The following is a 57671-nucleotide window of genomic DNA, read 5'->3' on the forward strand; positions in this document are numbered from 1 at the left end:
GTCACTTTTGTCTTATCAGGGAACAGAGATCTATCAGGCTTTCCTCGAGTTTTTCAGTAAAAGGTAATTTCTGCCCCATACGCTGTTTCAAGCGTATGGGGTTTTTTATAGTGTAATTTCCAGTTGAATATCTCTAGGTTCGCGAAAATAAATGGATGAGTTCAGTTCCTGAGCCGGCACACATCCCATTTTTTGATAAAATTCCTGAGTTTCGACAGAGGGATGGGCACCTATATACAATTTCTCCGCTCCCGATGCCTTAGCAACCTGTCCAGCTTTCTGAAAGAGCAGCCTCCCTATACCAGTTCCCCGGACCTCCCGGCTCACGTGTATGTACGATAATTCCCTGTACGTGGACTTTTCACCAAAAGTATCTGGCTCAATGACAGCGAATCCGTGGACGTGTCGCTCCTTCAAAGCTGCTATGACTGCTCCGCCATTTTTCACCACCAACCGAAAGTGATGGACGATCGTCCGTTTGTTTTCTACAGTCCAATCTTCTTCAAACCCGTTGCTTTCTTCGTTTAGTGTGTCTGCTTGAAACACCATTACGCGGTCCGTTTTTTGATATCGATCAAAAGAATCAAGCATGTGGTTATCAAGGTCGACTGCTTTCAATTGAAAGATGTTCATTTCTTTCCTCCAATCTTTACGTCAAAAAGGAGCCCCTTAATGGCGGCCCCATTGCTCTTATTTGTAAAGAAGATTCAATCGTTCTTCCTCTTCTTTTTTATCATGATACTCATAAAATCCTACCCCGTTGCCCCAAGGATCTTCAAAAGTCCCCCATTTAACTGGGACCTCTTCACGCGTATGGATGTCAAATGGATCCATGCTTAATACTTCTACCAGATGATCTCTTGTCGCTTCAAGATCTGTAACGCCAATACGGAAAGGTCCACTGTTTTTGGACGGCGTTCCCTCCGCCAGCTGGAGCCAGAACCCAGGGATGATCTCCCACTCAACAAAACCTTCATGAGGGATGAAATCAGGCTTCTTTCCCAGCAGTTTCTCATACCATTGCTGCCCTTCTACAAGATCAGGGACACGGATTTGATTGGTTACTTCGAATAACACGAGCGTTCCTCCTTAGTATTCAGCTTTTGTAATAGTTGCGGGAGTTCGGTCAAATGAAGGATGGAATGGGAGGCTGTTGACTCTTCCTCTTTGTTAGCCTTTTTCCAAATGGCTTCCATCCCCATTTTCACTGCTGCTTGTACATCATTTTCCATATGATCCCCAACATACACACACGCTCCGGGTGGCTGATTCATCCGTTCCATCGCTCGTTCAAAAATCGTCGGATCAGGTTTTTTCACCCCTTCGATCTCTGAGATGAGGATGGTTTTGAAAAAAGAATGAATGCCTAAAGCCTGGATATTGTCCATTTGGAATCGGCCATTCCCATTTGTTATGAGACCCAGATGGTATTTGTTAGCGATTAACTGTAGCAATACTTCCTTCAGGCCCTGGAAAGGAATACAATAATGTTTGAAAGAGTCATGATAATCTCGATAAAGCTCTTCCTCCATGCCTTGCCCTAAAGCCAGTTCATGTGCAAGTTGTTGATAAACTTGATCCTTAGGCCGGTACCCATGCTCATCCAGTTCTGTAAACCTTGAAGTGAAAGCTTCTCTTGATACGGAGTTGAGAGATTTCTCATATCGATAGAATTGATGGCTAATAAAATGCTCAACCGAAGCATCGCGATCCAAAAGCGTCCGGTCCAAGTCGAAAATGACAGCTTCAATCATATTCGATGCCCTTCGTCTCTCGCTTTTCGATAGCCATAAAAAGAGCAATTTTCTTCTACATGAAAACCACAAGACTCATAGAAGGAGAAGTTCTCTTTCGATGTATGTGCAAACCAATCCCCATGGGGCAGTTTTTCCATACATAAAGAAACCAGCTTATGAGCAACTCCTTTGCCACGATACGGTTCCGAAACAACCAGGGCCATGATTGTGGCCATCATAATCTGGTCGGAAACGACTCGGACCATCCCTACCATGTCTTCCTGATCCCAAACCGTAAACGCCCACGTCGAGTTCTCAAAGATTAGTGAAAATTTTTCTTCCTGCCACACAGGACCTCCTTGAGACCAACCAGCCTCTTCAAACAACTGTTTTACTGATTTCCTGATACTCCCTTTGTCCCTTCCCGAATCGTCAATCCATGGAAATACTGATACATCCCTTAATACTCCGGATATGTGTGTTGCAAGAAACTCACAGATTGAAGGATGAGTTTTTTTAGAACCTCTACATCAATGTCATCCACTTTATTGATGTACACACACGCTTTCCCGCTCTTGTGTTTCCCGAATTTCTCAAGAAGTTCTTCCCTTTCTGGATCACCCGTTGCGAAATAAAGGCTGATTTTCGCTTTCCGTGGAGAAAAACCGACAAGTGGGGCATCCCCTTCATGGCCCGTCTTATATTTGTAATGATAAGAACCGAAGCCAATGATGGATGGTCCCCACATTTTGGCTTCATACCCCGTCGTTTCAGTGAAAATATCCAGCAGCCGGTAGGCATCTTCTCTTTTCTTTGAGTGGTCCACTTCTTCAATGAATTCAATCACGCTTCGATCGTTCTGCTTTGTTTTTTGTTCATAAGCCACCTCTCCCACTCCTTTCCACCCTGTTCTTTACTAGTTCCACTTTCTCCTCTCCATTTCCTTTTAAAACAAAAAGAAAAAAGAGGCCCCCACAACGGAACCTCCTTTCCTTCATCAGCTGACAACTTTTAAATTCGGTTTTTGACCCACGTGCTCTCCACCCATATCTTCTGTGATACGCTGGACGTCCTGAACCATTTTTGTCATCCTCTGTGCTTCCATGGCCATTTTATTAACACGTTCCACCTGTTGTTTCGAGAGGTGTAAAATGTTTTGGTTCTGGCCTTTTCCTTCTTTAGTAAACTCCAGCAAACTTTCAAAGGAATGGGAGAATAGATCGACTGTGGATAAAAGCTGTTGGCTGGAAGCACTGATCTCATCCGTCTGCTTTTCAACCTCTTCTGACTGCTCCAGGATACCTTTGAAATTCCCTTTCAATTGAGAAACATGATCAAGGCTTGTTTTCATCTTCAATCTTCCTTCGCTAGCATGGTTACTTGCTTTCGTCACGTGTTCCCCAATCGCCTCAACAATTGAAAAAATACGTTCTGTAGCATGACCAGACTGTTCCGCCAGATTCTGCACTTCTTGAGCAACAACACTGAACCCTTTCCCATGTTCACCTGCTCTCGCCGCTTCAATCGAAGCATTCAATGCCAGCAATTTGGTGCGGTCAGTGATCGAGGCTATCTCCTTTGTCAGTTGACTGATGTTATGAGAATACGTTTGTAAGGATTGAATGGTTTCACTTGTTTCCGTGAAGCTGTATTCTGTGGAATGAAGATGGCTTGAGATCTTAGAAAGAGAGACCTTACCATCTTGAGTCGCTGTTGATGTGTGCTTCGCCTGTTCAGATACAACCTCAATGCTTTTCGAAATCTGTGCCACAGCGGCTTGTATATCCGCTAAATTCAACGCATGCTTCTCTGCCTGTTGTACCTGCTCCTCAGCGTTCTGTCCTCGCCTTTGCATCAATCCTTCCATTTCATCAAACGATTGTGAAGACTGACGTGATGTTTGATTAATGACATCCGTGGTATTTTCTAAAGATTTTCCAACAGATTGCAATTGAGCGAGAAGCTGGTCCGCTTCCGCTTGTTTCTTATTAGAATGCTCGGTTAACTCTTTTATGTGCGCATTCTTTTGTAAAATTTGATAGGAGGTCCCGGCACTCGTCAAAACTAAATAAACGGCATGAAGAGAGAACATGAACCATGAGTAATTATCCGTCCCATAAAAGAAATCCATTCCCCAAAACATGGCAACGAAATGAAACAAGGCAAAAAGAAGCGTCATCAACCCTATGATTTCCGTCCGATCATAAAAGGCAATCAATGCAATAACAAGAAATATAGAAAAATGATAAACAACCATGCCTTCTCCATTCGTAATCATCCCTATGCTGATAAAAGTGAACAATAGGCTCATTAGCCAGGGAATCGCAACGTGATTACGTTTTTTCAGGTAAACGAAGAATGTCGTACCATATAAAACAAATGGGATCAGCAGATATGTATATAAATAAGAAGTATAACTCTTAAAATCATTTCCATTCCAGTTCAGTTGTAAATTTCTGTGAGTCAGATGGATCACTAGGATCAACAATAAGCCAACAGCTCCAAACATAAGCATCGTCCGATTCTTTTTCTTTTCCAAACAAACCACCTCAAAAGATAAGACTTAAGATTAATATTCATCGAGAATAAGATGAAATTTCGAATTCAAACCTTTTCCCGCTCTAATATATATCCCTCGTCAAAAAAAATAAACCTCCTGAATGTGGAGGTTTATCATGAACCATGGAGCTCTTCATAAATTTCAGTCACCCAGAAGTGTCGTGGGAAAATGAATAATGTCCAATATTCTTGCCATTTAGGCTTATCATACTCTTGTTTTTCCTCAGGGGGTGTCGTTTTTTCCTTCACCTTTTCCATCTGCTCAGAGTAGATCTCCTCCCCATCTGAATTGGTTATAGAGAGCATCCCTGATTCATCCATGTCCGTGTTCACAGAATCCCCTTTTAGGTGAGTGTAAGAAATTTCTTTTGGCAGTTGGTAGTCTTCGTCTACGTTTGGAAGCTCTTCCTCAGGCTTTAAGACAGATGTTTGATAGTGTTCAAATCCATAGTCCAGCAGTTTCTTCGTATCTTCATAGGATAAATCTTTGGTGCTGCTCTTCATTGTAATGACAACCACGTCCATATTTTCACGGCTCGCACTTGTAGCCAACGTAAAGCCAGATTGAGGAACATACCCTGTCTTTCCACCAGTCACACCTTCATACGGGTCTTCCCTCATAAAACGGTGATGCGTGTATAACGTAGCATCCCACTTTTCCCCATCCCAATCTAGAGTCTCCAACCCATAAATCTCGTTGAACGTCTCATTTTCTTGTGCATATTTGGTTATATCAGCCAAGTCTTTCGCTGTTGTCCTATGCTCTGAGTCGAACAAACCATGCGGGTTCTGGAATTCCGTCTGCTCTACCCCGGCTTTTTCTTCAAGGTATGCATTCAAATCTTTTGAGAACTGCTCGACACTCCCACTCAAATGCTCGGCAATCGCGACACCAGCATCATTCCCGGAGTTCAAGAGCAGCCCTTGAATGAGTTGCTTTAAAGTCGCTTCGTCTCCTTCTTCAAGAAAAACACTGGAACCTCCTGTATTATAAGCTTTTTCACTAACCGTCACAGTATCATTAAGGTCCCCATTTTCAATAGCGTAGATCGCTGTTGCAATCTTCGTCAAACTGGCCGGATACATGCTCTTCTCTGCATTCTTCTCATATAAAACTTTTCCCGTATTCGCTTCGAGAACTATTGCCGCTTCACTATTAATCGATGGAGTATCAAGTTTGGACTCTGCCATCGTTATGTTTGGATTTATACTAATAGTGGTAAATAAAGCTATAATGATTACCATAAGTTTCTTCATTTAATGATGACTCCCTGTACACAGTTATTGATTTAACTAAATCCGTTCTGTTTTTAACCATGTATCAGTATATACATAATTGTCGCAATTTGAAGAAAACCCACGAATTCTTAAATAAATTGTAATCCCTTTGTAAATTACCTGGCTATTTCCTGAATATTTTCCAACAGTTGTTACTTCAAGTGTATGGCAAGTTTGTGGGGGACGATATTCAGAAATGCTTTTCGAGATTGGCTGCTTTATTGCATCAAGCAGAAGAAGTGTGTTCCCAGATCGGGAGCTGTAAGTAAACAAAAGAGGGGCTCTATCAGAGCCCCTCTTTTTTAATCATAGAGAACGTTGCAGAATGTCTAAAACTGTTTCACGGTTCATTTCTTTATACGTCCCCACGCCTGGTTTAATGAATGTTTTCTCAATAATATCATCAAATGCTTCATCTTTAATATCATAGTCTTGAAGAGTGCTTGGTGCTCCAAGAGAGTTCCAGAAGTGGCGCAGGGCCTTTGCTCCTTCTCGCGCAACTTCCACATCTGTCTTCCCTGCAGGATCGATGTCGAAAACGTTGGTTGCCAACTTCTTCACTCGGCTCGGATCATCTTCCAATACATGCTCAAGCCAGTTCGGGAACAGAATGGCAAGTCCCCCGCCGTGTGGGATATCATAGATGGCGGATACTGCATGTTCGATACGGTGAGTAGCCCAGTCCCCTCCATCTGTCCCATTCATCAAGGTTCCATTGAATGCGGTAGTACTTAAGTACATCATCGTCTCCCTATGTTCATAGGATTGCAGATCCGCTATCAACTTCGGTCCCGTTTGAATAGCCGTCCGTAAAAGGGACTCGATGAACCCATCAATCATGGGCGTGTTTTCCGTCCGATGGAAGTAGTGTTCCAATGCATGGGACATGCTGTCGACGATTCCGTAAACGGTCTGGTTTTCAGGTACAGAGAACGTGTAAGTTGGATCCAGGACCGAGAATGACGGGTACACATGAGGGGACCCCCAACCAAGTTTGTCCTTCGTTTCCCAGTTTGTAATAACGGAAACTGCATTCATCTCAGACCCTGTGGCTGCAAGCGTCAAAACTGTACCAATGGGCAGGGCCCTTTCAATTGGAGACTCTTGTGTAATTAACTCCCAAGCATCCGCATCACTCGCTGCCCCTGCGGCAATAGCTTTTGTACAATCGATGACACTCCCGCCTCCAACAGCAAGCAAAAAGTCGATCCCTTCTTTCTTACAGATATCGACACCTCTACGGACTGTTGTCAGTCGAGGATTCGGCTCCACACCGGATAGTTCATAAACGGACGCTTCAAGTTTCTCTAATTGTTTCATCACATCATCGTAAACACCGTTCCGCTTAATGCTTCCCCCACCATAAACGACAAGCACTTTTGATCCTTGACCTATTTCGTTTGGAAGCTGTTTGATTTGTCCCTCACCAAAATAGAGTTTTGTAGGATTATATTGTAAAAAATTATTCATCGTTCCACCTCACCTTTCTTATAGCTTTTCTATTGTATCATTCCGAAATAAAAGCAGGTAACGGTGATTATTGATAGTACTCATCTAAATGTTTGATTTCCTACTTTATCAAGAGGTTCCTTATACTATAGAAGGAAAGGGGTCTAATGGAATAGAAGTGCTTCCTGATAAGGATCAGTTTTAAATGGAAGAAACGGGGAATATTCTTCTTAACATATAAAAAGGAGTTTTTACTCATATGTCACTCTTTATCGAAGTGGATCATGATTACCATATCGACTTATTCGTAGAAGATATCGGAGAAGGACGGCCGATTGTATTCCTTCATGGATGGCCTCTAAACCATGAAATGTTCGAATATCAAATGAACGAACTCCCTCAAAAAGGCTACCGCTTCATAGGCATCGACCTGCGGGGGTTCGGTAGATCAGACAAGCCGGCTTTCGGCTATGATTACGATACACTTGCCCACGATGTGAAAACCGTTGTCGAGTATCTTCAACTTGAAAACTTCTATTTAGCTGGATTTTCCATGGGCGGACCGATTGCGATTCGCTATGCGACGAAATTTGCAAACAAAGAATTTGCGCAGTTGATTCTGGCAGGCCCGGCCGCTCCAAGTTTCACTCAAAGAGATGGCTACACCCACGGCATGAAGAAAGAAGAAGTGGACGGATTGATTGATTCCCTCAAAAATGACCGCCCAGCTGCATTGAAAGACTTCGGTGAAGGATTCTACCATTCGGATATCTCAAAACCTTTTGGAGAATGGTTTCACAGCCTTGCCCTTAAAGCATCGGCTCACGCCACTATCGCTTGCGCAGCATCGTTAAGAGATGAAGATTTACGGGATGAGGTGGGTCAAATAGATGTACCTACCCTCTTACTTCACGGCAAACATGATGAGATCTGTGAATATGCATTTTCCGAGATATTGAACGAGAAGATCCCAAACAGCACACTCGTACCGTTTGAAAGCAGCGGCCACGGAATGGTTTATGATGAAAAAGAAAAATTCAATCAAGTGATGCTTGATTTATTGAAGTAATAGAAAAGGAGAGCCCGGCTTCGAATGCCGGCTCTCCTTTTTTAATATGTACACGAAAGCCTCTTCCCATCTCTACTAATCTCGATTGTTTAGGAGAGGATCAAAACTTTGAAGATGATCATAAAACTTCCAAAGTCGCTAATATATATCCTAAAGGTCTAATAAAAGTCCTAAAGTCACGAATAGGTTCCCAGGATACGATTAATGATACAGAAATAGCGTCGAAATAACTGATAAGTACTCAAAACCGACTTCCAATAAAAATGCCAGGAAGAGTTCAAACACTCCTCCTGGCTGTCATCTTAAGCGATGACCACTTTCTTCGGATTAGCTAGCTTCTGGATCAGCGGCAATCGGGATAGGTCCATGTTTCCTCCACTCAAGACAACTCCGCATTGCTGTTGTTCAAACGTGTCACACGTACTAAGAAGACCGGCAAGCGCAGTTGCTCCTGCTCCTTCGACCAACGTTTTTTCACGTTCGAGCAGCATCAGCATGGCTTTTGCGATTTCATGTTCTTCCACCGTGATCACTTGATCCACGTATTTTTGGATACACGTGTAAGTGAGTTTTCCTCTTTCCTTCACGGCAATTCCGTCAGCAATCGTAGAGACGGATGTCAGTTTTTCAGGTCCTTTTTTGTACAGAGCATTGTACATGGACGGGGCTTTTGCGGATTGGACACCGATGACTTTGATGTCCGGCTTCAGCTGTTTAGCTGCGAACGCAATGCCTGCGATCAGCCCGCCTCCCCCGATTGGAACGAACAGACGGTTTAGATCCGGCTGCTGCTGCAGCATTTCAACGGCGACCGTCGCTTGTCCTGCCATGACATCATAATCGTCGAAAGGATGAAGAAAAGTGGCACCCGTTCTTTCCTGTTCAAGCAAAGCGGCCTGGTAAGCTTCATGGAAGGACTCGCCGGTAAGAACGACCTTCGCTCCGTACCCTTGCGTCGCTTCCACTTTCGCTCTCGGTGTACCTTCCGGCATAAAAATCTGCGCCTGGATGCCCCGTTTCGCTGCAGCAAGAGCGACGCCTTGGGCATGGTTCCCTGCAGATGCTGCAATGACACCGCGGGACGCTTCGACTTCTGTTAGACAGGCAACCTTATAGGACGCCCCCCGTACTTTGAAAGCACCTGTTTTTTGCTGATTCTCCATCTTCAAGTAGACGTGCTGCCCGGTTTTCTCATTGAAGGTTGTTGATGTTTGCAGCGGGGTGCGGTGCACCACCTCCTGCAACTGTTCCTGTGCATCCATTACTTTAGCTAGCGTTAAGAAATCCCCAACGTCTTCACTCCTTTGTTTTGTTTTTCGTACCGGTCGATTTTGTCTTCATACGTCAAAGTGACAGCAATCTCATCCCAGCCATTCATTAGCATTTCTTTGTGGTAGGACTGGATGTCAAAGGACACTTCAAGGTCACCGTCATCAATGATCTGTTTTTCCAAATCGACCTTCACTTCATACTTCTCTTTCGTCGCCTTTTCCATCAGCTGATCTACAACCGGCTTCGGCAACTGAATCGGGAGGATTCCGTTTTTGAAGCAGTTGTTGTAGAAAATGTCGGCGAAACTCGGGGCGATGACCACTTTAAATCCATAGTCCTGAATCGCCCATGGTGCGTGTTCTCTGGAGGAACCGCACCCGAAGTTTTCACCGCCGACAAGAACAGAAGCACCATCATACTTCGGGTCATTCAAAGAGAAATCTTCCCGTAGTGTTCCATCCTCATTAAATCGCCAGTTGTAGAAGAGGAACTGGCCGAACCCCTGTCGTTCAATCCTTTTCAAAAATTGCTTAGGAATGATCTGGTCGGTATCGACATTCGATCGATCCAATGGGTAGACCAGACCACGATGTTGTTTGATCGGTTCCATCTCTTCACCCTCCTACCGTACTGGCGTATTTTCTGACATCGACAAAATGCCCTTCCAACGCTGCCGCTGCTGCCATTTCCGGACTCACGAGATGGGTACGGGCACCATTTCCCTGGCGCCCCTCGAAGTTCCGATTGGAAGTGGAAGCACAGCGTTCACCAGGTGGGACGATATCATCATTCATAGCTAGGCACATGCTGCAACCGGCATCGCGCCATTCAAAACCTGCGGTCAAGAAAATCGTATCCAAACCTTCCGCTTCTGCTGCATCTTTTACAGATTTGGAACCAGGAACGACAAGAGCTCTCACTCCTTCGTGAACGCGGCCGCCACGAACAATTTCCGCCGCTTTGCGCAAATCGCTTAACCTGGAGTTTGTGCACGAACCGATAAACACGTGCTCGACAGGAATGGATTCGATACTCTGGTTCGCCTCAAGTCCCATATATTCGATGGCCCGCTCGATGCCGTCCCGATCTTCTTCTACCAATTCAGGATCGGGAACACGACCACCGACAGGAACACATTGGGAAGGATTCGTTCCCCATGTCACCTGGGGTTCAATCTCATCCGCATGAATCTTAAGCGTCTGGTCATATTCAGCCCCTTCATCGGAGGCTAATGCGAGCCACTGTTCAGCTACTTCGTCAAAATCTTTTCCTTCCGGCACATAGCGTTTGCCTCGCATGTAATCAATTGTCGTTGCATCAGGACTGATCAATCCGGCTCTTGCTCCTGCTTCGATCGACATGTTGCATACCGTCATGCGTTCCTCCATTGAAAGGTTGCGAACAGCTTCACCGGTGTACTCGATCACATGACCTGTACCAAAGCGAACCCCATATTTTCCAATGATCGCAAGAATTAAATCCTTCGCTGTGACGCCTGTTCCAAGCACCCCATCAACGTTGACTTGAAGGGTTTTTGGAGGTGCCTGCCACAAGGATTGGGTCGCGAGCACGTGCTCCACCTCACTTGTTCCGATTCCAAATGCCAATGCCCCGAAAGCTCCGTGTGTGGAGGTATGGCTATCCCCACAGACTATTGTTTTTCCCGGCTGGGTCAGACCAAGTTCCGGTCCGATTACATGGACAATCCCTTGATCTGGGTGATTAATGTCTGCCAGGCGAACGCCGAACTCTTCACAGTTGGCTTTCAATGTTTCCATCTGCTTTTTGGAAACTTCATCTTTGATGACATTCCGGTGGATCGTTGGTACGTTATGATCCATCGTCGCAAACGTACGATCTGGTCTTCTCACTTTCCTTCCGGCCAACCGCAATCCTTCAAACGCCTGGGGAGAGGTCACCTCATGAATCAGATGCAAGTCGATGTAGAGGAGGTTCGGTTTCCCTTCTTCTTCATGGACGACATGCTGATCCCAAATTTTTTCTACAATGGTTTTTGGATGACTCATTCCGTTCCGCTCCCTTCGTGTTTATACGTAACAACGCATGATATTTTCTGTCGTATCACTTGTGGTGATTTGATCGACTACTTTTCGTGCCAATTCACTGCCACTGACGACGGTACCTCCTACGAGATTGATGTCTGCCGTGTGGTACCCTTCGTTCAACACTTCCTGTACAGCCGCTTCCACTTGTTCTGCTTCTTCTTCCATGCCGAAAGAATGCTTCAGCATCATCGCAACAGATAGGATACTAGCGAGAGGATTCGCTTTATTCTCTCCTGCGATATCAGGGGCAGACCCATGGACCGGCTCGAAAAGGCCGACGCCCGTTTCTTTTAAACTGGCAGATGGCAACATACCGAGCGACCCTGTCAGTACAGAAGCTTCATCGCTCAAGATGTCCCCGAACATGTTCTCTGTGACGATGACATCAAAGTATGCCGGATTCGTCACAAGTTTCATCGCGGCGGCATCCACAAGCATATGTTCAACCCTTACATCTGGATACTGCGCTTTTTTCTCCTCCACGACTTCCCTCCACATGCGGCTCGACTCGAGGACATTCGCTTTATCGACAGATGTGAGATGCTTCCTCCGCACCTGAGCGCTTTGGAAAGCCTGTTCTACGATCCTTTCAATCTCCCGCCGTTCGTATGCCAACGTATCGACGACGGCTTTACCATTGTTACGTCGTTCTCTCGGTTCTCCAAAGTACAACCCACCGGTCAGCTCACGGACGATCAACAGATCACTTTCCGCGACGACCTCCTGCTTTAAAGGCGATGCATGGAGCAACTGTTGAAACGCTTTGACAGGACGGAGATTCGCAAACAACTCGAGTTCTTTGCGGATCCCGAGCAGTCCTTTTTCCGGCCTCATATGACCGGGAAGCTGATCCCATTTCGGTCCACCGACCGCTCCCAGGAAAATGGCATCCGCTTTCCTTGCTGCTTCGACCGTATCCTCCGGAAGGGGCGTTTCGTGATTGTCGATCGCCACTCCTCCGATGTCATGAGTCTCAAAAGTGAAGGTGTGCTGAAAGCGGTCCGCTACCGACTGCAACACGTTTTTAGCAGCTTTTGTCACTTCTGGACCAATCCCGTCTCCTGGCAAAAGTACGATATGTTTTTCCATGTGCATCCCCCTTTAGTTATATTTGCACCTTTTGATAATTCTCCATTTTACTTCTATATAATGTGCGGTTTACTGCGTTTAAGAAGGCGTGAGCCGATGCTTCCAGAACATCCTGCGCAGAGCCACGGCCAGATGCTTTGATTCCATCGACGGTCAATTGAACGTGGACCTCTGCTAAAGCGTCGCGCCCTTTACCGATGGAACTCAATTGATAGTCCTGCAGGTGAACATCGGCATCAATCAAATCATCCAGCGTGTTGTAGATTGCTTCGACGCTTCCTTCTCCCGTATTGGCCTTCTCGACTTCTTCTCCATCCGGACGTGTCAAAAGAACAGTTGCTGTCGGACGATTGATGCTTCCATATTGAACTTGGAAGGCTTTCAACTCGTATTTAGGCTGATCTTCGTTTTCCGTCTGCGTATCTGTCAAAATGGCGAAGAGATCGTCATCTGTCACTTCTTTCTTCTTGCCTGTCAGTGTCTTAAATGATTCAAAAGCTTCCTTCAGCTTGTTTTCAGTAAGATCAAACCCGAGTTCTTCTGCTTTCTGTTTGAACGCATGCCTTCCGGAGTGTTTTCCTAACACCATTCGATTGGAATCGATGCCAACCATCGCTGGGGTGATAATTTCGTATGTCGTGGCCTCCTTCAACACGCCGTCCTGGTGGATCCCGGATTCATGGGCAAAAGCGTTACGTCCAACAACGGCTTTGTTGCCTGGCACCTGCATCCCTGTCAGGCGGCTGACGAGATCACTGGTGCGCTTGATTTCTTTCAGGACAAGGCCTGTTTCAAAATCAAAACGATCTTGGCGGATTTTCAATGCGACAGCGATTTCTTCAAGCGCTGCATTTCCGGCACGCTCGCCGATTCCATTGATCGTCCCTTCAATTTGTCTCGCTCCATTTTCAATCGCAGCCAGGGGAGTTGCTTACGGCCATTCCCAAATCATCGTGATTGTGTGTAGACAAGATTGCCTTGTCAATGTTCGGTACGTTCTCTCTTACATATCGGAAAAGCCGTCCAATTTCGTCAGGTGTGGTGAATCCGACCGTATCTGGAAGGTTGATGACACTCGCACCAGCGTCGATCACCTTTTCGATAATATGGACGAGAAAGTCTTGATCGGATCGAAGCGCATCTTCCGCTGAAAACTGAACATGTGGAAACTTCTCTTTCGCATACGCGACCATTTCCACCGCTTTTTGGACGACTTCATCCGGTGTCTTTTTCAGTTTATGTGTCATATGGATCGGGGAGGTCGCGATGAAAACATGAAGCCTCGGCTCCGCTCCGCCTTTCAATGCTTCCCATGCAATGTCGATGTCACGTTTGTTTGCTCGCGCTAAGCCAGTTACCGAACAACCACGGACGGTATCAGCAATCTCTTTGACTGCTTCGAAATCAGCTTGAGAGGAAGCAGGAAATCCCGCCTCCATAATATCTACACCTAAACGTTCCAGCTGTTTGGCAATTTCCACTTTTTCCAAACGATCCAAATTGACACCAGCGGATTGTTCTCCGTCTCTCAAGGTTGTATCGAAAACGTTAACGTGAGCCATGTGTGACCACATCCTTTTCTTTGGATTGGGACTTCTTAACGAACGGCATTAGTTCACGGAGCTCTCTACCCACCTTCTCGATTTGATGATTGTTTTCACGCGCATTGATGGCATTGAATTCTGGACGATTCACCTGGTTCTCAAGGATCCAGCCTTTGGCGAACTTCCCTGTCTGGATATCTGTCAACACGTCTTTCATACGGGCTTTCGTACTTTCATCAACAACACGTGGACCTGATACGAAGTCACCCCACTGTGCTGTATCAGAGATGGAATAACGCATACCTTCAAGACCGCCTTCGTACATCAAATCAACGATCAATTTGAGCTCGTGCATACATTCGAAGTAGGCGACTTCCGGCTGATAGCCAGCTTCAGTCAATGTTTCAAAACCAGCTTTCACAAGGCTTGAAAGTCCACCGCAAAGGACGGCCTGTTCACCGAATAGATCAGTTTCCGTTTCTTCATGGAAGGATGTTTCAAGCACTCCTGCACGGCCCCCGCCGATTCCTTTCGCATAGGCGAGCGCGATTTCTTTCGCTTCCCCAGTAACGTCCTGTTCGACACCGATCAGTGCCGGTACACCTGCCCCTTCTTCAAACGTACGACGGACAAGGTGCCCTGGTCCTTTAGGAGCCACAAGGAAAACATCGACATCTGATGGAGGAACAACTTGATTAAAGTGGACGTTGAATCCGTGCGCGAAAGCAAGTGCTGCTCCGGACTTCAAATTCGGTTTGATGGACTCTTCATACACTCTCGGCTGATATTCATCAGGAAGAAGAACCATGACTACATCAGATTCTGCTACAGCATCGGCAACACTTTTCACTTCCAGTCCGTCTTGTTCCGCTTTATCCCATGACTTTCCTTTACGAAGACCCACAACGACGTTATGACCACTTTCCTTCAAGTTTTGAGCGTGTGCATGACCTTGAGATCCATAGCCTACAACAGCGACTTTTTTATTTTTTAGTACCTCATCTTTAATATCGTTGTGATAATATACGTGTGCCATTTGTACATCCATCCTTTCGGGAAATTATTTTAATAGAGAGTAAGATTTGAATTCTGCTACTTGCGGCTGATGACCGCGGGTGAATGCGGTTAAGCCCGTTCTGGCTAGTTCTTTTATGCCATAAGGCCTTAATAGATCGATGAGCGCATCGACTTTATCAGATTTACCTGTCACTTGAACCGTAACGCTTTCTTTACTGACATCAATGATTGATGCACGGAACGGTTCGATGATGCCCTGGATTTCACTGCGGATCTGTGGGTTGCTGATCACCTTCACCATCGCAAGTTCCCTGGCGACAATCGCTTTGTCTGTGATGTCTGATACTTTCAGCACATCGATTTGTTTGTTCAGCTGTTTGGTCAGCTGCTCGAGCTTGCGGTCATCTTCAACTTCCACAACGAACGTCATTTTCGAGACGCCTTCGGTCTCCGTACGCCCGACAGAAATGCTTTCAATGTTGAATTGCCTTTTGGCAAGTAATCCTGTTACCCGGTTCAGCACACCGCTTCGATTATGAACGGTTGCTGTGACGATTCGCTTCATCGTTTCACCCCAATCATTTCATGTAGTCCTTTTCCTGGTGCGATCATCGGATAGACGTTCTCTTTTTGAAGGACACGGCAATCGATGACCGCCGGCTGATCATCTCCCAGTACTTTCGGCAGGACTTCCAAGAGTTCTTCCTGTGTTTCGATCTTATAGCTAGGGACTTGGTAGCTTTCTGCTAGTTTTACAAAGTCCGGCTGAACATCGATGATCGATTCTGAGTATCTCTCACTATAAAACTTCTCCTGCCACTGTCTTACCATGCCTAACGCCTGATTGTTGACGATCAGGACTTTGACCGGCAGTCTCCGTTCCTGGAGAACAGATAGTTCCTGAAGCGTCATTTGAAAACCACCGTCACCGACAACAGCGACACATGTGGAATCCATGTCGGCCAGCTGTGCTCCGATTGCTGCTGGGAACCCATAGCCCATCGTTCCTAGGCCGCCTGAGGTGACCCAGCGGTTCGGCCGATCAAATTGATAGTATTGGGCCGCCCACATTTGATGCTGTCCGACATCTGTCGTAACAACTGCTTCTCCACCGGTATATTCATAAACTTTCTGCATGAGCCACTGAGGAACGATGAGTTCATCCGGCTGATCATGCCAGAGTGGATAATCAATTTTGTTTTGGCTGATCGCATCCATCCACCCTTTATGGTGCAGCCCCTTCACAGTTTTTGCGTTCAAAGCTTCCAGTGCTGCTTTGGCATCCGATACGATCGGAATGTGCGTTGGAATATTTTTTCCGATTTCAGCAGGGTCGATATCGATATGGGCGACTGTCGCGTTTGGTGCAAAATGCTTCAAGTTTCCTGTCAGTCTGTCATCAAAGCGAGAACCGATATTGATCAGCAGGTCGCATTCGTAAAGAGCTGTATTTGCTGAATACGTCCCATGCATTCCAGCCATTCCGAGGGACAAATCACAGGTGCCCGGGTAACTGCCAAGTCCTAGAAGCGTTGTCGTAACCGGCAGTTGGTAACTTTGGACGAATGTTTTTAACTCTTCCGAAGCACCTGCATGAATGACACCAGATCCTGCGAGTACCACCGGTTTTTTCGCTTCCACTAGTGCGTCATGCAATTTACTGACTTGAAGTGGATTCGGTTTGACGGTCGGCTGGTAACCGGGTAAGTGGAATTCGCTCTTCACTTCCTTTGCGTGAACTGTAGAACTGATGTCTTTCGGAATATCCACAACGACCGGTCCTGGTCTGCCTGTCGTTGCGATATGAAAGGCTTCATTCACAATTCTCGGCAGGTCCTCGATTTCCTGAACTTGATAATTATGCTTGGTAATAGGCGTCGTGATGCCCATGATGTCTGATTCCTGGAACGCATCGGTTCCAATGACACCTTTGGCAACCTGCCCTGTAAATATCACGAGGGGAATAGAATCCATCATCGCGTCCGCAATACCCGTAACTAAGTTTGTTGCTCCTGGACCAGACGTCCCGATGACGACCCCGGCCTTTCCGGAAACCCTCGCATATCCTTCCGCTGCGTGAATCGCTCCTTGTTCATGTCTTGGAAGAATGTGATCAAAGCTGCCTTCAGCCCTGTAAATCGCATCATAAATCGGTAAAACCGCGCCACCTGGATATCCGAATAACGTTTTGACACCTTGACCGATTAAAGCTTCCACTAGCAAATCGGCTCCTGTCTTCGTCGCGGTCTGTTGTTCCGCACTTGCCTGTGCCTTCATTTTTCATCCCTCCTGTGTTGAACGTATCTTTTTGAAAAGTGGATATTGATTGTGATGCCTTTCCGCTTCGAACCTTTCGCCTTTCGAACAAAAAAGAGACCTTCTTCCTCCTCAAATTCCTGCAACACAACAACAGTGTTGTAAGAATGTGAGGGGTGAAAAGGTCTCTCTTTACTTCCACGGTACCACCCTCATTTGTGAAGCTCTCAAAACAAGCTCCACCTCATGGGATTCATCATGAACCCCTTTTGATAACAGGTGTGGTGAAACACCTGGTCCCGCCTACTAGATAAACGTTCAGCGTGGACACTCAAGGATGATGTCAGAATAAGATGTATTTCCGGGCTTCCAGCAACCCCGGCTCTCTGGGAATACATGCACTTATTCCTTTATTCCTTTCATCGTGTTCGTGTGATTTATTTTTCAAATGCCTCAACTCTGCTCGGCGTTTCTCTACTAACTCACGTTCGCTTGATCTTTGCTGTACACTTTGTATCCGTCGGTTGTCGTTACTTTTCTGAATTCTGAAAGCAAGTGGTTTGTGACAACCCCTGGTTTCCCATCTCCAACTTTTCGCTGATCGACTTCTACGACAGCGATCACTTCTGCTGCTGTGCCTGTCAAAAACACTTCATCCGCGACGTAAACATCGTGTCTTGTAAATGGCTGCTCCTTGACTTTGTAGCCTTTATCTTCAGCTAAATCGATGATGGCGTTACGGGTGATTCCTTCTAATGCACCTAAATATGTCGGCGGTGTAAGGATGGTTCCATTCTTCACGATAAAGATGTTGTCGGCGGAACCCTCCGTCACATAGCCTTGATCATTCAGCATGAGAGCTTCATCTACGCCTGCCTGATTGGCTTCCATTTTCACGAGAATGTTGTTTAAGTAATTCAACGATTTCACTTGGGGCGGTAACACGTCCGGTCGATTCCTTCTGCTTGAAACAGAGGCAAGGCGGACCCCGCGTTCATATAATTCTTTCGGGAACAAAGCGAGTGCTTCAGCAATGACAACCAAACGAGGATTTGCACAGCTGGCTGGGTCCAGACCCAGGTTGCCGGCGCCTCTGGAAACGACGACGCGGATATAAGCGGTTTCCAACTGGTTACGGCGGACCGTTTCCGCAATAATCTCTTCGAGTTCCTCCTTGCTATGTGGGATCTCAAGCATGATCGACTTCGCTGAATCATAGAGACGGTTCAAGTGTTCATCGAGCTTAAAGATGTTTCCTTCGTAAACACGAATTCCTTCGAACACCCCATCTCCATATAAGAAACCGTGATCATAAACGGAAACAACGGCTTCTTCTTTCTTCACGTATTCACCGCTCATATAAATCCATTGGCTGCTCATTTTCAGCACTCCTTTCTTTTATAGTTTAATGTTTGAAATGATTAAAGAATGATAAAGAAAATGTGGACCCTTCTGGTAAGTGGTGATCTTACATTTTCAGGGTCCCAATCTCAGGTCTTTCCCATGAACCAACCAGACGATTGAAGTCATCGATGTGGTTGATTGAGGACTACTTTAAACCCATTTCGTGGGAAGGTCAACAGGTTTTCAGCAAATTTTCTGAACACTCAAAAGATTCAATGAATAGGTTAAGCGCTTACACCGTTGAGAGGCTTGACATCCCGTTTCATTTTCACCTTTCTTTTTTTCTTTTTTATCTCAAATGAGCGTGGATTCAGCTTGAAAACACTCGATCAATCAGGGACGATTATTCGCAATGATTCTTCAATAAAACCACTTTTCTGTACTTGGGAGTTTCAAATATACAATCATGGACATTCGCCCTGCCTTCGAAGCCTGTCCCTTCATACTGTGTCGTATAGGATTAAAAAAGGTGGTGAAAGATATGGGCTGGTATGGTGGCTGCGGCGGATACGGCGGCGGATACGGAAGCACTTTCGTTTTGATCGTTGTATTGTTCATCCTTTTGATTATCGTAGGAGCTTCTTTCTATAACTAAAAAACCTTTTCGTGTGAATCACCTTTACCCGTTATAAGTGGTTTACACAGACGCGGAAGGTATAATAACCACCTTCCGCTGATTAGGTGTGCATAAAAAAAGAACCAGAGGTCTTCACCACCTTCTGGTTCATTGTTCGTTATCTTTGCAATTGAAAGAATTCGAGAGATAAATTGTTTTCTCAATATAGGTTTGGTTATAATAGACAGCGAGACATATTCTCTACAACTTCTACCTGTAGAATGTCTCCCTCTTTCAATACCAGAGCGTACACGCTCTGGCTTTTTTATGCAAACGAATGTTTATTATATCAAAATAATGAGCACACTCTTTTTTATGGGCCGGTTTCATCATGTTTTTCATCGCCGCACACCGGCCTGTCTAATAATGTCATTTTGAAAACAGTAAAGATCTGTAATGGAAAAATGCATAAAGAAGCGAGTCGCCTATGTAAGATAGCCGGTTCGCTTCTTTTTAGCTGTGAAGGCTTTTCGAATTCGTAATTTCTCAGTATTAATTTTCCAGAGCACTCTCTCTTTGATACTCCAAGTTGATGAAAATTTGCTGCAACTCCGGCAAAGTCATCTCAATCGTCCTTTTTCCAAAGGCATCCTCTGTGTAACCTAAATCCCTCAATTGATCGATCAAATGGTATCTTTCTTGATATGAACCTTCGGGGGGATAAACTGACATGAGCATCCAATCAACTCCTGCACAAAGATTATTTTATTAGTTCTTTCTACTCTCATACCCCTTATTCCTCTTTTAAATCACATAAAATTATCTAAATTATCTGATTTCAACAAAAAATTACATAGATGGACCTCTAAAAAACCAACAGAACACCAATTTCTAATAAGTTCTTTTATTTTATTAAAATTTGTTAAGACCTAATTTTACATAAGCTCCTTTTACTTGAAGACTCAGTTTCGAGACATTTGTTGAGTGGATGGGGGAATAGGGGGATGATTCGCTTTCCGCGGTAGTCCGAGGAAGGTCGGCACTCCCCTACAGGAAAGTGTACAAATGCAGAATCGTCCTGGTAGACACGACTGTCATAAGCAGAACAGCAACGGAATGTGCTCTTTCATTCCTTTACTGTTCTGCTTGTGTCGCGAGGGTCTTGGCGATGCAGCTGGACGAGTAGCTTCCCAGCCCCCCTGAAGCTCAACCCATGGAACGAACCCCGAAAACATCTTGAAACCAAGAGCAATGAAGAATAAGACAAATAAAAAAACGCCCATGGGATGGGCGTTTCTTTTTTATATGTTGCCGAAGAACTTCTCCGCTTTTTCTAGATACGGCTCTTCCTCGGGCATCAGCTCATACTCTTCGACAATCGCATCTACCGGACAAACCGATACACACGCGCCGCAGTCTATACAAATATCAGGATTGATGTAGTACTGGTCTTCCCCTTTTTCAATGCAGTCGACAGGACAAACGTCGACGCACTCTCCGGCTTGCTCGCCTTGGCAAGGTTGTGTAATAACAAATGCCATATGTATCTCTCCCTATTTCCTTATTATGATTAGTGTCTCGAAAAGCAAGGGGTTTTGTCAATCTTTGTACTTTTTATTTTATCACATACCACAGCCAGATGGTTATAGAGAGAACGCCCCCGTAGTACGTTTGCCAAAGGAAACAGCGACTAGTAGAATAAAGATAGCAATTAAGAGGCTGGGACTAAGATGAAAACGCACGAAATCTGAATGGAGAATTTGGATTTCTGCGTTTTTTTTATCCTGTCTCCATTCTATTGTTAGAAAAGGAAGGAGGGATGTCCATGTCCTCATGGATACGACCTTTTCGTGGTCTCATCGTATTGCTGGTTTTATCCATTTCAATACTTACCGGTTGTACCGAAACCCAGCCAGTAGAAGAAGAGTCTGAAAGTCAAACCGAACAATCACAAAATTCCGAACCAAGTGCTTCCTTGGAAAAAGAGGAGGAAACACCTCTAGAAGAGGAATCAATGGCATCTGACGAAGGAAAACAGCCCGGAGATGTTGATGCCACGGTTACAAATGTCGTGGACGGAGACACCATTGACATTAAGATCAAAGGCAGAGAAGAACGTGTCCGTTTGTTACTTGTCGACACGCCCGAAACCGTTCATCCAAACAAGCCCGTCCAGCCCTTTGGACCTGAGGCAAGTGACTTTGCAAAAGAGAAGTTGTCAGGAAAAGAAATTCGTTTCGAATATGACGGCCCAAAGCGTGATCATTATGACCGACTTCTTGGCTATGTTTGGGTAAACGGAGAGAATTTCAACCAGCAATTACTGGAAAAAGGACTTGCCCGATATGCATATGAATATGATCCACCCTACGTTCACTCAGCATCTATGAAAAACGCAGAGACTCGTGCCAAACAACAAGAGAAAGGGATTTGGAGCATGGAGGGTTACGCTACTGATGAGGGATTCCAGAGAGGCGAGTCACCAAAAGCGGAGGAAATACCAGCCTCCTCCCCCTATGAAGATCGTCTTCCCTATGATCCTCAAGGACCAGACAGGGACTGTGGTGACTTTTCTTCACAAGAAGTAGCACAAGCCTTTTATGAAGCGGCTGGAGGCCCCGCCCAAGACCCACATCGCCTGGATGGGCACGATCAGGATGGTCTCGTTTGTGAAAGTTTATAATGCAATAAAATGGACGGTCCATGTGAATTATTCTGCCATTTTGGACCGTGGAAGAGGAGCTCCTATGAGGAGGTCCTTTTTCTTTTATTCCTACCGAAGTTCAATTGTCTTAATTTTTGTAATATTATTGTAATTCCTCCATAAACAAGGTAAAATCATGTAAATATAAGGAACTTTTTGATTTAAATGGAGGAAATGGATCCTTTTAAATCAATCCAATTTCATAATAGGGGGTCTTTAAATGAAAAAGTATTCATGGTTAATGTTCGTTCTTCTCTTCACAGTAAGCCTATTCTTGAGTGCTTGTGGTGAAAGTGGGACAAGCAGTTCCGGAGGAGAAGACGGCGGAAGTGATGGTGGCGAAGAAATGACAAACCTGACAATGGGTACAGGTAGCGTCGGAGGCGTTTACTATCCACTCGGAGGAGAAATGGCGAACCTTTTTGCAGACAATATTGACGCTGAGGGATTTGATGTTAGCTCTGTAGAATCTGGAGCTTCTGTTGAAAACATCGCCAAAATTCAATCCGGAGATTTCCAGTTGGGGATTGCCCAGAATACGACGATGATTAATGCTGTCGAAGGAATGGGTGAATTTGAAGGAAAAGATGTCGGAAATGTCGCTGTCATCGGCTCCCTTTACCCAGAAGCGCTTCAAGTGGTCACGCTTGATTCTACAGGAATTGAATCCATAGAAGACCTTAAAGGTAAAAAAGTAGCGGTCGGACCTCCAGGTGGAGCGACTCGTGAAGCTGCTGAGATGGTTCTTTCCGCTTATGGCATCGAAGAAGGCGACTATGAAGCGTTCGAAGAAGGATTTGGTGACGCGAAGAGTAAACTTCAAAACAATACAATCGACGCCTCTTTCGCAGTTGTAGGGGTTCCATCCTCAACAACTGATGAACTAGACGCGGCTACAGGAGAAGTGAAATTCCTGAACATTGAAGGGGACGCTTTAGAGGAAGTCGTTGCCAACAGTCAATACGAAGCGTACACGGTTGAACCAGGAACGTATGAGTGGCAGGAAGAGCCTGTTGAAACCATTACTGCAATGGCGCTTCTGCTCGGTTCAACAAGCCAGGTCAGTGAAGATCTAGCTTATGAAATGACGAAAACACTTTATGAAAATGCTGGTGATATGTCAATCGCTCAAGCGAAGCTGGTCACCCAAGATAGTGCTTTGACAGGTGCACAAGATCTACCGCTTCACCCTGGAGCAGAGAAGTATTTCAAAGAAGCAGGCATTTTGGAATAAAGATAGCAACCGGAACCGGACATTGTTTTTTGTCCGGTTCTTTATAGCGTTGACTTAGAGAAGAATGGAGGTAAGAGACGTGACGAAAAAAGATAACAAGGAAGTTGACAAGCAGGAAATGATGAAAAAATACGACAAAGAGAGCACATTCCGCACAAACCTCGGTCCCTGGGGTTGGGTGACTTTGATCCTTGGTAGTGCACTGACTATTTTCCAGCTTTATACCGCTTACCGTGGAGCTTATGTTTCACTCATCCAAGGTGCCATTCACCTGGGCGCGGCTCTATGCTTAGTCTATCTCCTCTATCCGATTAAATCTTCTTTGACGGGCAAACGTGGCATCCCATGGTATGATCTTATCTTTGCTGCAATCGCTCTATATGCGAACTTTTATATCATTCAAAATTATGACCGTCTCATCAATGATGCGATTATATTCGGCTTCACCTATATGGATCAATTTGTTGCAACCGCCGGCATCCTTTTGTTACTTGAAGCAACTAGGCGAGTCGTCGGACTTCCAATTGTCATCATAGCTATTGTCGCCCTGCTCTATGGCATGTTCGGGAACTTCATTCCGATCATTGGTCACGCAGGTAATGACTGGCCTACGCTCGCAACAAAGATGTTTTTCAGTTCTAGTGCTATATTTGGTATTCCGATTCAAATATCGTCGACCTATATTTTTCTATTTCTTTTCTTCGGAGTCATTCTCGTCAAAACGAACATTGGACAGTTTTTCAATGATCTAGCCCTTCGCTTAACAGGAAAATATACGGGCGGAACGGCCAAAGCTGCGGTTGCGGCAAGTGGGCTTCAAGGAATGGTAAGCGGAAGCTCTGTCGCCAATACTGTGGGCTCTGGATCGTTTACCATTCCGATGATGAAAAATGCAGGCTTCAAACCTCACTTTGCCGCAGCCTCGGAAGCTTCTGCCTCAACCGGAGGGCAGCTTATGCCGCCGATCATGGGCGCCGCAGCATTCATCATGGCATCTTATACGGGAATCCCTTATAACGAAATCATCGTCATTGCGATTGTACCCGCTCTTTTGTATTTTTCAGGGGTCTTTTTAGGCACACACTTTGAGGCAAGAAAACAAAATATCCGAGGGCTTTCAAAAGAAGAACTCCCTAAAACGAATAAACTGGTCAAACGATTGGACTTGTTCCTTCCGCTCGTCATCATTATCGGATTCCTGCTTGCAGGACGGACTCCAACGTATGCCGCTTTATTTGCTATCGTGACAGCCTTTGTAATCAGTTTTTTCCGTAAAGAAACACGCATGTCATTGAAAGGAATCATCAAATTGCTTGAAGAAGGAGCACGTGTCGCCCTCCCCGTCATCGCTGCCTGTGCGACTGCAGGAATCATTGCCGGGACAGTAACGACTACAGGCCTGGGCCCTAAAATTGCCGGAGGAATTATCGATCTTGCTCAAGGGCAGTTTTTCCTTGTCATGTTCTTCACAATGATTGCCTGTATTATTTTAGGGATGGGGCTCCCTACGACAGCCAACTATGTCGTAACCGCTACGATGGCGGCTCCAGCCTTATTAGCATTTGATGTTCCGGTTATTGCCGTTCACATGTTTGTCTTCTATTTCGGAATTGTCGCAGACATCACCCCTCCGGTTTGTCTCGCTGCTTATGCAGGAGCAGGAATTGCCGGGGCCAATCCGATGAAAGCTGGTGTAACCGCGGTAAAACTGGCAATTGCTGCGTTTATCATCCCGTATGTGTTCGTCACTAACCCGATTTTATTACTGCAGGGGGACGTCAATGCATTCAACTTATCTATCAGTGTCATCACAGCCTTATTAGGAATGGCGGCCATCAGTTCCGCCCTGATTGGATTCTTCGCCACGAAAGTCACATGGGTGGAACGAATCGCACTCGTCGCTTGTGGACTGATGCTCGTTTATCCGAATCTGATCATCTCCCTCATTGGATTAGGCGTCTTCGGAGCCATTTCTGTTTTCCAATATGTAAAAAGCAAAAAGGAGGATTCCTCAAAGCAAGAAGCTGTCGTGTGAATGAAAGCCAGGCCTTTAAATTACGAGGTCTGGCTTTTTCTTTCCAGTTTCCCTTTAAGCCATAACCCTCCCAGCTCATTAATGAAAATTGCTGTTACGATCAAAGCCACTCCCACCCACTGAGTCAAGGAAACAGATTCAGAAAGGATGATCATGGCTGAAACGATGGCCACTGGAAGTTCAATAGAACTCAAGACATTCGCAAGTCTTCCAGAAATCAACGGAGCACCCTGAGCAAAAAATAATGGAGGGATGACCGCGCCTACTAAAGCCACACCTGCACCTATGATCCACAGCTGCCCCTCTAATAGAGGAAGTGTTGGGAGGTCTTGAGCAAAAACCACCAACACAAGAACCAGCGAGCCGGTCACCATCAGCGCACTTCTTGCTATGGGGGAGGTTTTTGTCGCGACCTGTCCGCTGAAAAAGACAAAACCTGCATAAGAAAAGCCGGAGAGCAGTCCAAGCAAAAGTCCTGCTATTGGAATATCAAAAAAGCCTCCACCTATCACACCAGAGGCGCACACTACTCCAAGGAGGGTCACAACCAATGAAAGGAAATTGATCTTTGTAGGAATAACTCTTGTAAAAATCCATTCGTAAAACATTCCAATCCATACGAATTGAAATAATAGAATAATGGCAATTGATGCTGGTAAATACTGCATCGCACCATAATAAAAGATGCTGGTCAAACCAACGGATGTGCCTGTCAACATGATTTTGAAAAGATCGTTTCTGCTCGTTCCTTTCAAAGAAATCCTTTTGAAGAAACTGATTAACCATAAAAATACAAAGGCGACCACCATTTGCACTATGTTCAGTTCCCCGAGCGTATACCCTAAAGAAAAACCCGTCTTCACAAAAATCGGTGTGAACCCAAAGCTCGCAGCCCCGAAGAGAACGAGAGTCATCCCTTTCCCTTTCCCTTTCATTCGTCCCCTCCTCCTTTCCTTAGGGATTCTCATTTCATACCCTCATTTATCTATCATTCGTATTCATTAAAAAAGGCCCCTCTCTAAAAGAGCGGCCCAGTTTATGTTTCTGAATTATACGATTCTCTTAATCAATCTTCCTATCGTACGTGGAATGAATAAGAGAATATCTACGATAGTATGGATCAACGAGCGAATCATTTTCATTTTCATTCCTCCTTTATTTGATATATAAATACATACCTCAAATACAGAAGGATAAAACTCTGCAGCGCTATTTAGGGTGAAATGTCCCAAAACCAATCGAACGTCCTGATATAAATGGATAAACAGTCTTCATCTTCCTTCCCTATATCTAATGAAATTCCTTACAGGAATGGACTGAGCGGGAAAGAAAATGGATGATGGAATGATTTGATGGGTTCTTGTACTCCCTTTATCCCATACCATTATAACCTCTTCTAACTTAGTATAAATTTTCTATTACTACTAAAGTGGTATAGACAACTATAATGCAAAACCGTATGCTTGAATTATCTGAAAAAGGAGGGCATGAAATGAATAAGAAAGCTATATCCATCCTATTAACAACTGCTTTAGGTACAACGTTATTCATTCCAAATTCAAGTCTCGCAGCACCGGGACCAAGCATAGAAAAAAGGGGGAAGCCGAATGTCCATACGAACCATAGTACTGTCCATCCTGCATTCTCATGGGATCAACCAGGTCCTTCCTCACCGATCCTGCACCCTGGGTCAGTACGAGGGGCAGGCATGAGAGAAAAACCTTTACAAGAAATCGATCCTCTCTTACTGTCTGCCATAGAAGATAACGTTATGCCTGGGGCTGTAGCTCTTGTCGCAAGAAGAGGCCATATTGTTAAAGAAGATGCTTACGGATATGCCATGAAGTATGAAGACGATGAATTTACACAATCGGAAACTCCTATCCCCATGACGAAAGATACCATCTTTGATCTCGCTTCCATCAGCAAAATTTTCACTACAACAGCCGCAATGATTTTGTATGAACAGGGTGCGTTCGAATTGAATGACCCGGTCGCAAAGCATCTCCCCGACTTTTCCGTAAATGGTAAGGAAAACGTGACGATTGAGCAGCTCTTAACGCATACCTCAGGCTTTAAGCCATGGATCCCTCTTTATAAAGTTGAAGGGGACAGAAGTGATCGTTTACAACATGTCTTACAATATCCTCTCACCAATGAACCCGGATCCACCTATACTTACAGCGATTTAAATATGATTACACTGGGAGCTCTCGTCGAACGGCTCTCCAATATGCGCTTAGATGAATTTGTAGAAAAAAACATTACCACCCCATTAAATATGGAAGATACGATGTACAACCCAAGCGAGGAATTAAAACTACGTATTGCTGCAACAGAAGATCAACCTTGGACGAATCGCGGGCTTGTATGGGGAGAAGTACACGATGAAAGTGCCTGGTCACTGGATGGAGTAGCCGGTCATGCAGGTGTTTTTTCTACAGCAAACGATTTAGCCAAATTCGCGCACATGTTTTTAAATGAAGGTACGTATGGAAACCAGAAGATTCTTGAGCCTGAAACCGTCAAACTGCTTACAGAAAACCGCATCCCTCAATTTGCAGGTGATGACCACGGATTAGGATGGGAACTTCAACAAGGATGGTATATGGATGCCCTCTCTAGTCCAAGAACATATGGGCACACGGGTTACACAGGAACATCCATTGTAGTAAATCCGGAAAATGATACGATCGCTATTTTACTAACGAATCGTGTCCACCCTACAAGAGAAACGGTATCTACAAACGGGGCTCGCAGAGGATTTGCCCGAAAAGTGGCGGATGCCATACCGATCCAAATGGATAAAAAATCAACCCCGTGGTTTTCAGGATATGGGGATCAATTGGAGAACCAATTAGAGACAGAGGTAACCCTCAAAGAACCGGCCTCGCTAACGTTCCGCACATGGTTTGAAATCGAAAGTGGTTATGACTTCGGAACTCTAGAAGTATCGAAAGATGGGGAAACCTGGACAACACTGGATAGATTTACAGGCGACAGTAACGGATGGGTATCACGAAATATTGAACTACCATCAGAAACGGCACATATACGTTTCACCTATGAAACCGATAGGAGCGTCAACAACCGCGGCTGGTACATTGATGATTTAGAAATAAGCGGAAATGCCCTCGATGTGAAAAGCGATTCTTGGGAAAGACGTTCCTATTAATATTTTTTCAAAATGCAGACAAGCAGCCTCCCTTGTCTGCATTTACTTTTCCCCTTTCCTCGCCATCTGTTATATCAATTAGTTTATGATATTTAGTTGTTTTCTTTTTCCCGGAAACGGTTAAGTATCGGTATAGCCGAAAGGAGAGTGGAACATTGACAAAGCACAACAAACTAGTTCGAGATCACATCCCTAACTTATTAAGAGATTCGGGAAAAAACATCCGTACTCGAACCCTTAATAAAAAGGAGTATGATGATTCATTGAAACACAAATTGAAAGATGAAGTCGAAGAATATTTCAACACGGATGAGAATAAAGATTCCCTGACGAAACTTGCAGACCTTCTGGAAGTCATTCACGCTTTATCTTATACACACGGAGCCACAATTGAAGAACTTGAACATATTCGTCAACACCGCAGAAAAGAGCGAGGAGCTTTCTTTAATCGTACGATGCTCCTGGATATTGAAGATGAGTGACCATCTGAAAGGGAAAGCCTCATTGGCTTTCCCCTCTTTCTATTAATCAATCGGATCTTCCGCTTTTCCATAACGAATGACATCATAGATCGCCATTCCATCACTTGGCTTACCGTCTGCATTTCGATAAGGAAACAGTGAAAAGAAGATGAAATACACAGAGAAATAGGAATACTGATAGAAAAATAAATCCACAGGAAGGACTTCATGGGTGATCAATACATTCAACATCAGGATGATGCACAAATTAAATAGACTCCCGGCAAGATAGATCGACACATGTGCCCAAGTCTTGTTATAAGAAAGCTTTTCATACTGACACCAGCCCTCCATAAAGTACATACGCCTCACTTCCAAAGGCCCCACATGGAAAAGCAGTTTCCCTGTGCCTATACAGTAGCGTATTTTCCCCCCAAAAATACGGGCGACAACGACATGACCCGTTTCGTGGACCAGTGTGACGAGAGGCAAAATCAGAAAAAAATTTATGATGAACATAGGAATGTCATTCAATGTAAACATAAGTGTTCCTCCGTTAGAGTGTGAATTAAAGTTCTGAAAAAACACCTTCCCTTTTTCGTAAAAAGATAACGTAAACGCATAAAACTGCTTCCATAGGCTTAGATAGGTGACCTTTGACTGGTAGGGCTCGGTTCATCGCCATACGCTTCACGAAAGGATAGAAGTCCGCCCCCTCACTTGGACAGTATATAAACTTACCTTCCGGCTGTTTCGCTCTCCTTCTCTCGCTAACACCTTCATTTAAAAACAACCGTGGTAGCCTTCCCTGCAAATGTTTGTAAAATTTCAACATTCCTCATACTGTTGTTTAACAACTCAATTTCGAGTATGATAGGAATAGCGATTTTTTTTAAAGAGGAGCGTATTTATGAAACGATCCATTTACGGATTGACGTTTGACCAACTGACTGATTGGCTTATAGATCATGGTGAGAAAAAGTTCCGCTCCAAGCAAGTGTGGGACTGGCTCTACCAAAAGCGTGTGACAGACTTTTCACAGATGAAAAACGTGAATCAATCATGCATCGATGTTCTCGAAGAACATTTTACGATTGAGACACTTTCTGAAGAAATAAAACAAGAATCAAAGGACGGGACCGTCAAGTTTCTATTTAAATTGGATGATGGGAACGTCATAGAGACGGTTCTGATGCGCTTCAATTACGGGTTGTCCGTATGTGTAACGACACAGGTCGGCTGCAACATTGGTTGTTCCTTCTGTGCCAGTGGAATCCTGCGCAAGAGCCGAGATCTTTCCAGCGGCGAAATTGTAGAGCAGATCATGCAAGTCCAACAACACCTGGATAAACAAGGAAACGACGAACGTGTCAGCCACATTGTAGTCATGGGAATTGGTGAACCATTCGATAACTACGACAACTTGATCGACTTCTTAAAAGTTGTAAACGATCAAAAAGGACTGTCCATCGGAGCGCGTCACATTACCGTTTCCACTAGTGGAATTGCGCCGAAAATGTATGAGTTTGCTGATGAAGGCATCCAGATTAACCTGGCTCTTTCCATTCACGCACCAAACAATGAACTACGTACTCAAATCATGAAAATCAACCGAGCCTACCCGCTCGAAAAATTGATGCCTGCCATTGATTATTATCTTGAAAAGACGAACAGACGGATTACCTTCGAGTACATTTTACTCAAGGACGTCAATGACCATAAGAAGGAAGCGGAAGAGCTTGCGGAATTGTTGAAGGATAAACGACACTTATCCTACGTCAACTTGATCCCATACAACCCTGTCGCTGACCACCCTTATGAGCGAAGTGAAAAAGAAGCGATTCTTACGTTCTATCAAACCTTGATGGACCGTGGAATTAAATGCGGGGTTCGTACGGAGCATGGTACCGACATCGATGCCGCCTGCGGACAGTTGCGCAGTAAGCAGATTGAAAAAGAAAAAGCACGCAAAAAGAAAAAGATGCAAACAAACTAAAAAGCATGAGGCTCCGGCCTCATGCTTTTTTTAATCCTTGTAACTTTCTTCTATATAGCCGGTCATCTCTTTAACGTTCAATTCCTGTCCCCTTACCAACTGCTGAAAAATCAATGGCCAAGACTTTCTCACTTTGAGCAACGGCTGTTAAAATTTTCGAAGATTCATATTCGTAGGCGAAAGTGTGAAGAGTGTCGAACAACCGGTCATAATCTGTAAAGAAAATAAAAGACTCCTTGTCTCTAAAGTGGTCAAACATTTCCGAATGAGAGCCATGCTTATCCCCAGCGTTTTAACTGCACGTTCCTCTGCAAAGACCCCTGTATCCCACTGCGATTTTTCCTTCCAGACCTTCTTCTTGAAAATGATTTTAGGACCGTCCTCGTCCTATCATTTTATTCTCTTAATTGATTGTTTTAAAAAATACGGAAAAAATGGTTTTATTTGTAAAAATATTGGAAATAGAAGAATATACAAAAATATCCAAGGGGTGATGGAAATCTATCTAAAAAGGAGTTTTTTCCAGAATGAAAAAAATCTTATCTGTGTTGTTCCTTTTGACTTTAACCTTTGGCAGTGCAGGAGTCGTAAGTGCAGATAGCCATGACGGAGACAAAGATTGCAGCGACTTTGATTCTACAGCAGAAGCAGAACAATATTGGGAAGAAAATGGATACGACGAAAACAACGATCCAGATGGACTGGACCGTGATAAAGATGGTACCCCATGTGAAAGCTTAGGTGGCAGCTCTTCAGATGATAGCTCTAGTGATTCAGATGCATCAGATGATGAAGCCATGGAAGATTCTGAGGAAAGCGGAACTCAAGAGGAATCCTCTGACGAAGAAGGTGGAGAGCTTCCAGAGACCGCGGCGCCTTATGCTACATATGCGTTACTCGGGTTGGGGCTGTTTCTATTGAGTGGTGGCCTGTTGTTTGTACGGAAAGAAAATTAAATCATATTGACCATCCCCCTCTTAAGCGAGCCATTTTGGTTCGCTATTTCTTTGCAGAGGAGCACCTTGTCCAATCTTTAGATAAAAAAAGATCTATCCTTTTATAGGATAGACCTTTTTTATTTCTGAGCTAAACCATGCATAATGAAGTCAATCGTATGATCAATTTCCTTATCGTCATCCCAGTTTAATTCAGGTGCAATAATAAAACGGGTGACCAGAAATCCGAGTACGGAAGAAATAATCATACGTATGATGGAGGCATTGGGTATTTCTACAAGTTTCCCATTTTCCTTCAATTGATTCAAAGCTTCTTCAAATTTCGGGAAAACCTCTTCAAGAAATACTTCTTGAAATTTTTCCTGCAGCTCAGGATGAAATGCCATTTCCTGAATGACAATACGCAAAAGCGGTGCGTTCTCCTTGGCAAATTCAAACCGATTCTTCAAAAGAGTGCGCAATAAACCTTCTAATCCTTCAGGAGGCTCTTCAAAGACTTTACTGGCAAAATGAGAAGCAAAAAACGGCAGAGTGAACTTCGTCATAAATGGCGTCACGATAGAGATCAAGAGTTCTTTTTTTCGTTTTATAGTGACGAAAAATCGTCCCCTCCGCCACATTCGCCTTAGCCGCAATTTCACTGGTGGAAGAAGAAGCGTACCCCTTTTCTGCAAAAATCTCTACGGCCGCTTTTAAAATTTGTTCTTGTTTCGGTGTTAACTTCCGATCTTCCTCTGTGGTTTGCTCTAAAGTCTCCACCCATTTCTTAAAATCAGTCATTCATCCATCCTCCTCAGGCGTTCCTTGTACCATTATAAACGCCGATGCTTCTTCAATGCGAATATGTTCAATGTCGTGAATAACACCGTAAACCCAAGCAGAATATAAATTTCCATTTGGATTTCCGCTAAAGAAGCATCGCGCAGCATAATCCCTCTCATCGCTTCTGCCCCATACGTTAAAGGCATCATATCTCCGATGATCTGCACCCATGTTCCAAGGCCTTCTGTCGGGAATAAACCGGAAAAGAACACTTGAGGGACAATGACCAAAGGAATGAACTGAATCATCTGAAACTCATTCTTAGCAAATGCTGAGACCAATGTACCCAGGCTTAGAGCCGCTAGAGCTAGTAAAATGGTGATGATGAGCACATATAGGAAATTCCCTTCCATGAAAACCCCCCAGGATGTAAATGGAAAACGACGCGATGATTAGAGACTGAACAATGGTGAACAACCCAAATCCTGCGAGATAACCGAACACGATTTCAGACCGTCTGATTGGTGTAGCCAACAACCTTTCCAATGTGCCCTGTGTGCGTTCTCTTAAAAAAGAAACCCCGCCCACTATAAATACGAAGAAAAAGACAAAAAAACCGATGAGGACAGGTCCTACGTAATCAAATAACCCCAGATCCTCTGACCCATGGTAATACTCTACGTCCACCATGTTTTGCTGATCCTCCCGTAGGGATTGCAATTCTTTTTGTATTGCGCCTGCAGTGTTTGGGTTACTTCCCTCAAGAAGCAGTGATATTTCCTTATCCTCAAAATATAACACAGCGTCCAAAGTCCCTTCCTCCAGCTTCTCTTCTGCTTTAGAAGAAGACAGCGTTTCAACAACAAGGGTGTCAGACGACAATTTTTGAAGTATGGGTTCTGGAACGTCTACGGCTCCTAATTCCAGGTTGGATTGATCATGATCCAATACCATCCACATCAATGACAAAACAAGGAGCGGCGCTACCACCATAAGGGCTACACTTCTTTTATCCCTCCGAAACTGGAGAAGGATTCTTTTCATTACATGCAAGGTATTCATTTAGTTTCACCTCCATAATGCAAGAACACGTCTTCAATAGACTTCACATTTACTTCCTCTTTTAACTTCTCAGGGGTATCCATGGCAATCACTTTTCCGTTTCTGAGAAGAGCCAGGCGATCACACTTCTCCGCCTCGTCCATGACATGCGTGGTCACAATAATCGTGACGCCCTTTTTCTTCAAATCATAAAGTTCATTCCAAATGGACTGCCGTAAAACAGGGTCAATTCCAACGGTAGGCTCATCAAGGATTATCAGTTCTGGTTCATGAACAAGAGCTGCAGCTAATGATAACCGCCTTTTCATCCCCCCTGAAAAAGTTTCAACCGGCTGTTTTGAGGAGGATGACAAGTCAACCATTTCAAGCACCTCTTTTATTCTTTCTTTTCTCTTTTTTTTAGGCAACTTGTAGATGGAAGCAAAAAAATCAAGGTTCTCCCATGCCGTCAATTCTTGATATAAAGCATCAGATTGTGCCATAAACCCATACCTTTTCATTTGCTCGAGGTCGGGCATGGATACCCCGTTAAGAAGAATAGATCCTTTTGTCGGCTGTAAAATCCCCGCGATTAATTTAACAAGCGTTGTCTTTCCAGCACCTGAGGGACCGAGGAGACCGAAAATTTCACCTTTCTGAATAGTAAAATCTACATAATCAATGATCGTTACCTTGCCAAACCGATGCATGATTTCACTTAATTCCACCACTTTTTCCAATTCAATTCCCCCTTTAATGAGTGATTACTCACATACATTATACTCCACCTCTAGAATTTGTAAAGTGAGTAATCACTCATATTAACTATTTATATTAAGAACATCAATTGCGAATGCCGCTTAATCAACGATGTAAGCTCAACCAAAAAAGACCAAGCCCAGGTGGCTCAGTCCTTTACCTTTTCTTCTTTTTTCTCCAGAAAATACTTCACACCAGCGACCGTTCCGATTCCATACAAAGCGTACTTTAACCCTTCGACCGTTGCTGCGGGAGAGATACCTTGCTGCCAATAGGAAAATGCAACCCCTAAGACTACAGCGAGGATAGGAATGTACCTGTTCGGCACACGTCTCGTCTGCCTCATTGCATACAACAATACAGCGAGTCCTAAATACGGAGTGAAGTCGATCATGAAATCCATGGGTATATCTCCTTTTATAATGATAATTAGAGCTTATTCCATGTTATTCATGATGCAGAAGTTTAATTACTTCTGCCCAACAAACGAGGTCTCGCCCCAATAAGGGACGAGACCTCATCTCTTTTTAAGAAATGAAAGACTTTGGACCAAAGGCTTTCTCGACTTCTATATAATCCAGCCCATGGGCGTCTGCAACTTCACGATATGTTACACATCCATTGACAACGTTAATCCCCTTTAGTAAGGCGGCGTTTTCCATGCATGCTTTTTGAAAACCTTTATTCGCAATCTGAATAGCATAAGGAATCGTAACATTCGTCAGTGCAAGTGTTGACGTTTGCGGAACGGCTCCAGGCATGTTGCCAACCGCATAATGGACAACCCCATATTTCACATAGGTCGGATCATCATGTGTTGTGACGTGGTCGACCGTTTCGACGATGCCACCCTGATCGACCGCAACATCTACGATGACACTTCCACGACTCATCGACTTCACCATCTCTTCAGTCACAAGTTTTGGAGCTTTGGCTCCTGGAATCAAAACCGCACCGATGACCAAATCAGACTCCCTGACAGCTTCACTCAAATTCAATGGATTCGACATGAGCGTATTGATAGAGGAACCGAATATATCATCCAGCTGCCTGAGTCGATCTGGACTGAGATCGATCATCGTCACATCTGCGCCTAACCCGATGGCGATTTTTGCAGCATTCGTCCCTACAACGCCACCTCCGATTATCGCAACTTTCCCACGCTTCACCCCCGGCACTCCGCCGAGTAGAATGCCTTTGCCGCCATGGGTACGCTCTAAATATTGCGCACCTTTTTGTGTTGCCATCCTACCAGCCACTTCACTCATGGGTGTAAGCAAAGGGAGAGATCCATTTTCTGCTTGAACCGTTTCATAAGCAATAGCGACCACTTTTTTCTCTGCCAATGCTTTTGTCAATTCTTCATCTGCCGCAAGGTGCAAATACGTGAATAAAATTAATCCCTCATAAAAGTAACCGTACTCCTCCGCCAGAGGCTCTTTGACTTTCAAAACCATTTGCTGGGCCCATGCCTCCGCAGCAGCACCTACTATTTTCACTCCGACTTCTTCATATTGTTGATCAGAAAATCCAGAGCGCTCCCCGGCTTTCGACTCTAAAAAAAACTTCATGTCCTTCATTGATTAGATTAACCGCACCAGCAGGAGTGATCGCTACGCGGTTTTCATTATTCTTAATCTCTTTCGGTATCCCTATCTGCATTCCAGGTAACCTCCTATCAAGGTCATATCGACTGAATCGCCTCTACCACGGTATCGAGCAAGAAAGTCAACTCCTCTTCTTCAATAGACAAAGGTGGGGACAATGTAATGACATTATTGAAGCCAGCCACTGTCATCCCGTTTTTGCCAATCAGTATCCCTTTGTTTTTACAATAGGCGATGATCTGATTAACTTTCTCCACAGCTAATGGGTCCTTCGTTTCTTTGCTTTCCACCATTTCGATACCGATGAGCAATCCCTTTCCTCTCACATTACCCACATGGTTATGGTTTTGAAGACGCGTGTTCAAATCATTTCTTGCTGCCTCACCTAATTCACGTGAACGCTCAAACAAGTTTTCTCTTTCCATAATTTCAATATTCTTGAGGGCAACCGCACATGCCGCCGGATGACCACCGAAGGTATTGATGTGACGGAAGAAGTCATACGTATCGTCACCACAAAAGGCTTCATACACTTCCCGTTTGACTGCTGTTGCTGAAAGAGGAAGATAAGCACTCGTAATCCCTTTTGCCATCGTAATGATATCAGGCTTTACTCCATAGTTCATAAAACCGAACGGCTTACCCGTACGTCCGAATCCACAAATCACTTCATCTACGATCATAAGGGCTCCATGTTTTTCACAAATGGCTTGAACCTCTTTCATATACTGCTCAGGCGGTACGATCACACCACCACCTGTAATGATCGGCTCCATGATCACTCCAGCAATCGACTCACTATATTCCCATGTCATCACATCATCGATTTCCTTTGCTCCCCATTGATCTTTTTCACTATGTTCATTCCGATACTCATCAGGGGGTGCGACATGTAAAAAACCGAGGCCAAGTGGTTCATACTTATATTTCCTCTGTGCTTGGCCAGTGGCAGCTAACGCGCTTGTGGAATTTCCATGATAAGCTCGATACCTTGAAATGAACTTCGTGCGGTAATGGTCTCCTTTTTGCTGATGATATTGACGTACCATTTTAAACGCCGCTTCATTCGCTTCCGATCCACTGTTTGAGAAAAAAACAACATAGTCATCCCCAAGCAGCTGATTGATTTTTTCTCCTAATTGAATTGCTGCTTCATGGCTTTGAGTAAGCGGCGTATAAGATAGATCCTTGATCTGTTCATAAGCTGCTTTCGCAAGCTCTTCTCTCCCATATCCCACGTTCACACACCATAATCCTGACATCGCATCCAAGAACCGGTTACCGTCTATATCGGTGATCCAGGAACCTTTCGCACTTTTCGCCACCATTGTTGCATCAGGGTTATAAGGTTTCATGGAGTGCCATACGTACTTTTCGTCTTTTGAAAGCAATTCACTTTTTACATCAGCTTTAGTCAACGGAGATTCCTCCTCAATGATCTTTTGTTAGAATTATCTTAATTATCTAACATTTGAGGTGCGCTTTCATTAGACATTATGTCAAACAGTCATCTCCCCACTTTCACATAATGACAAGAGCGCTATTCAACAATCTGGCAGGATTGTTGAATACTCAGTTTAGAGATGTTTCCGGGGTTCGTTGCTATGTTGGGCGTCAGGGGAAACTACTCACTTTCCTGCGGGGATGGGAATAGGGAACTTTAATGGGAAAAGGGGGATAAAAAAACACTTATTCAAAAGGTCAGAATAAGTGTTTAAGGAAAGCGGTTAGGTAACGGCTCTTTGATATTCATGAGCAAGAAGCGCAAATTCGATGACCTGCCGTTTTTCACATTCCATGAAGTCAGGTCCGAGCAGTTTTTCTAACTTCTCCAGACGATGATATAAGGTCTGACGAACTACAAAAACTTTGGAAGCGGTTTCTTTTTTAGATCCGTTGCACGCCAAATAGACCCTTAATGTCTCAAGGAGGTTGGTGTTATTCTTTTCATCATACTTGATAATCGGTTCTAAGTACTCTTCGACCAATCCATCAAGGTTACTGTGCTGATGGACGAGTGAAATCAATCGGTACATGTGTAAGTCATCGTAAAAAAATTTAGACTGATTTTCGGGAAGCTTCTCCTGCAAAGTTAAGGTCTCCTGGGCGGTTTGAAAACTTTCATGCAACTTGGATAGTTCCTTGACGTATTTACCACCTGCAATCTGAAAAGATGAAATACTAGAATCATTCAACAGGCTAATTTTCTGTAGCCTTACGACCCCGCGTTTGATCCTTTCCTTCCAATCTTCTGCTTCTTTTCTGTTTAAAAGAATAAAAGTAAGCTGATGTCGCTTCTCTACTGGAAAAACATAATACCCGTTCTGGTCAAAGATATTATGGATGAGCATATTCATATAAGTGACGTCAGGGTTGGATTTCTGTCTGTCCACCATATTCAACTTAATGGTAAGTACAATAGCGCCTTTTACGGATTTATCCAGTTTGTAAATGGCAAGTCTGTCACGAATCTCTTCTTCTTCATGCTCTCCCTGCAACCACTCTGTTAACCATTCCGTTTCTTTTGCTTTTCTCTTCTCTTCCGTATAAAGTTCTCTTAACAAGTATTGCGCAAGGGCAGTCCCCGTTCGATCCAATAATAAAGATTCGAATTCACCAAACTCTCTACGGTTGGACAATAAGTAAATATTCGCAAATTCCCGATCAAATACTTGGACCGGCTGTTTTAAAACTCTTCTCGATCCAGTGTTCGGCTTGCTCAGCTCCATCAATACTTGCTCGCGTTCTTTCTCTCTCAAGGCTGGGATCGTGACGACCGTATGATCCTTGGCAATATAGACGAGCTGGCAATTCACATATTGCTGCAAATTTTTTAGGATCTCAAAGTAGTTATCAATCGATAGCAACCGTTTATTCAGCCGCTGCGAATAATCTTCTAAATTCGTAATGAATTCGTATTGCTGATTGATGAGATCCGCATGAATATCTTGGGTAATTTCCACAAAAGAAACTTCTTCCCGGAATAAGATGATTGGAAAATCGTGGGCTTCCGCATAATCGATCGCTTCTTGGCTTATGTAATCTACGAAACTCCCGATTTCGATACAGATTCCGGCTACTTCTTTTTCAATTAGTTGTTTTAATAAGTGGATAAAAAGCTCATGGTCATCCTTCCAGCCAAAACCTGTCGAAAGGACAAGCTCTCCACCTTTCAAGTTCTTTCTCACTTCGATCATCTCATAAACGTGAACCCATTTGACCAGCCGGTCGACGCCTTTCCCACCAGCAATTACTTCTGCAGAAGCGAAGTGGTCCCTTTTCAGGATGTTTTCAATCGACATGTGTTCGTTCATTGAATGACCCCTCTTTTAAAGTACAACAATTTTTCAGAAAAATCTAATAGATTGTGAGATTTTCTAACAAAAAAGTTTAATAGTCCTAGTGAATCTAACACATACCTTAAGCTTCAACAATATTCAACAAACTTTCAGGATTGTTGATGACTTGATTTCGAGGTTTTTGTGGGTGTTTAGGGGCTACGGGAAAAGGTTCGCTTTCCATGGGGGCGGGCGCTGAGCCTCCTCAGGCTACGCCTTCCGGGGTCTCACCTGTCCCGCACATCCCATAGGAGTCTCACCGTTTCCCTCCACCCCTTTATCAAATGAGATTATCGAAATCTCTAATAGTAACCTGCCCAGTTTTGTTGTGAATTCCTGCTTAAAATGCATCGTTTAGGAATTTTAACCATAAAAGTTCCTATTACTGGAAGGTAGTTTCGAGAACCCCTTCCGGCAAGTGGGCGGAGGGGAATGGGGAGACTCCTGCGGGAAGAGAGTGCTTGGTGAGACCCCACATGACGCAGTCCGAGGAGGCTCACCGCGCTCCCGCGGAAAGCGAGCTATTCCCCGTAGCCCCCATCCACTCAACAAAAGTATCGAAACTGAGCCTTCAAGTAAAGGGAGCTTATGTGGAAGATGAAGAAGAAATAGAAAAAGAGGATGGGCAGATAGCCAATCCTCTTTTTTTCTATTTCACACTCTGTTTTTTCTGTTGTTGGACTAGAATGGTAGAGAAATACTTCCTTGTATCAGGGTGCAGGATATGAAGCCTTTCCTTTTCACTTTTATCCGATTCGTTTCCTTTATATTGGAATTCGACGAATGCCCCACTTAAATTTTCAGTGACTCCGCTAATGACATAGCCCTGTTCCAATAAAAAATCGATTTTTTCGCGTTCTGCTTCAAATTCGCGATGGTCAGACATTTCAATTCCTCCTTGTTAAGCATCTATTTTTCGAGTGGATCCTTCTGTACCTGTCTTACGCCCAAGCTTTTCTTCTACAAATTTTTCTCCGATGACCCAGTCCCGACCCACGGTTAGGCCCAGATATTCATCATCACTTGGATTATCAATTTCTGCCTGGGGATGCTTTTTGAAATACCAATGTTTGGCTAATAAGTAATAACACAAGGCGCCTACGCCAAACCCGACGAAGAAAGAATAGGTGGAGAACGTGTAAGCGAAGGCACTTCCGATCACCCATGAAATGATGCCAGCCCAGTTGACTCCTCCGTCATAGCGGAATTGCCCCCCTTGTTTATACAAATCGTAGACGTTCATTCTCCGCTTTCTCAATAAATAGTAATCGGCAAAAATGATGCCTACGATGACAGATAGAATCGCTGCGGCAATCAGCAATACCGGAATCAATAAGTTGAAAATACTCCAGGGCTGAATGACTGTTCCTACAAGACCTGCAATGAAGACGCCAGCCCAGAATGGCAGCTTCGGTCCGCCGACATTGGAAAAGATCGTAGCCGCAGGAACGATGTTAGCCGACACGTTCGTCGACCACTGAGCGAGAACGATCATTAATAGAAGGATACCTAAGACAAGTCCACTTGCTGATTCCTGTAAAGCGACGACAGGGTCAAAGTTGGAGACAGCAATGTAAGAGACGGCACCAAGAACCACGATGAATGTTTGTGTCAAAGGCAGTGCTACAAGGCTTCCTACGAGAGCCCCTTTGTTTCTTTTCACCCAATTACGTTCCAATTTCGGTGCTTTAATAAAACGGGAGATGGAAGCTATATCAGCTGCGAGCGTTGACCAATATCCCATATTCCCAACAACGACGACAACAAAAGCTGTAAAAGCTGCTCCTCCGGTCACAGGGCTTTCCACCCAGCTCCATATGTCTTTCCCCTGTTCAGAAGCTGTTCCTGCAAGAGTGAAATACATCCATACTCCAATCAAAATGATGATCGGGGCAGCCAAGTCAGCGAACTTCTCTACCGCTTTGATCCCTAATGCCGTGTTGAATAATTGGAATAAAGCAAAAAGAATATAACAAACGAACCAATTATCAAAACCGAATAAAATGTTTAAAATTCCATTAATAGCGGTTGAACCGAAGAACGTATTAATACCAAACCACATGGATGCAGCAACCCCGCGCACAACAGATGGAAAATGGGTACCTATCGTACCAAAAGGGGCTCTCATGTAAACTGGGAAAGATATCCCATGTTCGATTCCAATATCGGCCGTCGCAGAAATGGCAAGACCGATTAAAATCGTTCCCAACAATGTACCAAGAACCACCCAGATCAAAGATATTTCCTGAACACCCGCTCCACCTATAGCAAAAGCTGCCAGTACGACAGCCATTCCGACCCACATGAATGAAAAACCCAGGGTACTGATTTTTTTCTCTTTGTGAGGAATGGGCATTAAATCAGGGGACATTAAATGATTTGTCTTTTTGTCCATATTTTGGACTCCTCCTACCTATACCTGTTTTTTAAAAGGCTGCCTGGCTTTCATTGAAGCGAGGCAGCCTACAATCCATGGCAATCGGACAGGTTACTTCTGATAAAGTTCTTCTTTGGAGGATGTCAGTTCCCCGTAACGGGAACGTTTCAAATAATTTCCTTTGCCAAGTTTACCGACAAATTCTTTGTTCTTAATGACATAGTCACCACGGGAAAGAACACTGACCGGCTGTCCAGTCACTTTCATTCCTTCAAAAGGATTGTAATCGGCAGCCATGTGACTGGTTTCTACGGATATCGTGCGTTCTACAGTCGGGTCGAAAATGACGATGTCCGCATCTGCGCCGACCGAAATCGTTCCTTTTTGCGGGAACAATCCGAATGTCTTGGCAATTTTCGTAGACGTAATATCTACGAACTCATTCAGTGAAATTCTTCCTTTCTTCACCCCTTCAGAGAAAAGGATACTGACGCGATCTTCGATGATCGGTCCACCGTTCGGGATCTTCGTGAAGTCCCCTTTACCTAAGTCTTTCTGACCTTTAAAGTCAAAGGAGCATTGATCGGAACCAAGCGTTTGCAGATCTCCTGTCTTAAGCGCCTTCCATAACACTTCATGGTGGTGCTTTTCACGAAGTGGTGGAGACCACACATATTTCGCACCTTCGAAGTCTGGCTTTTCTAAGTAACTTTGATCGAGGACCAGGTATTGTGGACACGTTTCCCCTGTAACGTTGTATCCCTTTTTACGAGCTTTTGCAATCGCTTCGACCGCTTGTTCACAAGTCACGTGGACGACATACAGCTGAGAATCAGCAAGTCCCGTCAATTCTGCTGCACGCCCCCGTCGCTTCACCCTCTACTTCTGGAGGACGCGTCAACGCATGGTAGATTGGATCTGTTTGTCCAGCTTCCAATGCTTTATTTACTAAATGATCGATCACATCCCCATTTTCTGCGTGGACCATGACTAAAGCGCCCAGTTTTTTCGCTTGTTCTAATGTACGGAAAAGGGTGCCGTCATCTGCCTGGAAAACATTTTTATAGGCCATGAAAACCTTGAATGAGGTTATCCCTTCATCTTCTATGACACTTGGGAGCTGCTCGAGAACATCCTCGTTCATTTCACCAATCATCAAATGGAAACTGTAATCGATGACGGATTTATCCTTTGATTTCGCGTGCCACTGGTCAATGGAATTTTGTAGTGGCTTTCCTTTGTCTGTCAGACAGAAATCGATGACTGTGGTCGTTCCACCGTGCGCAGCCGCAATCGTACCTGTTTCAAAATCATCCTTACTGACTGTTCCTCCAAAAGGCATTTCAAGGTGCGTATGCGGATCTATTCCTCCTCGGAATATGTAGTTTCCTTCCGCATCTACGACTTCCGCTGCTGGATCGGTCAAGTCTTGACCAATCAGGACAATTTTTTCATTTTCGATAAGAATATCTGCTTTGTACGTATCTGCGGCCGTCACAATCGTTCCGTTTTTGATGATTTTCTTCATCTTATCCCTCCATACCAATTATTTGATTAAATTCACATCACAAGAAGAGGCTGCACCAATGGCTGCTTGTCTTTCATTCCATGTCATCGGTGGCTTTCCATTCGCATACTCGACCATGTCAATCGCGCCATCAACTGGGCATACGATGCTGCAGAGGTTACACCCTACACAATCTTCTTCACGTACTTTCAAAATGTCGTTACCATCGGCATCCTTCAACATGTCGATACACTGGTGAGAAGTATCTTCACACGCGATATGACACTTATTACAGTTGATGCACACATCGTTATTGATTTGAGCAACAACTTGGTGATTGAGGTCCAAATTGCCCCAGTCGCTGTACTTCTCGACAGACTTGCCAACAAGATCCATCACAGAATCAATGCCTTTTTCATCAAGATAATTGTCGAGGCCATCGACCATATCCTCAATGATGCTGAATCCGTGGTGCATCGCAGCTGTACAGACTTGGACACCTGTTGCGCCCATCAGCATGAACTCAACCGCTTCTCTCCAGCTCGATACCCCGCCCATTCCGGAAATCGGAACATTGATTTTCGGATGACGGGCACATTCAGCCACCATGTTCAATGCAATTGGCTTAACGGCAGGACCACAATATCCACCGTGGGCTCCTTTTCCAGCTACGTTCGGAATCGTATCCCATGAATCGATATCGACCCCAGCTAGACTGTTAATCGTGTTAATCATACTGACTGCATCCGCGCCGCCATTAACGGCTGCTTCTGCTGTGAAAGTAATGTCGGTAATATTCGGTGTGAGTTTTACGATGACAGGCGTTTGCGCGACTTCTTTCGCCCACATCGTCTGCTTCTCAACAAGCTCTGGAAACCTGGCCGGAGGCTGCCCCCCATGCCGCGTTCCGCCATCCCGTGTGGACACCCGAAGTTCAACTCCAGTCCATCCACCCCGACATCTTCGACACGTTTGACAATTTCATGCCATTTTTCCTGAGTCGGTTCAACCATCAATGAAGCAATGATTGCATGGTCTGGAAACCGTTTTTTCGTTTCGTAAATTTCCTTCAAGTTCACTTCTAATGGACGGTCTGTGATCAGCTCAATATTATTGAAACCAGCCACTTGTTTTCCGTTAAACCCTACGGCAGCAAAACGAGAGGATACGTTTAAAATCGGTTCACCCAATGTTTTCCAAACGGCACCACCCCACCCCGCTTCAAATGCGCGCTGGACCTGATAGCCTGAGTTTGTTGGAGGTGCAGACGCGAGCCAATATGGATTCGGTGATTTAATTCCTGCTAAATTCAAACTTAAGTCAGCCATGTATGTTCCTCCTTGTTGAAAGATTTGTAGGCGTTCGTCGGTTCAGGTGCCAGTTGTTTGTGGATCGCCATCGCCGCCTCTTTTCCTTGCTGAGCAGCTGTCACGACCATCGCTTCTCCCTGACCTTTGGCAAAAATGACATCTCCCGCTGAAAAAACTTTCGGGTTCGATGTTTGCAATGTTTCTGAATCGACTGTGACAACGCCACCTTCATGATCCAGTCCAAACCCTTCAATAAGATCGGTATAACGACTTTGTCCAATCGCTTTAATGACAGCGTCCACTTTCATCTCAAATTCAGAGTTTTCAACAGGAGATGGTCGGCGTCGTCCATCTGCATCCGGATCACCGAGGGCCATCTTCACGCATTTTAAATGAGTGACTTTCCCGTTTTCATCACCAATGATTTCAACAGGTTGTGTGAGCCAGTTGAATTCGACATCATCCTGCTTCGCGAAGTCATATTCAAACTCATAAGCGGTCATTTCATTCCTTGTCCGGCGATAGACGATCTTTACATCGCCAGCACCTTTTCGAGCAGCACAAGTCGCTGCATCAATAGCTGTGTTACCAGCTCCGACTACGACGACATTTTTCCCAAGGAGCTCGTCGGTGATCGGTCCGGATTTCGTACTTTTCACAAAATCAATCGCGTCATGCACACCCTCCAGATCCTCTCCATCAATGCCGAGCATCGGAACATTCCCCATTCCGATTGTCAAAACAATCGAATCATACTCATTGGTCAACTCTTCAAAAGAAACATCTGTGCCTACACGCGTATTGGTGCGGATTTCAACATCCAGTTTCTCGACTTGGTCGACTTCCCACCGAGAAATATCCTGTGGAAGACGGAAAGAAACAATCCCGTAGGTATCCAGACCACCTGCTTCAGCTTCGGCTTCAAAAATCGTTACGTCATAACCGAACCTTGCGAGTTCCCTGGCTGCCGACAACCCGGCAGGTCCTCCGCCTACAACCGCAACTTTTTTCCCATTTTTCTTGCCAGGCTTGAACAATAATTGTTCGTTTTTGATGGCCCAGTCTGTGGCAAATCGTTGTAAATCTCCGATTAAGATCGGTTCAGTGGAATGGTTCAAAACACAGGCGCCTTCGCACAACTCTTCGGTCGGACAAACACGGGCGCAAGTCGCACCGACAGGGTTGGACGACATAATGGTCGTAGCCGATCCTTTCAAGTTCCCAGATGCGATTTTTTTAATGAATTTCGGTATATCGATCCCTGTCGGACAAGCCTGGATACAAGGAGCATCGTAACAATACAAACAACGGTTTGATTCTTCCATCGCTTCCTGAGCATTCAGCCCGTCATGGACTTCCTCGAAGTTCACCTTCAAATTTTCTAATGAAATTCCTTTGCTCTTTAACTGGGTCAAGGTGTTTCCCTCCTTTAATAAAAGAGAGGCTTTTGGATAGGCCTCTTAATAAAAAAGTTCCACATAGAGAAAATGGTTCATTTTCTTTTGCTCTATGCAGAACTTCTACTTTGTGTCTGATGGATAGGTTTTAAGGGAGAAGCTCAACCATGTTTTCGTAAGTTTCAGGACGGCGGTCGCGATAGAACTGCCATGTGTCACGGACTTCACGGATAAACTTCTTGTCCATTTCTGCAACGAGGACTTCGTCTTGATCACGGCTGGCGGTTGCAACGAAGTTTCCGCGTGGGTCGACAAGATAAGACTGTCCATAAAATTCACCCATGTTCCAAGGGCCTTCATAACCGACACGGTTAATAGCGCCAAGGTAATACCCATTCGCTACGGCATGAGCAGGCTGCTCAAGTTTCCATAGGTACTCAGAAAGTCCAGCTACAGTTGCTGATGGGTTAAAGACCACTTCTGCCCCGTTCAAACCTAGCAATCTAGCACCTTCAGGGAAGTGGCGGTCATAGCAGATATAAACACCGACTTTGGCAAAGGCCGTATCGAATACTGGATAGCCGAGATTCCCTGGCTTGAAGTAATATTTTTCCCAAAAACCGTGCCCTTTGTCCCCTACAGCTACTTGAGGAATATGATGTTTACGATATTTTCCTAGATAAGAGCCATCTGCATCAATGACCGCCGCTGTATTGTAGTACGTCGAAATTCCCTCTTTTTCATAGATAGGTAGAACAATGACGACACCTAACTCCTTGGCAAGCTCCTGCAAACGTATCGTCGTCGGACCATTTGGAATTTCTTCTGCGGAATCGTACCACTTCGGGTTTTGCTCCGAGCAAAAATATGGACCATAGAAGATTTCCTGAAGGCAGATGATCTGCGCCCCTTTTTCTGCTGCTTCTTTTACTAGTTTGATATGCTTTTCTATGGAATGTTGTTTGTGAACCTCTACAGGCTCACTTCCATCCACATCATGTGAAGCCTGGATCAAACCTATTTGGACTTTATCAGACACTATAATTCCTCCTTATGTAATCCTTTTTGTAGTGCGTTCACACCGAAATCAAATTCCCCAAGAATATGATTTCTTCCTCTTCGTTCACCTCCTATTATTGAATTTTCTTTATTTACTGAATTTTTAAATAACTATTTTCACTTTACATTAAAAATTGAAAAATTCCATTATACATAATGTTAAATGTTACATTCTTTGTTTAGATTTTTTGTAAGATTGGCAGGAAATTTGTGGATCAAATAGTGGGAAGTGTGCGCGAAATATGTGAATCCCGCGCACTTATAAAATTAATACCAGCGTTGAGTCAGCATTTTACGCTTCGTATAGAAGTTGAGTCCATCTTTACCGTTGGCATGGAGATCGCCATAGAAGGACTTCTTATTTCCAGAGAACGGGAAGAACGCCATTGGGGCAGGAACGTTGACGTTGACACCGAGCATTCCGGCATCCATCTCTTCTCTGAACTGTTGAACCGCTTTTCCGCTTGTCGTGTAAATAACAGCACCATTGGCGAATTCAGATTTGTTGGCCGTTTCGATCGCTTCGTCAAGTGAATCGGCACGAACAATACTAAGAACAGGAGCAAAAATCTCATCTTTCCAGATCTTCATTTCATCGGTAACATAATCAAAAATCGTCGCACCAAGGAAATACCCGGACTCATTCTCACGAAGTTCTACTCGACCATCACGGACGAGCTTCGCATTATCCTGTTCCCCGGCTTCAATATAGCCGAGAACACGCTCACGGTGGGAGTCACGAATTAATGGCCCAAGATTGGTTTCCTGATCTAAACCATTTCCTACATTTAACTGGTCAGCCGCTTCTTTTAATTTAGCGACAAGATCGTCAGCTACATCTCCGACTGCTACGACTACAGAACAAGCCATGCAACGCTCTCCTGCGCTTCCGAAAGCGGCATTGATGATACCTTCTACCGACTTGTCTAAGTTACAGTCCGGAAGTACGATGGAGTGGTTTTTTGCTCCAGCGAGCGCTTGAACTCTCTTGCCGTGGTTAGCGGCCGTTTTGTAAACGTATTCCGCAACAGGCTGAGAACCAACGAAGGAAATGGCGTCGACTTCGTCATGCTCAAGTAATCCGTTTACAACATCATGGGCACCATTAACAACGTTGAGGACACCTTTCGGAAGACCCGCTTCATGAATCAACTCGACGAGCATCTTCGCAAGGATTGGAGTACGTTCGGATGGTTTCAATACAAATGTATTCCCACAAACGATCGCGAGCGGGAACATCCACAATGGCACCATCATTGGAAAGTTGAATGGTGTGATTCCACCGACGACACCGACCGGATAGCGATACATTCCAGAGTCGATTCCTTCCGCAATATCGGGAAGAACGTCGCCCATCATAAGACTTGGTGCACCAGCTGCGAATTCTACACATTCAATGCCGCGCTGTACTTCACCTGTCGCATCTTTCATCGTTTTTCCATTTTCCTGTGTGAGGGCTTTCGCAAGCTCTTCACGATTTTCTACCAACAACTGATGGTACTTGAACATTACTCTGGCACGCTTTGGTACCGGAACCTTTTTCCACGTCTTGAATGCCTCTCTCGCTGATTGGACTGCTTTATCTACATCCTCTTTTGATGAAATGGGAACTTGGGCAATGATCTCTCCTGTCGCAGGATTGGGTACTTCCTCCACTTGCCCGCTTTCCGACGAAACCCACTCGCCACCAATGAAGTTCTGAATCGTTACCTGGTTCTTTTTTGAGAAAGTTGTCTCCATTTTTTCACCTCTACTCGTAGATTCTGTTCCTTTACACCCTTCAAATATATTATAAATTCAGAAAATTTCTACATCAATGGACGAAGTGTCAAATCAAATACCTCCCATTTTGACACAATGACCTTTTGTCGAGGGACATATAATATTTGGATAATACTGGATGACCTGGACATCCTAATATTGGGTGACCAAGTCATCCAGTATTTTACATATAGGAGGGTTCTGATGAGCAATCAAAAGAAGGATATTCAGCCGAAGCAGCACCAGGATCGACAGCCGGGTTTCGAACATGAAATGAATCCGCTTCCGGAATATGTGGATCCAAACTATAAAGGAAGTGATAAGTTAAAGGGAAAAGTCGCTGTAATCACTGGAGGGGACAGTGGAATTGGGCGTGCAGTAAGCTTGTACTTCGCTAAGGAAGGAGCGGACGTTGCTGTTTTATACCTCAACGAACAGAAAGATGCTGAGAAGACGAAACAGTTGATCGAAGCGGAAGGTCGCACATGCCGCCTATATAATGGAGAGATCGGAAGTGCAGCGTTCTGTGAAGAAACTGTTCAGCGTATCAAAACAGACTTCGGAAAGATTGATGTGCTCGTAAACAATGCAGCGATGCAATTCCCACAAAAAGACATCACTGCTATCACGAATCAGCAGCTTGAGAAGACCTTTCGCGTGAATTTCTTTTCTTATGTATATATGGCTAAAGCGATTATCCCTCACCTACAAAAAGGAAGCACCATCATTAACACCTCTTCGGTTACCGCTTATGAGGGGAACGAGCAATTGATAGACTATTCTTCAACCAAAGGTGCCATTACCACATTCACGCGTTCTCTCGCCAAGTCCTTAGTAAGTAAAGGCATCCGTGTGAACGGCGTCGCACCTGGACCAGTTTGGACACCATTGATCCCTGCAAGTTTCGATAAACAAAAAGTGGCGGAATTCGGTTCTACGAATCCAATGGGGCGTCCGGGACAACCGTATGAGCTCGCTCCTGCTTATGTCTATTTAGCAAGTAATGATTCCAGCTACGTGACTGGTCAAATGATCCACGTAAATGGTGGCATACCTGTAAATGGGTAACATATGATCAACAACAAAAACAAGCGGTCCCTCCACCTTAAGAAGATGGAGGACCGCTTGTTTCTTCTATTCTATTGTTTGCCGAACGTAAATGGTTATTCCCAATCTACTTCTATTTTTTCTCCTTCTGCCAACGAGTTACCTTCCTCATCCAAAACATCACTGGTCTTAATCACCACAGTCTCTAATTCTTCCCAATCATGTTCGAGGACGAATCCCATTTGTCCTACTCGTGTTTCGCCTGGTTCGTACTCTCCTTTTAGCTTTTCCAAATAGAAGTCGTCATTGAACCCCAACTCCTCTCCTGTATTCGTCTTCAAGACTTCCACAGGCGCTAAGTTCACTTTCTGATCTCCAGTATTTTTTATAGCCACGGTAAACTTGATATAATTAAAATTGGTTTCATTGTGAGTAAATGCATGAAAATAATCCACCAAGTCAGGCGACGGAGAGTAATTGAGTACTTTTACATCCTTTACCACCATTTGGACCGGTCCCACTTCTACATACTTCTCCATCTTTTTAATAGCTTTAAGGGCTATCTGCCCATCCATATCCTCTGCCTGGTCCCCTACTTCCTTTAAATCACGATCATCAGGAGCCTGGGGGTTGTTTTTATACTTCGTTTGTTCTGGAATTTCAAATAAAGGAGGCTGATCCTCTGACTCATTCCCTTCTCCAGACACCAGGTTTGAACACCCAGTTAGGGTAATGGAAATGCTTAAACTCAACAATAGCAGCAAACGTTTCAACGTTTATCTCTCCTTTTTCTAAAAAAGCCTCCCTGTGGAAGGGAAGCTTTTTCAGTTATTGATGTACCTATTTTTTTATCTTTCCATTTTCCATCAAGTTCATGACTTTTTGACCAACTTCATGGTTATCATGCAGTCCTGCGAACTGTTGAGACTGAGGTCCATAACCGTAAACAATTACATCTTCCCCTGTATGGCCGCCGGTTGTCCAACCTGTACCGGAGCGAATATCGAAAATGTGCTCAATCGCATTATCAATCTCCGTGACTGATCCATTTTCTGCTGCATCTTTGACAGATTGAACTTCCTCGTCGGTTAATTCAAGATCGATATACTGCTCTAACGTCTCCTCAACCCCTGCACCTTCTGCAATCTCAGAAGCCATAAAGTCCGGTGTACGTTTCGCAGCTTTTAAAGGTTCAGGATTCCACTGATATTCTCCATCCCGTCCTACCGTCATTCCACCTGTAGAGTGGTCGGCTGTCGTAACAACCAATGTATTCTTATTGTTCTTTGCAAACTCAATAGCTTCTTCATAAGCAGCTTCAAAGTCCTGCATTTCACTCATCGCCGCTACCGCATCATTATCATGACCCGCCCAGTCGACCTGACTACCTTCAACCATAAGGAAGAAACCATCTTTGTCCTTGCTCAGCCTGTCCAAAGCGGAAGAAGTCATTTCCTTTAAGGAAGGAGCATCGGAAGAGCGGTCAATCATCTTGTCCATCCCTTTAGGAGCGAATAAACCAACAATTTGTTCATTAGAATCTTCCATTAGTTCCTCACGAGATTCCACATAGCTGTATCCATCATCCTGCAAATCCTTGGCCAAGTCGCGGTCTTCCCTTTTGAAATAAGAAGTACCTCCTCCAAGTATTACGTCAATCTTGTGTTCACCATTCACTTTTTCATCATAGTAATCATCAGCGATATCATTGTAATTGTGGCGAGATTCATCGTGTGAACCAAATGAAGCAGGTGTAGCGTGATTCACTTGAGATGTAGCTACAAGGCCAGTGGCTTTTCCTTTTTCCTTCGCCAACTCGAGAGTAGTTTTCACTTCATTCTTCTGCATGTCCACAGCAATGGCATTGTTATAGGTTTTAATTCCAGCTGCCATTGAGGTTGCTGCTGCAGCCGAATCCGTAATGCTCTCTTCTGTATCCCAGGAATAAGTTTCCTGCATGCCTATTAAATGCTCATCGAATGCCGTGTTTTCCGTATAAGGAGTAGCAGGATCATCCTTGAAGTAACGGTAAGCAGATGTATAGTTAGGGCCCATGCCATCCCCAATTAGAAAGATAATGTTCTCTACCTTTCCTTTTTCTTCGTTAGGTTTTGCAAGAACTTCATCGTTAATAGTAAAAGCAGAACCCCCTAGAATCAAAGATGTGGATAGAGCCACTGGCAATAATTTTTTCATATACTTTTTGCTAAACAACTTTATTCCTCCTCGTAATATGTCGATGCAGTAAGCATATTACTTGGAGTTTATGAAACATTGATTAACAAACTGTAAATCTAACGTAAATTAACAAATTAAGTCATTAGGATTAGGTCGATTGTCTGAAATTCATATGTCACCGAATAATTGGTTAAACATGATATAATAATTAAAATCTACTTAAAAAAGGGTGTGCGCTCATGACCAAAAGCTTTTGTCACTGCTTTAGTAACAAGGAAGAGATCGAACGAGGAATCGCAGATAAGTGTACATATCTCGCTTTTTGTGTCGTATCTGGTGAGCATGGAGCTGTCGAGTTCAGTTTTCGTACCAGTTATATCGACAGTGATTCGGTAGCGCCCTTCAAGAAATTTTACGACGTAAGCGAGGAGTTTGAAGAAGATAACAAGACCTCAAGAAGAATAAGAATCCACAGCAAACATCCGCTTTCCCAAAGTGATGCGGAACCAACAGAAAAGTCATTCCTACGGTCTTCTGAACGCTTTTACTCCTATAAAATCAGCCTGGATTTACATAAGCTCCAATCTTTCAAAGACAATCCGGACAATTACTTGAGAACCATACATTCAAAAAAACTGTACGATGAAATGAAGGCTGTATATAAGAACATTTTCAAGTATCCACCTGATGTATTAAAAAATGATCACTGGTTAGTCCTCGTTGATTAATCCCCTCTTCGATATTGGAGGAATTTCATAGAAAACAGAAGTACATAATGGACGGTCACACACCAGTCAAAAATGACATAGGCTATTGAGGATATAAAGTAAAGACAGGGGGAAAATGAATGTACTCCAATTTTAACCATGTCCCTTATGGTTATGGCTATCCCTATGGGTCAAATCCTTACCACCCTTATTCTCGTTATGCCTACCCTCAAACCTATGGAACCCACGCCAACTACTACGGCTATGGTAAGGCAGACAGTCCAGGGCCAGGCCACCTGGACAGAAGGCGGAGAAGTGACCAAATGTGGAATTCCATGGTCGAATAACCGATACATGACGGCTGCAGTTGGTCAAAATTCACCTTACCAATGTGGGCAGACGATCAAAGTGAAAAACATGGCCAATCAACGGGTCGTTTTAGTCACGGTCGTCGATCAAGTTCCTAACTATCCTGATAATAAAATCAATCTTCACAAAAAAAGCTTTTGAAACGTTAGGTGCGAGTGTAGATCTTGGTGTCATCAATGTAGAAATCACACCGAACCCTCAATTAGAAGAAGAAAAGTGGGGAAAATATCTTTTAGAGATCGCTCAGTCGGCCTATCCAAATTATAATGCCACAGACTATAGTAAAGTAAGCCAAACCCAGCAGAACGGTAACGTAAAGGAAGTTTACAAGTTTGTTATGGAATCCCCTCAGGAAACGATGAGCATCGAAGGAGCGGTCATCTATAATCCAGCGACAGACCGAATCATTTCTATCAACTTCAAGGAAATTTCATAAGATTCGATATTGTTAAAGAGACAGCACTCATCTGTCTCTTTTCTTTTGAGAAAATATAGAAATTTTTATAAAAAAAAGAAATGACGCAGCCTCTCCCTGGATGAGAAACTACGCCATTCCGGCACTTAGTATGGATGATTCCGATTGGGCTCGAACCAACGACCTCCACCCTGTCAAGGTGGCGCTCTCCCAGCTGAGCTACGGAATCCTATGTAGAAATTTGTCGGCTGTTTTGCTGACAAATAATAATATACTACGTAACAAATGAAGTGTCAATAAAATTTTAAGAGTTTTTTAAGTTCATGTAAAAGCCTCTTTTTATCCTTGCCATATTCGGTCATACTAAGAATCATACCCTAAACGAGGAAGTAGGTCTTTCAATGAACAAAGGAAAGGTTTGGATCAATCTCAGAGATAGTTTTTGGTTTCTCCCTACGATATACAGTATCCTTTCAATCATTGCTGTGGCGATAACCGCCCTCATTGATCAATGGGTCATATCCGAATACAAAAACAACATACCTTCTCTCTTTTTGACGAAGTCTTCGGTTGCTCAAACGTTATATGGCTCGATGGTTACCTCTATCTTAACGATGACAACCATCAGCTTTTCGACCATCATGGTTGTACTGACAACGTACACTACACAATTTTCGCCCCGTACCCTTCAGGACTTCATGAAGAGTCGTGTGACTCAACATGTGCTGGGTGTGTTTTCTTTTGGATTTATTTTTTCACTTATCAACTTGTTTCTATTAGGAAAAGAACCGGGCTTAGGGTTGGTCAGTCCCCTCTTTACGGTGGTCGTCTCCATTATTTGTTTAGCATTTTTCATCCTGTTCATTCACCATTCATCACGGTTCCTAAAAGTTAACAACTTAATTGGTTCAATAAGAAAAAGCACCTCCACACTTATCGCAAAAACATTTGAAGAAAAAAATTATCAAACAGCGACGGAATGGGATGACAACGAGCTCAAATCATTAGACCAGTCAAAAGCTCAAATCATCCAAGCTGAGAAATCCGGCTACGTTCAAAATGTCCAATACGGCTCTCTTATTAAGTGGGCAGAAGATCATACACTCATACTCGAAACGAATTTTTTAATGGGAGACTACATCCAAAAAGGAATGCCCCTCTTTTATTATTGGAGAGATTCGGATCGTGAACTTAAAAACCCTCAGGAATGTGCCGCGCTTGTTCTAATTGGGAATGAACGGATTGATACTCAGGATGTCGAATTTTCTATACAAAAGCTGGTAGAGATTGCAGTCAGAGCCATTTCACCCAGCATGAATGACCCTCATACAGCGACCAACTGTATTAACAGAATTGGGTCACTTCTTATAGAGTTGATATCGGTTTATGAACCAATCCGATACTATATTGATGCTGATGAGGACCTTCGTCTAATAGCACAGCCAAAATCCTTTGAAGAGTATCTGTATAAGAGCTTTTACCAAATAAAAATATACGGTTATCATGATATATCCGTTATGAATAGTGTCGTAGAATCTTTGTACAAAATCGCCGCTATGCACGATCAAGCGGTTCAACAAGATGTTTGGGCATTCGGAAAGACAATCATTAATGCTGTGAAAGTTGAAGAATTGGATGAACTCGATTTCAAGAGGTTCAATAACGAGGTGGAAAAATTAGCCCAAGCTTGTAACAAAGATTTCACTTTACAAAAGTCATAGAAGAACAAAGTTTTCTCTGAGCCTGACGTCAATCCATAGGATAAGATGTCCACGTATTAAAACTATATCGTACCTTAGAATATAAAAAAGAGAGCCTTCATTATAGAAGGCTCTCTTTTTATTTTAGTGATTCCGATTGGGCTCGAACCAACGACCTCCACCCTGTCAAGGTGGCGCTCTCCCAGCTGAGCTACGGAATCGTATGTAAAGTTATTCACCTGCTGACAAGAAATAATATACTACGAAACACAAACAATGTCAATAACCTCGCAATAAATTACATCTCCCAAACCGCTCTGATCGCTCCACCACCCTTGGCGATTAAACAACGAATCCCGAAACACCTGCAAATAGAGTCGTCGTAATCCTTCCAGTTAGTGAAAAAGTCTTAGGAATGTAAAAACTATTTTACCTGAAAATTCCACTTATTATCTTTTCCACTTTTTCGACAATTATATGATAAAATGAATAGTGGAACGTTTACTTGAAAAATTTAATGGGAAAGCCTAAAAGAACTTTCCATGCTGTGAGGAGGTGGTCGGAATATGAGTAGAGACGGATCCATGACAGAATACACCATTGATAGTCAATACTTACAGGAGACAATGACACTGAGGGTGTATACCCCGAAAAATTTCTCTCCATTATACAAATACCATTTCTGTATCATGCAGGATGGAAACGATTATTACTCGATGGGACGCGCGGCCACATTGAGTGATAAACTCCATAAAGAGAATAAGATTGAGAACACCATTTTCATCGGTATCCATTATAATGACAAATATGACCGCCAAGACAAATACCATCCAGACGGGAAGAAACAGGGGGAATACGTGAATTTCCTCATACGTGAAGTTGTCCCTTTCCTTGATGATGAATTGCCTGGTTACTGTATGGGGCGCGGCCGCACGCTTGTCGGTGACTCTTTAGCAGGAACACTTGCGTTGATGACAGCGGTTAAATTCCCGAATATCTTCGGTAATGTCATTATGCAGAGTCCTTATGTGGATGAACATGTGAAAGAAGTCGTGCAATCCACCAGAGACTTTTCTTCCTTGACCATTTATCACACCATTGGAATGGAAGAAACAGATGTCGAAACAACAGAAGGAGCAAGAAAGAATTTTCTTGAACCTAACCGCGAACTGCGCGAATTCTTGAATCGCCAGCCTCTTGCCTACACGTATCATGAATTAGATGGTGATCATACATGGGGAACATGGCAGAAGGATTTTGAACGTGCTTTATTGAAAATGTTTGGTAAGGAATAGCGATATATAGAAGGAAACAGGAGGGTTAGTCCAATGAGATACGGAATAGCAGTTTTTCCATCAAAAAAAGTACAGGATGTGGCGAATTCTTACCGCAAGCGGTATGATCCCCACTATGCGTTGATTCCCCCACATATCACGATGAAAGAAGCATTTGAAGCAGAAGAAGAAGAAATTGAGAATAAAATCATCCCTGAATTGAGCGAAATCGCTAAAAATACGGAGCCTTTTTCCTATGGTGTATATAAGGTGAGCTCTTTTTCTCCGGTTACAAATACGATTTACTTAAAAATCGAACCGTCCGATGAAATTTTTGAATTGAATGATAAGCTTCATGCTGGAGAACTCCCGGAGGAGAAAGATTTTGCTTTTGTTCCACATATTACAATTGCCCAGAAGCTTTCAGATGAAGAATTTTCTGATGTATATGGCAGCCTAACCATGCTGAAATTCGACTTAAATGATAAGGTCGATCGCTTCCAGTTGCTTTATCAGCTTGAAAATGGGGCTTGGAGTGTATACGAAACATTCCGCCTTGGCAAAGGGTGATGCTCCGTGGAGATCGTGAAGGTTAGAAATAAACAGCAAAAAGACGACGCTTTCTATGTGAGACGCGTCGTCTTTGTAGAGGAACAACAAGTTCCCTTGGAAATAGAAATCGATGAATTTGATGATACCGCCATCCATTTTGTTGGATATATGGAAAAACAGCCGGTCGCCGCTTCTCGACTACGCTTTGTCCAGGGGTTTGGAAAACTTGAACGGATTTGTGTCATGAAGGAATGCCGAGGTCAATCCTTCGGTAAACAGATCATCGAATCTATGGAAGAAGTCATTCGGGATTATGCATTTGACAAAGCCAAATTGAATGCCCAGACTCAGGCAGAGGCTTTTTATGAATCCCTTGGGTATGTTACCATTTCAGACCCCTTCCAAGATGCCGGTATCCCTCACGTCACGATGGTGAAAAAATTATAAAACGATGATAAAAGAAACTCCGGAATTCCGGAGTTTTTTCGTTTATCCTAAGGTCCTTTTGTCTAAAATGAAACGTATAGGCTACAGATAAGGGTCGTGAAACGCTATGGATTACTTACAAATTACTTTGGAAACACTTTTTGGTTTTTCTGCACTTTTTGTTATGACAAAATTCCTTGGAAAAACACAAATCACCCAAATTACCGCA

At 44.0% G+C, this 57671-nt stretch carries 52 protein-coding genes, 2 tRNA genes and 5 pseudogenes (1 of these 59 only partly in view); 18 read left to right on the forward strand and 41 right to left on the reverse strand.

Going from position 1 to position 57671, the window contains the following annotated elements:
• Positions 1–105: 105 nt before the first annotated feature.
• The 8 genes and pseudogenes from LC065_RS18475 to LC065_RS18510 all read right to left on the reverse strand — a co-directional run bounded on the left by LC065_RS18475 (position 106) and on the right by LC065_RS18510 (position 7043).
• Entirely contained in the window at positions 106–633 is a 528-nt protein-coding gene (locus LC065_RS18475; protein ID WP_226588246.1) for a GNAT family N-acetyltransferase, read from the reverse strand.
• A 57-nt stretch (positions 634–690) separates the two neighbouring features.
• Complete coding sequence (locus LC065_RS18480; protein ID WP_226588244.1) at positions 691–1077, reverse strand: VOC family protein; 387 nt, start codon at positions 1075–1077, stop codon at positions 691–693.
• The gene (locus LC065_RS18485; protein WP_226588242.1) at positions 1062–1754 is read right to left on the reverse strand and encodes an HAD family hydrolase; all 693 of its coding nucleotides are present in this window, start codon (positions 1752–1754) and stop codon (positions 1062–1064) included. The genes LC065_RS18480 and LC065_RS18485 overlap by 16 nt, the downstream gene beginning before the upstream one ends.
• Positions 1751–2193: pseudogene (locus LC065_RS18490) on the reverse strand (GNAT family N-acetyltransferase). The gene LC065_RS18485 and the pseudogene LC065_RS18490 overlap by 4 nt, the downstream one beginning before the upstream one ends.
• Positions 2194–2196: 3 nt before the next feature.
• Positions 2197–2622 carry a DUF1801 domain-containing protein gene (locus LC065_RS18495; protein ID WP_226588240.1) on the reverse strand — a complete coding sequence of 142 codons (426 nt, stop codon included), beginning with the start codon at positions 2620–2622 and terminating at the stop codon, positions 2197–2199.
• Positions 2623–2733: 111 nt separating this feature from the next.
• A complete protein-coding gene (locus LC065_RS18500) occupies positions 2734–4275 on the reverse strand; it encodes a methyl-accepting chemotaxis protein (protein ID WP_226588238.1) in 1542 nt (513 codons plus the stop codon).
• Between the two features lie 134 nt (positions 4276–4409).
• The gene (locus LC065_RS18505; protein ID WP_226588237.1) at positions 4410–5552 is read right to left on the reverse strand and encodes a D-alanyl-D-alanine carboxypeptidase family protein; all 1143 of its coding nucleotides are present in this window, start codon (positions 5550–5552) and stop codon (positions 4410–4412) included.
• Between the two features lie 327 nt (positions 5553–5879).
• Positions 5880–7043: an iron-containing alcohol dehydrogenase gene (locus tag LC065_RS18510; RefSeq protein WP_226588235.1), complete on the reverse strand. Its 1164-nt coding sequence runs from the start codon at positions 7041–7043 to the stop codon at positions 5880–5882.
• Between the two features lie 238 nt (positions 7044–7281).
• Here LC065_RS18510 and LC065_RS18515 point away from each other — a divergent pair, with 238 nt between their 5' ends.
• Positions 7282–8091 carry an alpha/beta fold hydrolase gene (locus tag LC065_RS18515; protein ID WP_226588233.1) on the forward strand — a complete coding sequence of 270 codons (810 nt, stop codon included), beginning with the start codon at positions 7282–7284 and terminating at the stop codon, positions 8089–8091.
• A gap of 302 nt (positions 8092–8393) precedes the next feature.
• Here LC065_RS18515 and ilvA read toward each other — a convergent pair whose 3' ends face one another.
• The 9 genes and pseudogenes from ilvA to ilvE all read right to left on the reverse strand — a co-directional run bounded on the left by ilvA (position 8394) and on the right by ilvE (position 18715).
• Positions 8394–9323, reverse strand: a complete 930-nt coding sequence (ilvA, locus tag LC065_RS18520; RefSeq protein WP_371933369.1) for a threonine ammonia-lyase — start codon at positions 9321–9323, stop codon at positions 8394–8396.
• Positions 9324–9367: 44 nt separating this feature from the next.
• Positions 9368–9973 carry a 3-isopropylmalate dehydratase small subunit gene (leuD, locus tag LC065_RS18525; protein ID WP_226588231.1) on the reverse strand — a complete coding sequence of 202 codons (606 nt, stop codon included), beginning with the start codon at positions 9971–9973 and terminating at the stop codon, positions 9368–9370.
• Between the two features lie 4 nt (positions 9974–9977).
• Entirely contained in the window at positions 9978–11390 is a 1413-nt protein-coding gene (gene leuC / locus LC065_RS18530; RefSeq protein ID WP_226588228.1) for a 3-isopropylmalate dehydratase large subunit, read from the reverse strand.
• 21 nt (positions 11391–11411) lie between these two features.
• A complete protein-coding gene (gene leuB / locus LC065_RS18535; protein WP_226588226.1) occupies positions 11412–12518 on the reverse strand; it encodes a 3-isopropylmalate dehydrogenase in 1107 nt (368 codons plus the stop codon).
• Between the two features lie 16 nt (positions 12519–12534).
• A pseudogene (locus tag LC065_RS18540) lies at positions 12535–14080 on the reverse strand (2-isopropylmalate synthase).
• Positions 14067–15098, reverse strand: coding sequence for a ketol-acid reductoisomerase (ilvC, locus tag LC065_RS18545; protein WP_306163622.1), 1032 nt, complete (start codon positions 15096–15098; stop codon positions 14067–14069). Before ilvC ends, LC065_RS18540 begins: the two are co-directional and overlap by 14 nt.
• Positions 15099–15122: 24 nt before the next feature.
• The gene (gene ilvN / locus LC065_RS18550; protein ID WP_089654003.1) at positions 15123–15644 is read right to left on the reverse strand and encodes an acetolactate synthase small subunit; all 522 of its coding nucleotides are present in this window, start codon (positions 15642–15644) and stop codon (positions 15123–15125) included.
• On the reverse strand, positions 15641–17356 hold the full coding sequence (ilvB, locus tag LC065_RS18555) for a biosynthetic-type acetolactate synthase large subunit (protein WP_306163623.1): 1716 nt from the start codon (positions 17354–17356) through the stop codon (positions 15641–15643). Before ilvB ends, ilvN begins: the two co-directional genes overlap by 4 nt.
• Before the next feature lie 456 nt (positions 17357–17812).
• Entirely contained in the window at positions 17813–18715 is a 903-nt protein-coding gene (ilvE, locus tag LC065_RS18560; protein ID WP_226588221.1) for a branched-chain-amino-acid transaminase, read from the reverse strand.
• Positions 18716–19220: 505 nt separating this feature from the next.
• Here ilvE and LC065_RS18565 point away from each other — a divergent pair.
• Entirely contained in the window at positions 19221–19334 is a 114-nt protein-coding gene (locus LC065_RS18565) for a YjcZ family sporulation protein (protein ID WP_206946283.1), read from the forward strand.
• 513 nt (positions 19335–19847) lie between these two features.
• Here the strand turns inward: LC065_RS18565 and LC065_RS18570 are convergent.
• Together LC065_RS18570 and LC065_RS18575 are read right to left on the reverse strand one after the other, a co-directional pair.
• Positions 19848–20033 (reverse strand): hypothetical protein, encoded by a 186-nt coding sequence (locus tag LC065_RS18570; RefSeq protein ID WP_226588219.1) that lies wholly within the window; start codon positions 20031–20033, stop codon positions 19848–19850.
• A 563-nt stretch (positions 20034–20596) separates the two neighbouring features.
• Positions 20597–20836, reverse strand: a complete 240-nt coding sequence (locus tag LC065_RS18575; RefSeq protein WP_089653998.1) for a ferredoxin family protein — start codon at positions 20834–20836, stop codon at positions 20597–20599.
• Between the two features lie 284 nt (positions 20837–21120).
• Here LC065_RS18575 and LC065_RS18580 point away from each other — a divergent pair, with 284 nt between their 5' ends.
• The 3 genes from LC065_RS18580 (at position 21121) to LC065_RS18590 (ending at position 25268) form a co-directional block, all read left to right on the forward strand.
• On the forward strand, positions 21121–21978 hold the full coding sequence (locus tag LC065_RS18580; protein WP_226588217.1) for a thermonuclease family protein: 858 nt from the start codon (positions 21121–21123) through the stop codon (positions 21976–21978).
• 241 nt (positions 21979–22219) lie between these two features.
• Entirely contained in the window at positions 22220–23233 is a 1014-nt protein-coding gene (locus tag LC065_RS18585; RefSeq protein WP_226588215.1) for a TAXI family TRAP transporter solute-binding subunit, read from the forward strand.
• A 64-nt stretch (positions 23234–23297) separates the two neighbouring features.
• Positions 23298–25268 carry a TRAP transporter permease gene (locus tag LC065_RS18590; protein WP_226588213.1) on the forward strand — a complete coding sequence of 657 codons (1971 nt, stop codon included), beginning with the start codon at positions 23298–23300 and terminating at the stop codon, positions 25266–25268.
• A 20-nt stretch (positions 25269–25288) separates the two neighbouring features.
• Here LC065_RS18590 and LC065_RS18595 read toward each other — a convergent pair whose 3' ends face one another.
• Entirely contained in the window at positions 25289–26203 is a 915-nt protein-coding gene (locus LC065_RS18595) for an EamA family transporter (RefSeq protein WP_226588211.1), read from the reverse strand.
• Positions 26204–26760: 557 nt separating this feature from the next.
• Between LC065_RS18595 and LC065_RS18600 the strand changes: the two genes are divergently transcribed.
• The gene (locus tag LC065_RS18600; RefSeq protein WP_306163624.1) at positions 26761–28443 is read left to right on the forward strand and encodes a serine hydrolase domain-containing protein; all 1683 of its coding nucleotides are present in this window, start codon (positions 26761–26763) and stop codon (positions 28441–28443) included.
• A 155-nt stretch (positions 28444–28598) separates the two neighbouring features.
• Complete coding sequence (locus tag LC065_RS18605; RefSeq protein ID WP_226588206.1) at positions 28599–28925, forward strand: nucleoside triphosphate pyrophosphohydrolase; 327 nt, start codon at positions 28599–28601, stop codon at positions 28923–28925.
• A 42-nt stretch (positions 28926–28967) separates the two neighbouring features.
• Here the strand turns inward: LC065_RS18605 and LC065_RS18610 are convergent, their stop codons facing one another.
• The gene (locus LC065_RS18610) at positions 28968–29447 is read right to left on the reverse strand and encodes a site-2 protease family protein (protein ID WP_306163625.1); all 480 of its coding nucleotides are present in this window, start codon (positions 29445–29447) and stop codon (positions 28968–28970) included.
• 367 nt (positions 29448–29814) lie between these two features.
• On the opposite strand from LC065_RS18610, the gene rlmN reads away from it, so the two are divergent.
• Complete coding sequence (gene rlmN / locus LC065_RS18615; RefSeq protein WP_226588202.1) at positions 29815–30900, forward strand: dual-specificity RNA methyltransferase RlmN; 1086 nt, start codon at positions 29815–29817, stop codon at positions 30898–30900.
• Between the two features lie 527 nt (positions 30901–31427).
• Positions 31428–31856 carry an excalibur calcium-binding domain-containing protein gene (locus LC065_RS18620; RefSeq protein WP_226588200.1) on the forward strand — a complete coding sequence of 143 codons (429 nt, stop codon included), beginning with the start codon at positions 31428–31430 and terminating at the stop codon, positions 31854–31856.
• 119 nt (positions 31857–31975) lie between these two features.
• On the opposite strand, the gene LC065_RS20625 is transcribed toward LC065_RS18620, so the two are convergent.
• The 16 genes and pseudogenes from LC065_RS20625 to LC065_RS18690 form a co-directional block, all read right to left on the reverse strand.
• Positions 31976–32401: a TetR/AcrR family transcriptional regulator C-terminal domain-containing protein gene (locus LC065_RS20625; protein ID WP_371933370.1), complete on the reverse strand. Its 426-nt coding sequence runs from the start codon at positions 32399–32401 to the stop codon at positions 31976–31978.
• Positions 32355–32636 (reverse strand): TetR/AcrR family transcriptional regulator, encoded by a 282-nt coding sequence (locus tag LC065_RS20630; RefSeq protein WP_371933371.1) that lies wholly within the window; start codon positions 32634–32636, stop codon positions 32355–32357. Before LC065_RS20630 ends, LC065_RS20625 begins: the two co-directional genes overlap by 47 nt.
• Positions 32637–32668: 32 nt before the next feature.
• Positions 32669–33680, reverse strand: a pseudogene (locus LC065_RS18630) (ABC transporter permease).
• Positions 33677–34369, reverse strand: a complete 693-nt coding sequence (locus tag LC065_RS18635) for an ABC transporter ATP-binding protein (RefSeq protein ID WP_226591599.1) — start codon at positions 34367–34369, stop codon at positions 33677–33679. Before LC065_RS18635 ends, LC065_RS18630 begins: the two are co-directional and overlap by 4 nt.
• 197 nt (positions 34370–34566) lie before the next feature.
• The gene (locus tag LC065_RS18640) at positions 34567–34821 is read right to left on the reverse strand and encodes a phage holin family protein (RefSeq protein ID WP_226588194.1); all 255 of its coding nucleotides are present in this window, start codon (positions 34819–34821) and stop codon (positions 34567–34569) included.
• A 124-nt stretch (positions 34822–34945) separates the two neighbouring features.
• Positions 34946–36080, reverse strand: a pseudogene (ald, locus tag LC065_RS18645) (alanine dehydrogenase).
• A gap of 22 nt (positions 36081–36102) precedes the next feature.
• Complete coding sequence (locus LC065_RS18650) at positions 36103–37443, reverse strand: aspartate aminotransferase family protein (RefSeq protein ID WP_226588190.1); 1341 nt, start codon at positions 37441–37443, stop codon at positions 36103–36105.
• Between the two features lie 309 nt (positions 37444–37752).
• Positions 37753–39339: a PucR family transcriptional regulator gene (locus LC065_RS18655; RefSeq protein WP_226588188.1), complete on the reverse strand. Its 1587-nt coding sequence runs from the start codon at positions 39337–39339 to the stop codon at positions 37753–37755.
• Between the two features lie 673 nt (positions 39340–40012).
• A complete protein-coding gene (locus tag LC065_RS18660) occupies positions 40013–40249 on the reverse strand; it encodes a hypothetical protein (protein WP_160912088.1) in 237 nt (78 codons plus the stop codon).
• A 15-nt stretch (positions 40250–40264) separates the two neighbouring features.
• Entirely contained in the window at positions 40265–41758 is a 1494-nt protein-coding gene (locus LC065_RS18665) for an NCS1 family transporter (RefSeq protein WP_226588185.1), read from the reverse strand.
• Positions 41759–41851: 93 nt separating this feature from the next.
• Positions 41852–43268: pseudogene (gene hydA / locus LC065_RS18670) on the reverse strand (dihydropyrimidinase).
• A gap of 18 nt (positions 43269–43286) precedes the next feature.
• Positions 43287–44174 carry an NAD-dependent dihydropyrimidine dehydrogenase subunit PreA gene (preA, locus tag LC065_RS18675; RefSeq protein WP_371933372.1) on the reverse strand — a complete coding sequence of 296 codons (888 nt, stop codon included), beginning with the start codon at positions 44172–44174 and terminating at the stop codon, positions 43287–43289.
• Entirely contained in the window at positions 44057–44575 is a 519-nt protein-coding gene (locus tag LC065_RS20635; protein ID WP_371933373.1) for a tRNA-dihydrouridine synthase, read from the reverse strand. The genes preA and LC065_RS20635 overlap by 118 nt, the downstream gene beginning before the upstream one ends.
• Positions 44563–45972, reverse strand: a complete 1410-nt coding sequence (locus LC065_RS18680; RefSeq protein ID WP_226588181.1) for an NAD(P)-dependent oxidoreductase — start codon at positions 45970–45972, stop codon at positions 44563–44565. Before LC065_RS18680 ends, LC065_RS20635 begins: the two co-directional genes overlap by 13 nt.
• A gap of 130 nt (positions 45973–46102) precedes the next feature.
• A complete protein-coding gene (locus tag LC065_RS18685) occupies positions 46103–46993 on the reverse strand; it encodes a nitrilase-related carbon-nitrogen hydrolase (protein ID WP_306163626.1) in 891 nt (296 codons plus the stop codon).
• 287 nt (positions 46994–47280) lie between these two features.
• Positions 47281–48753, reverse strand: coding sequence for a CoA-acylating methylmalonate-semialdehyde dehydrogenase (locus LC065_RS18690; RefSeq protein WP_226588179.1), 1473 nt, complete (start codon positions 48751–48753; stop codon positions 47281–47283).
• Between the two features lie 225 nt (positions 48754–48978).
• On the opposite strand from LC065_RS18690, the gene LC065_RS18695 reads away from it, so the two are divergent.
• Positions 48979–49842, forward strand: coding sequence for an SDR family oxidoreductase (locus LC065_RS18695; protein WP_226588177.1), 864 nt, complete (start codon positions 48979–48981; stop codon positions 49840–49842).
• 95 nt (positions 49843–49937) lie between these two features.
• On the opposite strand, the gene LC065_RS18700 is transcribed toward LC065_RS18695, so the two are convergent.
• Both LC065_RS18700 and LC065_RS18705 read right to left on the reverse strand, forming a co-directional pair.
• The gene (locus LC065_RS18700) at positions 49938–50594 is read right to left on the reverse strand and encodes a hypothetical protein (protein WP_226588175.1); all 657 of its coding nucleotides are present in this window, start codon (positions 50592–50594) and stop codon (positions 49938–49940) included.
• A gap of 67 nt (positions 50595–50661) precedes the next feature.
• Complete coding sequence (locus LC065_RS18705) at positions 50662–52017, reverse strand: alkaline phosphatase (RefSeq protein WP_306163961.1); 1356 nt, start codon at positions 52015–52017, stop codon at positions 50662–50664.
• A 221-nt stretch (positions 52018–52238) separates the two neighbouring features.
• Between LC065_RS18705 and LC065_RS18710 the strand changes: the two genes are divergently transcribed.
• From LC065_RS18710 to LC065_RS18720, 3 genes are all read left to right on the forward strand, one after another.
• Complete coding sequence (locus LC065_RS18710) at positions 52239–52727, forward strand: hypothetical protein (protein WP_226588174.1); 489 nt, start codon at positions 52239–52241, stop codon at positions 52725–52727.
• Positions 52728–53021: 294 nt separating this feature from the next.
• Positions 53022–53216, forward strand: a complete 195-nt coding sequence (locus LC065_RS18715) for a hypothetical protein (RefSeq protein WP_306163627.1) — start codon at positions 53022–53024, stop codon at positions 53214–53216.
• Between the two features lie 97 nt (positions 53217–53313).
• Positions 53314–53511: a DUF3889 domain-containing protein gene (locus tag LC065_RS18720; protein WP_306163962.1), complete on the forward strand. Its 198-nt coding sequence runs from the start codon at positions 53314–53316 to the stop codon at positions 53509–53511.
• Positions 53512–53646: 135 nt separating this feature from the next.
• On the opposite strand, the gene LC065_RS18725 is transcribed toward LC065_RS18720, so the two are convergent.
• Positions 53647–53719, reverse strand: a tRNA-Val gene (locus tag LC065_RS18725).
• Positions 53720–53891: 172 nt separating this feature from the next.
• On the opposite strand from LC065_RS18725, the gene LC065_RS18730 reads away from it, so the two are divergent.
• Entirely contained in the window at positions 53892–55211 is a 1320-nt protein-coding gene (locus tag LC065_RS18730) for a DUF2254 domain-containing protein (RefSeq protein WP_226588170.1), read from the forward strand.
• Positions 55212–55338: 127 nt separating this feature from the next.
• Here LC065_RS18730 and LC065_RS18735 read toward each other — a convergent pair.
• Positions 55339–55411 (reverse strand) — tRNA-Val (locus LC065_RS18735).
• Between the two features lie 345 nt (positions 55412–55756).
• Here LC065_RS18735 and LC065_RS18740 point away from each other — a divergent pair.
• The 4 genes from LC065_RS18740 to LC065_RS18755 form a co-directional block, all read left to right on the forward strand.
• Positions 55757–56485 carry an alpha/beta hydrolase gene (locus tag LC065_RS18740; RefSeq protein ID WP_226588168.1) on the forward strand — a complete coding sequence of 243 codons (729 nt, stop codon included), beginning with the start codon at positions 55757–55759 and terminating at the stop codon, positions 56483–56485.
• Positions 56486–56518: 33 nt separating this feature from the next.
• On the forward strand, positions 56519–57034 hold the full coding sequence (locus tag LC065_RS18745) for a 2'-5' RNA ligase family protein (RefSeq protein WP_226588166.1): 516 nt from the start codon (positions 56519–56521) through the stop codon (positions 57032–57034).
• A gap of 6 nt (positions 57035–57040) precedes the next feature.
• Positions 57041–57463, forward strand: coding sequence for a GNAT family N-acetyltransferase (locus tag LC065_RS18750; protein WP_226588163.1), 423 nt, complete (start codon positions 57041–57043; stop codon positions 57461–57463).
• 106 nt (positions 57464–57569) lie between these two features.
• Positions 57570–57671 carry the 5' portion of a DUF421 domain-containing protein gene (locus LC065_RS18755; protein ID WP_226588161.1) on the forward strand. Its footprint extends 576 nt past the window's final position, so only the first 102 of its 678 coding nucleotides appear in the window; its start codon is at positions 57570–57572; its stop codon lies off the right edge, out of view.

It is taken from the genome of Halobacillus litoralis (assembly GCF_020524085.2).
GTDB lineage: Bacteria > Bacillota > Bacilli > Bacillales > Halobacillaceae > Halobacillus > Halobacillus litoralis_E.

What these genes read in the sequence shown, in the direction of transcription:
- LC065_RS18705 (WP_306163961.1), bottom strand. Translation starts at nt 52,017, where the DNA reads ATGAAAAAATTATTGCCAGTGGCTCTATCCACATCTTTGATTCTAGGG.
- LC065_RS18745 (WP_226588166.1), top strand. Translation starts at nt 56,519, where the DNA reads ATGAGATACGGAATAGCAGTTTTTCCATCAAAAAAAGTACAGGATGTG.
- LC065_RS18635 (WP_226591599.1), bottom strand. Translation starts at nt 34,369, where the DNA reads ATGCATCGGTTTGGCAAGGTAACGATCATTGATTATGTAGATTTTACT.
- LC065_RS18570 (WP_226588219.1), bottom strand. Translation starts at nt 20,033, where the DNA reads ATGCTCATGTCAGTTTATCCCCCCGAAGGTTCATATCAAGAAAGATAC.
- LC065_RS18620 (WP_226588200.1), top strand. Translation starts at nt 31,428, where the DNA reads ATGAAAAAAATCTTATCTGTGTTGTTCCTTTTGACTTTAACCTTTGGC.
- LC065_RS18595 (WP_226588211.1), bottom strand. Translation starts at nt 26,203, where the DNA reads ATGAAAGGGAAAGGGAAAGGGATGACTCTCGTTCTCTTCGGGGCTGCG.
- LC065_RS18515 (WP_226588233.1), top strand. Translation starts at nt 7,282, where the DNA reads ATGTCACTCTTTATCGAAGTGGATCATGATTACCATATCGACTTATTC.
- LC065_RS18485 (WP_226588242.1), bottom strand. Translation starts at nt 1,754, where the DNA reads ATGATTGAAGCTGTCATTTTCGACTTGGACCGGACGCTTTTGGATCGC.
- LC065_RS20625 (WP_371933370.1), bottom strand. Translation starts at nt 32,401, where the DNA reads ATGACGAAGTTCACTCTGCCGTTTTTTGCTTCTCATTTTGCCAGTAAA.
- leuD (WP_226588231.1), bottom strand. Translation starts at nt 9,973, where the DNA reads ATGGAACCGATCAAACAACATCGTGGTCTGGTCTACCCATTGGATCGA.
- LC065_RS18610 (WP_306163625.1), bottom strand. Translation starts at nt 29,447, where the DNA reads ATGTTTACATTGAATGACATTCCTATGTTCATCATAAATTTTTTTCTG.
- LC065_RS18585 (WP_226588215.1), top strand. Translation starts at nt 22,220, where the DNA reads ATGAAAAAGTATTCATGGTTAATGTTCGTTCTTCTCTTCACAGTAAGC.
- LC065_RS18730 (WP_226588170.1), top strand. Translation starts at nt 53,892, where the DNA reads ATGAACAAAGGAAAGGTTTGGATCAATCTCAGAGATAGTTTTTGGTTT.
- LC065_RS18475 (WP_226588246.1), bottom strand. Translation starts at nt 633, where the DNA reads ATGAACATCTTTCAATTGAAAGCAGTCGACCTTGATAACCACATGCTT.
- ilvN (WP_089654003.1), bottom strand. Translation starts at nt 15,644, where the DNA reads ATGAAGCGAATCGTCACAGCAACCGTTCATAATCGAAGCGGTGTGCTG.
- LC065_RS18590 (WP_226588213.1), top strand. Translation starts at nt 23,298, where the DNA reads ATGGAGGTAAGAGACGTGACGAAAAAAGATAACAAGGAAGTTGACAAG.
- LC065_RS18655 (WP_226588188.1), bottom strand. Translation starts at nt 39,339, where the DNA reads ATGAACGAACACATGTCGATTGAAAACATCCTGAAAAGGGACCACTTC.
- LC065_RS18510 (WP_226588235.1), bottom strand. Translation starts at nt 7,043, where the DNA reads ATGAATAATTTTTTACAATATAATCCTACAAAACTCTATTTTGGTGAG.
- LC065_RS18640 (WP_226588194.1), bottom strand. Translation starts at nt 34,821, where the DNA reads ATGGATTTCATGATCGACTTCACTCCGTATTTAGGACTCGCTGTATTG.
- ilvE (WP_226588221.1), bottom strand. Translation starts at nt 18,715, where the DNA reads ATGAGCAGCCAATGGATTTATATGAGCGGTGAATACGTGAAGAAAGAA.
- LC065_RS18695 (WP_226588177.1), top strand. Translation starts at nt 48,979, where the DNA reads ATGAGCAATCAAAAGAAGGATATTCAGCCGAAGCAGCACCAGGATCGA.
- leuC (WP_226588228.1), bottom strand. Translation starts at nt 11,390, where the DNA reads ATGAGTCATCCAAAAACCATTGTAGAAAAAATTTGGGATCAGCATGTC.
- LC065_RS18665 (WP_226588185.1), bottom strand. Translation starts at nt 41,758, where the DNA reads ATGGACAAAAAGACAAATCATTTAATGTCCCCTGATTTAATGCCCATT.
- ilvB (WP_306163623.1), bottom strand. Translation starts at nt 17,356, where the DNA reads ATGAAGGCACAGGCAAGTGCGGAACAACAGACCGCGACGAAGACAGGA.
- LC065_RS20635 (WP_371933373.1), bottom strand. Translation starts at nt 44,575, where the DNA reads ATGGCTGACTTAAGTTTGAATTTAGCAGGAATTAAATCACCGAATCCA.
- LC065_RS18600 (WP_306163624.1), top strand. Translation starts at nt 26,761, where the DNA reads ATGAATAAGAAAGCTATATCCATCCTATTAACAACTGCTTTAGGTACA.
- LC065_RS18505 (WP_226588237.1), bottom strand. Translation starts at nt 5,552, where the DNA reads ATGAAGAAACTTATGGTAATCATTATAGCTTTATTTACCACTATTAGT.
- LC065_RS18565 (WP_206946283.1), top strand. Translation starts at nt 19,221, where the DNA reads ATGGGCTGGTATGGTGGCTGCGGCGGATACGGCGGCGGATACGGAAGC.
- LC065_RS18580 (WP_226588217.1), top strand. Translation starts at nt 21,121, where the DNA reads ATGTCCTCATGGATACGACCTTTTCGTGGTCTCATCGTATTGCTGGTT.
- LC065_RS18710 (WP_226588174.1), top strand. Translation starts at nt 52,239, where the DNA reads ATGACCAAAAGCTTTTGTCACTGCTTTAGTAACAAGGAAGAGATCGAA.
- LC065_RS18740 (WP_226588168.1), top strand. Translation starts at nt 55,757, where the DNA reads ATGAGTAGAGACGGATCCATGACAGAATACACCATTGATAGTCAATAC.
- LC065_RS18690 (WP_226588179.1), bottom strand. Translation starts at nt 48,753, where the DNA reads ATGGAGACAACTTTCTCAAAAAAGAACCAGGTAACGATTCAGAACTTC.
- LC065_RS20630 (WP_371933371.1), bottom strand. Translation starts at nt 32,636, where the DNA reads ATGACTGATTTTAAGAAATGGGTGGAGACTTTAGAGCAAACCACAGAG.
- LC065_RS18575 (WP_089653998.1), bottom strand. Translation starts at nt 20,836, where the DNA reads ATGGCATTTGTTATTACACAACCTTGCCAAGGCGAGCAAGCCGGAGAG.
- leuB (WP_226588226.1), bottom strand. Translation starts at nt 12,518, where the DNA reads ATGGAAAAACATATCGTACTTTTGCCAGGAGACGGGATTGGTCCAGAA.
- rlmN (WP_226588202.1), top strand. Translation starts at nt 29,815, where the DNA reads ATGAAACGATCCATTTACGGATTGACGTTTGACCAACTGACTGATTGG.
- LC065_RS18660 (WP_160912088.1), bottom strand. Translation starts at nt 40,249, where the DNA reads ATGTCTGACCATCGCGAATTTGAAGCAGAACGCGAAAAAATCGATTTT.
- ilvC (WP_306163622.1), bottom strand. Translation starts at nt 15,098, where the DNA reads ATGGCACACGTATATTATCACAACGATATTAAAGATGAGGTACTAAAA.